This window comes from Pseudomonas sp. COW5, from assembly GCF_026240005.1.
Lineage (GTDB): Bacteria > Pseudomonadota > Gammaproteobacteria > Pseudomonadales > Pseudomonadaceae > Aquipseudomonas > Aquipseudomonas kribbensis.
Map to the genome: position 1 here is coordinate 519,045 of NZ_JAPHVP010000001.1, position 57,050 is coordinate 576,094.

Here is a 57,050-nt window from a genome sequence, read left to right on the forward strand (position 1 = left end):
CATGGCGTTTTTGCCAATTTCCAGACGGCCCGAAAAAGGTGCGCATCCGCCATTAAAGGAAGGGCCATAAAAAAGGCCGCCCGACGTAAATGCCGGGCGGCCCTGGGAAGCGCAGACTAGACGCTTCGACTTATATTACTTGGTCCATTCAGCCACGCGGTCCGGATGTTTGGCGACCCAGTCCTTGGCAGCGGCTTCAGGTTTGGCACCGTCCTGAATCGCCAGCATGACCTGACCGATTTCGTCTTTGGAGGCCCACTGGAAGTTCTTCAGGAACTTCGCCACTTCCGGCGCCTTGGCATCCAGCTCCTTGCTGCCGATGCTGTTCACGGTTTCAGCCGCGCCATACACGCCTTTCGGGTCATCGAGGAAGCGCAGCTTCCACTTGGCGAACATCCAGTGCGGCACCCAGCCGGTCACGGCGATGGATTCGTTCTTTTTCTCGGCGCGGGTCAGCTCGGCGATCATGCCGGCGCCGGAACTGGCCTTGAGGGTGTAACCGGTCAGGCCGTAATCCTTGATCGCCTGGTCGGTCTTGAGCATCACGCCTGAGCCGGCGTCGATGCCGACGATACGATTCTTGAAGCTGTCGTCGGTTTTCAGGTCTTCGATGGATTTGGCTTTGACGTACTCGGGCACGATCAGGCCGATTTTCGCGTCCTTGAAGTTCGGGCCGTAATCGACGACCAGATCCTTGTTCTTCGCCCAGTATTCGCCGTGGGTCACCGGCAGCCAGGCCGACAGCATGGCGTCGAGTTTGCCGGTGGCAACGCCCTGCCACATGATCCCGGTGGCGACGGCCTGGAGCTTCACGTCGTAGCCGAGTTTCTGTTTGATCACCTCGGCCGCCACGTGGGTGGTCGCGACGCTGTCGGACCAGCCGTCAACGTAACCGATGTTCAGGGTCTGTTTTTCAGCGCTGGCGAAAGTGGAGCTCATCGCAAGCACCAGTGCGGCACCTGCGCCTAAAAGTCGTCGCATCTTCATCGTTACTTCCCCGAAATGCTGCGCCCGACGGATGCCGGGCATCGTCAACGTATTGTTATGGTGCACAGCGCCCCCATCACGCCTGACCGCAAACTCGTTCGAACATCAGCGGAGTACTGATGGCTTTGATCATCAACCTGACGCACACAGCGACCTGCTCTGCCAGCGACCTCGAAGCAACGAGAAACGACATCAGAAAGCCATTAACTGCGTCTGAATATTTGACGCCAGACAATCCGCCCGAACTTTGCATGTCAAAAACATGCAGGCCACCAACCCCTCTATAAATGCAGGTAACATGCGTCGCTTTGCAGCCACTCGGCCTGACCATGTCCGCATCCTCCCGCTTCCCTTTTCTTCCTTATCTGTTCGCCTGCCTGCTCGGCCTGTTTGCGCTTTGCGGCTTCTGGTACGGCCTCGGCAAACCGGTGATTCTGCCGGACGTCGCCACCCCGACCCACAAGTTGCAATGCGCGTCCTATACGCCGTTCGACAAGGATCAGTCGCCGTTCGACATGCCGTTCAAACTGCGCCCGGAGCGCATGGACGCCGACCTCGCCCTGCTCGCCACCCGCTTCGAATGCATCCGCACCTATTCCATGACCGGCCTCGAAGCCCTGCCGGAACTGGCGCGCAAGCATGGTTTGAAGCTGATGATCGGCGCCTGGGTCAACAGCAACCCGGTGGACACCGAGAAAGAAGTCGATCTGCTGATCGCCTCGGCCAACGCCAACCCGGACGTGGTCAGTGCGGTGATCGTCGGCAACGAAGCCTTGCTGCGCAAAGAAGTCACCGGAGCGCAACTGGCGAAGCTGATCAACAAGGCCAAAAGTCATATCAAGCAACCGGTGACCTACGCCGATGTCTGGGAGTTCTGGCTCAAGCACCCGGAAGTCGCGCCGGCGGTGGACTTCCTGACCATTCATTTGCTGCCGTACTGGGAAGATGATCCTTCGAACATCGACGCCGCCCTGCAACACGTGGCCGATGTGCGCCAGGTGTTCGGCAACAAGTTCGCCCCCAAGGACGTGATGATCGGCGAAACCGGCTGGCCGAGCGAAGGCCGTCAGCGGGAGACCGCATTGCCGAGCCGGGTCAACGAAGCGAAGTTCATTCGCGGTTTTGTCACCCTGGCCGAACAGCAAGGCTGGCATTACAACCTGATCGAAGCCTTCGACCAGCCGTGGAAGCGCGGCAGCGAAGGCGCGGTCGGCGGTTACTGGGGGCTGTTCGATGCGGATCGCCAGGACAAAGGCGTGCTGGCCGGGCCGGTATCCAACGTCCCTGACTGGTCGCGCTGGCTGGCGCTCGGTGGTCTGATCTTTGTCGGCACTTTGATGCTTGGCGGCCGGGTTCGCACAACGCGTTCAGCGCTGGTGCTGCCATTGCTTGGCGCCCTCGCCGCCTGCTCGATCGGCGCCTGGGCCAACCTGGCATGGCTGACCACACGCTTCGCCAGCGAATGGGTGTGGGTCGGTCTGCTGACTGTGCTGAATCTGCTGGTGCTGACCCATGCCGCACTGACCTTGAGCGCCCGCAGCGGCTGGCGTGAGCGAGCCTTCGATGCGTTCGAACGACAAGCAGGCTGGCTGGTTGCGGCGGCCGGTTTTGCGGCAGCGATAATGGTGCTGGAGATGGTGTTCGATCCGCGCTATCGCAGCTTCGCGAGTGCGGCGTTCATTCTGCCGGCACTGGTTTACCTGTGCCGGCCGGTGCCGGTGGCCCGCCGGGAAATTGCCTTGCTGACCTTCATCATCGGTGCCTGCATTGCGCCGCAGCTGTTCCGCGAAGGCCTGCAGAATCAGCAGGCCTGGGGCTGGGCACTGGTCAGCGGATTGATGGTGGCCGCGTTATGGCGCTGCCTGCGGGTTCGCAACCGCTGATCTTCAGAGGCTGAACCGGCCTCTTCGCTGGCAAGCCAGCTCCCACAGTGACCGAGTCAAGCTCGGGTTTTGTGTGCGCCACGCACCACTGTGGGAGCGGGCTTGCCCGCGATGACTGACGGTCAGACGCTGCGAGATTCCCGCACCAGCCGCAACCCGGCAATCACCACCGCAAACACCGCCAGCGTGGTGTTGTACAACGCCAGCGCCGGAAACCCGAACACCAGCGCCAGCACCGCCAGCCACCACCCTGCCCGTCCCGGTACGACAAAACCGATCACGGCAGCCGCGACCGCCGCCCAGCCGAGCATCTGGAAATGAATCATCAGTCCCAGGTTCGAGCGCACCGAGCATTCCCAACGGCTCGCCTCGTCAACACAAATGCCCACCCATTGCGCGTCCTCCATGAAGCCATAACGCGCGCCATAACTGGCGGCCAGCCATAACGGCAACAGAACGAGCAGCAGAATCACGGGCAAGCGGCGGGACATGGAACACTCCAAACGATGAAATCGGCGGCCAGCTTAATCGCCTGCCAGCCGTGTGCAAGAACTAACAACTCTTAACTGGTCTTTCGATCCGCGCAAAGTGTATCGTCCGGCTACTATTACCCCGAATTCCGTCTGATTGGTGCCGATGCATGGCACTTTGGCGCTAACCCAGTGGTCATAGCCTGCGAACCTCATTCGGCACCTTCCTTTAAGGGATTCACTCATGCTCCGATCCTTGCGCTTCGCCGCCCTGTTTGGCGGCCTTATCCTGAGTGCGTCCGCGCTGGCGGTGGATATCGACGCCGCCAGTTATGGCTATCCGCTGACCAACCCGTTCGAAGCGACCATCGCCACCACGCCGCCGGACCTGCGTCCGGAGTTGCCGTCGGACGACGACATCAATCAGACCGACCGCAGCGTCACTCTGCGCCCGGAACGCGAGTTCATCCTGCCGGACAACTTCTGGGCAGTGAAAAAACTCACCTATCGCATCGCCACCCAGGACAAGGCAGCCCCGCTGATCTTCCTGATTGCCGGCACCGGCGCGCGGTATGACAGCAGCCTCAACGAATACCTGAAAAAGCTCTACTACAAGGCCGGCTACCACGTGGTGCAGCTGTCCTCCCCCACCAGTTTCGACTTCATGAGCGCCGCCTCGCGTTTCGCCACCCCCGGGGTGACCAAGGAAGACGCCGAAGACATGTACCGGGTGATGCAGGCCGTGCGTGCGCAAAACCCGAAAGTGCCGGTCACCGACTATTACCTCAGCGGTTACAGCCTCGGTGCGCTGGACGCAGCGTTCGTCGCCCACCTGGACGAAACCCGCCGCAGTTTCAACTTCAAGAAAGTGCTGCTGCTGAATCCGCCGGTCAACCTGTACACCTCGATCACCAACCTCGACAAGCTGGTGCAGACCGAGGTCAAGGGCATCAACAACAGCACCACGTTCTATGAACTGGTGCTGGCCAAGCTGACCCGCTACTTCCAGCAGAAAGGCTACATCGACCTCAACGACGCGCTGCTCTACGACTTCCAGCAGTCCAAGCAGCACCTGAGCAACGAGCAGATGGCGATGCTGATCGGCACCTCGTTCCGCTTCTCGGCGGCGGACATCGCCTTCACTTCGGACCTGATCAACCGTCGCGGCCTGATCACCCCGCCGAAATTCCCGATCACCGAAGGCACCAGCCTCACGCCGTTCCTCAAGCGTGCGCTGCAATGCGACTTCGACTGCTACCTGACCGAACAGGTGATCCCGATGTGGCGCGCCCGCACCGACGGCGGCAGCCTGCTGCAACTGATCGATCAGGTCAGCCTGTACGCCCTCAAGGATTACCTGCACGACAGCCCGAAAATCGCCGTGATGCACAACGCCGACGACGTGATCCTCGGCCCCGGCGACCTCGGTTTCCTGCGCAAGACCTTCGGCGATCGCCTGACGGTTTACCCACTGGGCGGCCATTGCGGCAACCTTAACTACCGCGTCAACAGCGACGCCATGCTGGAGTTCTTCCGTGGCTAAATATCTCCTGCTGTTTGCAGCGTTACTCTGTGCAGGCGTGGCCCAGGCCGACAACAGCAAAGCCAACGCACCGGTGGTGGTCGACAGTGACGGCTTCAAGGAGCCGCTGTCCAAACTCAAGTTCAACCCGGGTCTGGACCAGCGTGAGTTCGAGCGCTCGACGCTCAACGCACTGAACGTGTATGACCCACTGGAGTCGTGGAACCGCCGGGTCTACCACTTCAACTACCGCTTCGACCAATGGGTGTTCCTGCCGGTGGTCGATGGCTATCGCTACGTCACGCCCGGTTTCGTGCGCTCCGGTGTGAGCAACTTCTTCAACAACCTTGGCGACGTGCCGAACCTGGTCAACAGCCTGCTGCAGTTCAAGGGCAAGCGCTCGATGGAAACCACCGCGCGCCTGCTGCTCAACACCACTATCGGCATCGCCGGCCTGTGGGACCCGGCCACCGCCATGGGCCTGCCGCGCCAGAACGAAGACTTCGGCCAGACCCTGGGCTTCTACGGCGTACCGGGCGGTGCCTACTTCGTGCTGCCGATCCTCGGCCCGTCGAACATCCGCGACACCGCCGGCCTGGCCGTGGACTACACCGCCGAATCGGCGATCAACTACCTGAACGTGTCGAAAGTCAGCGAAAACCACCCGGAAATCTGGGCGCTGCGTGCGGTCGACAAGCGTTATCAGACCCGCTTCCGCTACGGCCAGATGAACTCGCCGTTCGAGTACGAGAAGGTGCGCTACGTGTACACCGAATCGCGCAAACTGCAGATCGCCGAGTAAAACCGGCAGCCGCAAAAAAGGCCATTCGATGCAAATCGAATGGCCTTTTTTATTTCACGGTGATCAATCCTTACAGATTGAACTTTCAAGCATGAACAACCTTTGGCTCCCTTGGGTCCGGGCCGTGACTGTTCTCCCCTTTAGTCCCACTTGCCGCCAACGTGATCAGAAGAATGAACGGCCCGACCAAAGGAACAGCCGCCCAGAATATATTGAGTCCGCTTTTATTCATGTCGTGATACCTGCGCCAAATCACTGCCAGACGAGGGCTCAAGGTCAACACGCCATAAATTGGCAGTGCCAGCAAATAATAAGGTTCTTTATTCAGTTCCGTAGCGTATCCAATCGCAAGAAATACCGCCTGCAAACAGGTTTCCATCAGAAAAAACATCCAAAACTCTTTTCTGCTGGCTCTCCCCTTGAACGTTGCGTACTTTCTCAACACCTGCAAATACCATTTCATTCCAGAATCCCTTCGCTACCGAAAAATCTGTTCCAACCGTTACTGGCGAAACAGCGGTGCGGAGTCTACGAATGTCCTCAAAACAACAATGTAGGAACAATCTGAAAGAAATGTGGGAGGCGCGAGTTTTTAGCCTTTCAGCGCTTTCCAGATCTTGCCGACGACCGACACAACCGCCAGCACCACCGCCCCCGCCACAACCCCTGCCACGCCATTGAGCAACACGGGTACTGCAAACCCTGCACTGCCCGCCGCTGCGGCAACGCTCTCGATCCAGTGATGCACCACCGGTACGCCGTGAGTCAGGATGCCGCCGCCGACCAGAAACATCGCCGCCGTGCCGATCACCGACAAGCCTTTCATCATGTAAGGCGCGGCACGCAGGATCGCGTTGCCGATGCGCTTCGCCGCAGCGCCGGGCTTCTGGGTCAGCCACAGACCGAGGTCATCGAGTTTGACGATACCGGCCACCAGGCCGTAGACGCCCACGGTCATGACGACCGCGATGCCCGACATCACGATCACTTGCTGGGTCAGCGACGCCTCGGCCACGGTGCCGAGGGTGATGGCGATGATTTCCGCCGAGAGGATGAAGTCGGTGCGGATCGCGCCTTTGATCTTGTCCTTCTCGTAGGCCACCAGATCGGTCGCCGGATCGGCCACCGCTTCGGTCAACTGCGTATGCCCGGCCTGATCTTCATCCTTGCCGTGCAGCAGCGGATGGGCGAGTTTCTCGAAACCCTCGAAGCACAGATAGGCGCCGCCGACCATCAGCAGCGGCGTCACCAGCCACGGCACGAACGCACTGATCGCCAGCGCCGACGGCACCAGGATCAGCTTGTTGACGAACGAGCCCTTGGCCACCGCCCACACCACGGGAATTTCCCGTTCGGCGCGTACGCCGGAGACTTGCTGGGCATTGAGCGCCAGGTCATCGCCGAGCACCCCGGCGGTCTTCTTGGCGGCCATTTTGCTCATCAATGCGACATCGTCCAGAACGGTGGCGATGTCGTCGATCAGCACCAGCAAACTGCTTCCTGCCATGGGTCAGGCTTCCCTGTGTAAAAAAGTGCGCGCAGCATACCGTGCGCCACTCAAGGGAGCGAGAGGCTACGGCACCTGCCAGCCACCGCCCAGGCTCTGGAACAGCGCGACACTGCCCTGACTGAGCAAACCCTGGGTATCACGCAAATTTTGCTCGGCCTGCAACAACACCAATTGCTGGGTCAGCACCGCTTGCTGGCTGACCGTCCCCGCCCGTTGCTGCGCCTGCTGACTGCCAAACAATTGCTGGTTGCGCTGGAACATCTGATCAAAGGCTTGCGCCTGAATATGCAGATGATTGATCGCCGACAGGTTGTCCTCGACGTTCTGCAACGCCCCAAGTACCGTGCCGCGATACGTGGCCACGTCCTGATCGTAAGTGGCCTCGGCTTGCTGCTTGGCCGCTTCGCGGGCACCGCCGTCGAAAATGGTTTCCGCCAGTGCCGGCCCGAGGGTCCAGATACGGTTGGGCACGGAGAACAGGCCGCCCAGCGCCGAACCCCGGAAGCCACCTTCGGCGGTCAGGCTCAGAGTCGGAAAGAATGCCGCTTCGGCCACGCCGATCCGCGCGTTGGCCGCTGCTGCCAGACGTTCTGCGGATACCACATCAGGTCGGCGCAGCAACAGATTCGAAGGCAACACCGGCGGCGGCATGGGAGTCGTGAAACGATAGTCAGCGGCCCTGGGCAGATCGAACTGCGCTGGCGCCAAACCCACCAGCACCGCCAGCGCATGCTCGGCCTGCTCCCGCGAACGCTGCGCGGTTTGCAACGCCGTGATCACCGTACTGAGCTGATCCTGCGCCACCAGCAGTTGATCGTTGGTCGCCGTGCCCTGAACGGCTTGCGCCTGAATCATCGTCAGCAGTTGCTGATTGACGGCTTGCTGTTGCTGCAACAGGTCGATGTCGATATCCAGTTGCCGCAGCCCCAGATAATTGGTCGCCACACTGGCGCCGATGGACAGCCGCACGCCGGCCAGCAGCGCGTCGGAGGATTGCAGCGAGGCCTGGCTCGACTCGATACCGCGCCGCACCTGCCCCCACAGATCCGGCTCCCAACTGGCCGTCAGGGTGGCGCTGACCGTTTGTTCGACGGTGCTGCCGCTGCTGCCGGTCAAACCGCTGGTGGTGCTGCCGCTGGCACCGCCGCCGACACCGCGAGCGCCGGACAAACCCACGCCCACGGTCGGCCACAACCCGGCGCGGCTCGACGCCACCTGTGCCTGCGCCAGCCGATACGCCGCCTCGGCGCCGATGATCGACTGGTTGGCCTTGGCCGAGCGCTCAATCAGATCGTTGAGTACCGGATCCTGATAGGCGCGCCACCATTGGCTGTCCAACGCGCCCTGCGGATTGGCCTGGGCGCGCTGCCACTGCGTGCCTTCCTTGAACGAAGTCGGCAGTTCAATCGCTGGCTTGTGGTAGTCCGGGCCGACCATGCAACCGCTCAACAACAGGCTCAGCACAAGGCTGGCGCCCACGGGGAACAGACGACGTTTCATTTATCGCTCCTTACGCTTCAGGCGCTGCGACGCCCGGTCCAGCCAAAGGTAGATCACCGGCGTGGTGTACAGCGTCAGCAACTGGCTGAACAGCAAGCCGCCAATGATCGAAATCCCCAACGGCCGGCGCAGCTCCGAGCCATAACCGCTGCCCAGCACCAGCGGCAGCGCGCCGAGAATCGCCGCCAGCGTGGTCATCATGATCGGCCGGAAGCGGATCAGGCAGGCGCGGCGGATCGCGTCCTTGGCGCTCAGGCCGAATTCGCGGCGCTCGGTGATGGCGAAGTCGATCATCATGATCGCGTTCTTCTTGACGATCCCGATCAGCAGAATCACCCCTACCAGCGCAATGATCGACAGTTCGGTGCCGGTCAGCAGCAAAGCGATCAGCGCACCGACACCGGCCGACGGCAACGTTGAAAGAATCGTCAGCGGGTGCACTAGGCTCTCGTAGAGCATGCCCAGCACCACGTACACCGACAGCAGCGCCGCGACGATCAGCAACGGCTCGCTGGCCACCGAAGACTGGAAAACCTGCGCCGTCCCCGCAAACTGGCCGACCACACTGGCGGGCATGCGCAATTGTTTGACGGCGTTGTCCACCAGCGCCGTTGCCTGGCCGATGGAGACGCCCGGCGCGAGGTTGAACGAAGCGGTCACCGCCGGAAAAGTGCCTTGATGACTGATCGAAATCGCCGTGCGCCCCACGGAGTAATCGGCCAGCGCCGACAGCGGCACTAGCGCTTGCGAGGCCGTGGCACTCAGGTTCGGCGCCGCCGCAGCGCCCTTGGTGGCGACCGCTGCGGTGCCCACCGGAACGTAAATGTTTTTCAGGGTTTCCGGGGACGCCCAGTACGCCGGCGCCACTTCCATCACTACGTGGTACTGGTTGGCGGAACGGTAGATGGTCGAGACCTGGCGCTGGCCGAAGGCATCGTAAAGCGTCTGGTCGATGGCCGACATGCTGACCCCGAGCCGGGCGGCGGCATCGCGATTGACCGTCACACTGGACATCAGACTGTTGTCCTGCTGATCGGTGTTCACATCGGTCAATTGCGGTAAGCCGTGCAGCACCGCGACGACTTTCGGCACCCATTCGTCGAGGGCGCTCTGGTCGTCGGCGGTCATCGTGTATTGGTACTGCGCCCCGCTCTGCCGTCCGCCGACCGTGATGTCCTGCGCCGACTGCAGATACAGGCGCGTGCCGGGCATGTCGCCGAGGGTGTGGCGAATCTGGCCGATGACCTGATCGGCGCCGTCCTTGCGATCCGCCAGCGGCTTGAGGGTGATGAACAGTTGCGCACTGTTGACCGCCCCGCCAATCCCGCCACCGCCGCCGACAAACCCGCCGACGGTCGCCACGTTCGGATTGCTCAAGACCTTTTTATTGATCTCGCTGAAGTTCGACTGGATCGCCCCGAAGGAAATGCTCTGCGCCGCGATGATGCTGCCGGACATGCGCCCGGTGTCTTCCTGCGGGAAAAAACCCTTGGGCACCAGCACATAGAGCACGCACGCCAGCACGATCACCAGCAGCGTCAGCGGGCCCATCAGGAACGAATGCTCGACGACCCAACCCAGCGTGCGGTCATAGAACCGGTGAAAGTACGAGTCAGGATGATCGTCACCCTTGCCGCTCTGCTGTTGAGTGCGCAGCAGTACGCTGGCGAGCATCGGCGTCACCGTCAGCGACACCAGCATCGAAATCACGATGGCCACCGACAGCGAAATCGAAAATTCGCGAAACAGCCGTCCGACCACTCCGCCCATCAGCAGCAACGGAATGAACACCGCCACCAGCGACACGCTGATGGTCATCACCGTGAAACCCACCTCCCGCGCCCCGGCCAGTGCCGCTTGCACGCGGCTCTCGCCTTTCTCCAGGTGCCGCATGATGTTCTCGACCACCACGATCGCGTCGTCCACCACAAACCCGGTGGAAATGGTCAGCGCCATCAGCGACAGGTTGTTGAGGCTGTAGCCGAGAAAATACATCGCCCCGAAAGTGCCGAGCAGCGACAGTGGCACGACGATGGCCGGGATCAGCGTGCTGCGCCAGTCGCGGAAGAAGCCGAAGGTCACCAGCGTCACCAGCGCGATCGAAATCAGCAGGGTCACTTCCACGTCGTGCAGCGAGGCGCGAATGGTGGTGGTGCGGTCCATCAGGATGTTGATCTTGATCGCCGAGGGGATCGAACTCTGCAGGAACGGCAGGTCGGCCTTCACCGCGTCCACCGTGTCGATGACGTTGGCCCCGGGCTGCTTGAACACCACCAGCAACACCGCCGGTTTGCCGTTGGACAGGCCGAAGTTGCGCAGGTCTTCGACATCCTCGGTGACGTCGCCCAGGTCCGAGATGCGCACCAGATCGCCGTTGCGTAGCTTGACCACCAGCGGCCCGTAATCGCTGCCCTGATAGAGCATGTCGTTGGCCTTCAGGCCATAGGACTGATCGCCGACCGACACCGTGCCTTTGGGCAGGTTGACGTTGGACGCCTGAATCACCTGCCGCACCTGTTCCAGGCTGACGCCGTAGCGATTGAGCCGATCCGGATTAAGCTCGATGCGCACCGCCGGCAGTGCCGCGCCGCCCACCGTGACATCGCCGACGCCCGTGGTCTGCAACAGCCGCTGCTCGAGCAGGGTCGAGGCCACGTCGTACATCTGGCCACGGGTCGCCGAATCGGAAGTCAGGCTGAGAATCAGGATCGGCGAATCGGCCGGGTTGACCTTGCGGTAGGTCGGGTTGCCGGACAGGTCGCTCGGCAGGCTGCTGCGCGCTGCGTTGATCGCTGCCTGCACGTCCCGCGCCGCGCCGTCGATGTCGCGATTGAGGTCGAACTGCAAAGTGATGCGGGTCGCCCCCAGCGAACTGGACGAGGTCATCTCAGTGACCCCGGCGATCTGCCCGAACTGGCGTTCCAAAGGTGTCGCCACCGATGACGCCACCGTGCTTGGGTCGGCACCGGGCAACGAGGCACGCACGCTGATGGTCGGGAAATCCACCTCCGGCAACGGCGCCACCGGCAGCAGGTTGAACGCCAGCACACCAAACAGCGCCAGCCCGACCGCCAGCAGCGTGGTGGCGATGGGGCGCTGAATGAACGGCGCGCTAAGGTTCATCGCGCAAAGCCTCGGCCGCCGCTGGACGGCGCCGGGTGAAGCGCTGCTCCAGGCCATGCATGGCGAGGAAAATCACCGGGGTCGAAAACAGCGTCAGCAACTGGCTGAGCAACAAGCCGCCGATGATCGCGATTCCCAGCGGATGGCGCAGCTCCGAGCCGATCCCGGTGCCCAGCGCCAGCGGCACCGCGCCGAACAGCGAGGCCATGCTGGTCATCAAAATCGGCCGGAATCGCAACTCGGCGGCCTGACGGATCGCGGCCACCGGATCGAGCCCGCCCTTGCGTTCCAGTTCCAGGGCAAAGTCGACCATCATGATGCCGTTCTTCATCACGATGCCGATCAGCAGCACAATGCCGATCAAACCGATGATGTCGAACTGCGTGCCGGTGATCAGCAATGCCAGCAACGCACCGAGCGCGGCGGACAACAGGGTCGAGAGAATCGTCACCGGGTGCACGAAGCTCTCGTAGAGAATCCCCAGCATCAGGTACACCACGATGATCGCCGCCAGCACCAGAAACACCTGATTGGACAACGACGCCTCGAACGTCGCCGCCGCCCCTTCCAGATTGGCCTGCACCGACAGCGGCAGGCCGGCCTGGGCCTCGATGTCCTTGAGCCGCGTCACCGCCGCGCCGAGGGTCTGGCCGGGGGCGAGGTTGAACGAGACATCGGCGTAGGGAAACTGTCCCAGACGATTGATGGTTACCGGCGCGCGAATCACCTGCATCGTCGCCATGCTCGACAGCGGCGCCACCCCGCCGCCGGGAATGTCGACGTAGAGCCCGGTCAACAGATCCGCCAGATTGTGCGGCGGATGGTCGGTGGCGATCACCACGTGATACTGGTTGAGCTGGGTGTAGATGGTCGACACCTGACGCTGGCCAAACGCGTCGTACAGCACGTCGTCGATGGCTTGCGGCGTGATGCCCAGACGCGATGCGGTGGCGCGGTCGAAGTTGAGCTGGATCTGATTGCCGAACTGCATCGCCTGGCTTTGCACGTCGGTGAACATCGGATCCTGCTTGATCGCCGCCAGCAGCTTGTTGGTCCAGGTTTCCAGTTCGCCCGGATCGGTGGCTTGCAGGCCCAGACGATAACTGGTGGTCGAGACCGTGGCGTCCAGCGTCAGGTCCTGAACGCTGTGCAGGTACAGGCGAATCCCGGCGTCGTCGGCATTGGCGTCGGAGAGCCGGCGAATCACCGCTGCGCTGCTGTCACGGTCGCCATGGGGTTTGAGGTTGATCAGCAGGTTGCCCTGATTGATCGTCGGGTTGGTCTGGTCGATGCCGACGAATGACGACAGGCTCGCCACCGCCGGGTCCTTGAGAATTCGCGCCGCCAGGCGCTGCTGCTCGCTCTGCATCTGCTGGAAGGAAATGCCCGGCGAGGCCTGGGAAATGCCCTGGATCAGCCCGGTGCCCTGCTCGGGAAAAAAACCCTTGGGCATGATCACGATGATCAACAGCGTCAGCAGCCCGGTGAGCACCACCGAGATCAGCGTCAGCCCGCGATGCAGCAGCACCCAGTCCAGGCCTTTGACGTAATAGCCGTTGACCCGGTCGAAGAAATCGACCCGGCGCTCCTCGTGTTTGTGCTTGAGCATCCGCGAACACATCATCGGCGTCAGGGTCAGGGTGATCAGCGCCGAGATGACGATGGTCACCGCCACGGTCATGGCGAATTCGCGAAACAGCCGGCCCACCACATCGCCCATGAACAGCAGCGGAATCATCACCGCGATCAGCGCCACCGACAGCGAAATGATGGTGAAGCCGATCTGCTCCGCGCCTTTGAGCGCAGCCTGCATCGGCGAGTCGCCGGCCTCGATGTAGCGGGTGATGTTTTCGATCATGACGATGGCGTCATCGACCACGAAACCGATGGCGATGGTCAGCGCCATCAGCGTCAGGTTGTTCAGCGAAAACCCCACCGCGTAGGCCACCGCCAGGGTGCCGACCAGCGTCAACGGCACGGTCACCGCCGGGATGATCGTCGCCGCCACATTGCGAAGGAACAGGAAGATCACGATCACCACCAACAACACCGCCACCGCCAGTTCGTATTGCACGTCGGTGACCGAGGCGCGGATGGTTTGCGTGCGGTCAGTGAGCACGTTGACCTTCAGCGTTGCGGGCAGACTGGCACGCAGCTTGGGCAGCAGTTGTTGCACGCGGTCGACCACATCGATGACGTTGGCGCCGGGCTGACGTTGAATGTTCAGAACAATCGACGGCGTGCTGTCGGTCCATGCCGCTTGCCGAGGATTTTCCGGGCCCTGGGTCGACGAAGCGATCTGCGACAGGCGAATCGGCGCGCCGTTTTTGTAGGCGATCACCAGATCGCGGTACTCCTCGGCCGACTGCAACTGGTCGTTGGTGCCGATGGAATACGCCTGATATTTGCCGTCGATATTGCCCTTGGCCTGATTGACGTTGGCCGTGCCCAGCGAAGTGCGCAGGTCATCGAGGGACAGCCCCAGACTGTTCAGCGCCGAGGTGTTGGCCTCGACCCGTACCGCCGGGCGCTGACCGCCACTGAGGGTGACCAGGCCGACGCCGGTGATCTGCGAAATCTTTTGCGCCAGCCGCGTGTCGGCCAGATCCTCGACCTTGGTCAGCGGCAGCACGTCGGAGGTCAGCGACAGCGTCAGCACCGGCGCATCGGCCGGGTTGACCTTGCTGTAGACCGGCGGGTACGGCAGGTTCGCCGGCAGGAAGGTGCCGGCGGCGTTGATCGCTGCCTGCACTTCCTGCTCGGCGACATCCAGCGACAGCGACAGATCGAATTGCAGGGTCACCACCGAAGCGCCGTCGGAGCTGGTGGAGTTCATCGACTTGAGCCCCGGCATCTCGCCGAGCTGGCGTTCCAGCGGCGCGGTGATCGACGAACTGATGACCTCGGGACTGGCGCCGGGGTATTGGGTGAACACCTGAATGGTCGGGTAATCCACCTCCGGCAACGCCGACACCGACAACAAGTGATAACCCAGCAGACCCAGCAACAGTACGGCGACCATCAACAGCGTGGTGGCCACCGGACGTTCGATGAAGGGGCGCGAGACGTTCATGGGCTACGCCTCCTACGGCGCGACGACTTTCACCGCAGAGCCATCGTCGAGTTTGTCGGCGCCCTCAGTGACGACCTGCTCGCCCTCCTTCACCCCGTTGTCGAGCACCGCCGAGACATCGCCCGTCGCCGGCCCGGTCTTGATGTTGCGCAGGCTGACCTTGTTGCCGGGGTCGACCACGACGAAAACGAAATCGCCCTTGCTGCCATGCTGGATCGCTCGGGTCGGCACCACGGGGTTCTGACTCAGGGTGTCGGCCTTGAGCCGGGCATTGACGAACTGATTGGGAAACAGCGCCTTGGCCGAATCATCGAACTGCGCCTTGACCTTGATCGTGCCGGTGCTGGTATCGACCTGGTTATCCAGCGCCAGCAGATTGCCGGTGGCCAGCAGGTTGTGTTTGTTGCGGTCGTAGGCCAGCACCGTGACTGCGCCTTTGGCCATGGCCTGATTGATCGCACCCAGATCATCCTCGGGCACGGCAAACACCACGGTGGCCGGGGTCATCTGAGTGATCACGGCAATCCCGGTGGTGCTGGTGGTGGTCACGTAGTTGCCGGGGTCGACCTGGCGCAAACCGACCACGCCATCCACCGGCGAAGTGATCGTGCAGTAGCTCAACTGGACTTCGAGGTTTTGCACGCTGCCCTGATCCGAAGCGACCGTGCCTTGCAGTTGCTGCACCAGCGAGGCCTGGGTATCGAGGGTTTGCTGAGTGGTGGAGCCGACCTTGATCAATTCGCGATAACGCGCCAGATCCCGCACGGCGTTGGCGAGCAGCGCCTGATCGTGCATCAGCGTGCCTTTGGCCACCGCCAGTTGCGCCTTCAGCGCGCGGTCGTCGATGCGGGCGATGACCTGGCCCTTGGCGACGTGCTGGCCTTCCTTGAATTCGACCGAGCTGAGAATGCCGTTGACCTGGGTCACCACGGTCACGCTGCGGGTCGGGGTCACCGTGCCCAAGGCGTCGATGTAGACCGGTACGTCCTGCAACCTGACCGGAACCGTCGCAACCGGCTCGGCGGCGGGCGGGGGTTTGACCCGCTTCTGACCGACGCTCAGGTAGAACCACAGGGCAAGCCCCAGCAACAGCACAATGCCAATGATCAACAGGACTTTGCCGCGCCTGCGTTTCGCCATGACCGCCCGCCTCTTGCCCCCGCGTCTGCCTTGACTCTAGCAGCGTCCCGACAGCCATCGCGGGGCATGGCGAACTTGTTCAGGCTGGCGACAGACTGACGCGACGAGCGCCACCGACGGGCATTGTTGAGCGGCGCGCGAGGCCGGTGCTACCATGCGCAACCGCCAGAACAGGCAAGGAACCACCGGGTTTATGAGCACAATCCGCGAGCGCAACAAAGAACTGATCCTGCGTGCCGCCAGTGAAGAGTTTGCCGACAAGGGCTTCGCTGCGACCAAAACCAGCGACATCGCCGCCAAGGCGGGATTGCCCAAGCCCAACGTCTACTACTACTTCAAGTCCAAGGAAAACCTTTACCGCGAGGTTCTGGAAAGCATCATCGTGCCGATCCTGCAGGCCTCGACCCCGTTCAACCCGGACGGCGTGCCGAGCGAAGTGCTGAGCGGCTACATCCGCTCGAAGATCCGCATCTCCCGCGACCTGCCGTTTGCCTCCAAGGTGTTCGCCAGCGAAATCATGCACGGCGCCCCGCACCTGAGCGCCGACCTGGTCGAGCAACTGAACAGCCAGGCCAAGCACAACATCGACTGCATCCAGAGCTGGATCGACCGCGGCCAGATCGCCCCGATCGACCCCAACCACCTGATGTTCAGCATCTGGGCCGCGACCCAGACCTACGCCGACTTCGACTGGCAGATCTCCGCCGTGACCGGCAAGGAAAAGCTCGACGAAGCCGACTATGAAGCCGCGGCGCAGACGATTATCCGGCTGGTGCTCAAAGGGTGTGAGCCGGACTGATAGACCGCGTTGACTGCATCGCGAGCAAGCCCGCTCCCACATTTGATCCATGAGCACCACAAATCAAATGTGGGAGCGGGCTTGCTCGCGAATGCAGCAACTCGGTCTCACGGTCAGACCCAGATCGCATCCCACAGCGGATAGTCACCAAGCTTTTCTACCAATCCAGCCCGCAACGGGTTGGCCACAACATACCGCGCCACTCTAACCAGACTTTCCTCCTGCCGAAGCGAATGATCATGGAAGCTTGGCTGCCACAGACTACCCGTCCTGCCAGTCGCTGAATTGACTGATCTGGCACTCAAGGATTTGACCTGGCACATCAACTGCCCCAGTGATCCTTTCTGCAGTTGCACCAGCCAGTGAAAGTGATCTGGCATGACGACCCAGGCCAATGAGTCGGCAAACCCCGTATCTTGAGCATGCCTGAACTGATGAACAACTAGTCTTCCCAGGGCGTAATCCTTGAAGACAGGTTCGCCTTTATGAGTATTGGCTGTCAGAAGATAGATGCGATTTTGTTCGGCAAAACGTCCGACTCTCAGTCGGTGTGATGCAGATAGTTTTGGCATTCCTTTGCCTTTTCTCATGATTGATTTCATGAAAAGGCTAGCCCGGAACATCGAATATTGAGGGCAGGATTTTTAGCTGGATGTGTCTGGAAAATCGCCTTCGCGAGCAAGCCCGCTCCCACATTCGACCGAGTTCCTTCAGTACAAATGAGGTCAACCGTGGGCCTGCTCGCGATGACGTCAGTTCAAACGCCGAATATCAGGCCGCCACCCCCGCATCCGCCCGCAGATCCAAAGCCTCCACAGCCTTGATCGCCACCTGCTCATCGACATCCGACAGATCGCCGCTGATGCCGATCGCTCCCAGCACGTTGCCCGCCTGATCACGGATCAACACGCCGCCCGGTGCCGGGACGACGCTGCCCTGCCCCATGCTGTTGAGCGCGGCGATGAACGCCGGGCGTTGTTGTGCGTCCAGCGCCAGCAGGCGTGAGCCCTTGCCCAGGGCGATGGCGCCCCAGGCTTTGCCGATGGCGATATTCGGGCGCAGCAGGCTGGCGCCGTCTTCGCGTTGCAAGGTGACCAGATGGCCGCCGGTATCCAGTACTGCAATGGTCAGCGGCGCAGCGGAGATCGCCCGCCCTGCGCTGATGGCTTCGTTGACCAGGTTGACTGCGACTTTCAAGGTTAAAGCGCTCATGGTGCCGTCCTCATTTTGTTATTGGGAAAGCCGTTGGGCTGCGTTTTTTTGCTGCGCGCTTGCGTCGCAGCCCGATGCAACAAATAGAACACAATGAATTATTTTTTTGTATACAATAATTCTCGAAAAGCGCCCCATGCGACGAAAAGCCACAGTAGATACGGCTTCCGACGAATGAAACAGGCGCTTGAGAAAATGGATTGACCTGCGCCGTCCGCCGTGAATACACTCTGCGCAAAGCCACTTGTATACAATTACAAAACGTAAAGAGGCACAAAACCATGAGCAAAATGAGAGCAATCGAAGCCGCCGTTCTGGTGATGCGCCGTGAAGGGGTTGATACCGCTTTTGGCATTCCGGGTGCTGCGATCAACCCGCTGTATTCCGCCCTGAAGAAAGTCGGTGGCATCGATCACGTCCTCGCTCGCCACGTTGAAGGCGCCTCGCACATGGCCGAGGGCTACACCCGCACCAAGGCCGGCAACATCGGCGTGTGCATCGGTACTTCCGGCCCTGCCGGTACCGACATGGTCACCGGTCTGTACAGCGCCTCCGCAGACTCCATCCCGATCCTCTGCATCACCGGCCAGGCGCCACGTGCCCGTATGCACAAGGAAGACTTCCAGGCCGTCGACATCACCAGCATCGTCAAGCCAGTGACCAAGTGGGCAACCACCGTTCTGGAGCCGGGCCAGGTGCCTTACGCGTTCCAGAAAGCCTTCTATGAAATGCGCTCCGGCCGTCCGGGCCCGGTGCTGATCGACCTGCCGTTCGACGTGCAGATGGCTGAAATCGAATTCGACATCGACGCCTACCAGCCACTGCCGCTGGCCAAGCCGAGCGCAACCCGCGTGCAGGTTGAAAAGGCTCTGGCATTGCTCGATCAGGCTGAACGTCCATTGCTGGTCGCCGGTGGTGGCATCATCAACGCCGACGCCAGCGATCTGCTGGTGGAATTCGCCGAGCTGACCGGCATCCCGGTGATCCCGACCCTGATGGGCTGGGGCACCATTCCGGACGATCACCCGCTGATGGTCGGCATGGTCGGTCTGCAGACTTCGCACCGTTACGGCAACGCCACGATGCTGAAATCCGACGTGGTGCTGGGCATCGGTAACCGCTGGGCCAACCGTCACACCGGTTCGGTCGACGTGTACACCGAAGGTCGCAAGTTCATTCACGTCGACATCGAAGGCACCCAGATCGGCCGCGTGTTCACCCCGGACCTGGGCATCGTTTCCGACGCTGCCGCCGCGCTGACCGTGTTCATCGAAGTCGCCCGTGAATGGCAAGCCGCCGGCAAACTGAAAAACCGCAGCGCATGGCTGCAGGACTGCCAGCAGCGCAAGTCCAGCCTGCAACGCAAGACCCACTTCGACAACGTGCCGGTCAAGCCGCAGCGCGTGTATGAAGAAATGAACCAGGTGTTCGGCAAGGACACCTGCTACGTCAGCACCATCGGTCTGTCGCAGATTGCCGGCGCGCAGTTCCTGCACGTCTACAAGCCGCGTCACTGGATCAACTGCGGCCAGGCAGGCCCGTTGGGCTGGACCATTCCGGCAGCGCTGGGCGTGGTGAAGGCCGATCCGAACCGTAAAGTCGTGGCCCTGTCGGGGGACTATGACTTCCAGTTCATGATCGAAGAACTGGCGGTCGGCGCCCAGTTCAATCTGCCGTACATCCACGTCGTGGTGAACAACTCGTACCTGGGTCTGATCCGTCAGGCACAGCGCGGGTTCGAAATGGACTACTGCGTGCAGCTGTCCTTCGATAACCTGAACGCGCCGGAACTCAACGGTTACGGTGTCGACCACGTCGCAGTCGCCGAAGGCCTGGGCTGCAAGGCGCTGCGTGTGTTCGAACCGGCTGACATCGCCCCTGCCCTGCGCAAGGCCGAGGAGCTGATCGAAGAGTTCAAGGTGCCGGTGATCGTCGAGATCATTCTGGAGCGTGTGACCAACATCTCCATGGGGACCGAGATCAACGCCGTCAACGAATTCGAAGACCTGGCGCTGGTCGGCAACGATGCGCCAACGGCGATTTCGCTGCTCGACTGAACGTAACCTGCTCCCTCTCCCTTTGGGAGAGGGTGGCTACATGTCACTCTCCCCCAGGAGAGGGGACTGATTGCGTTGTGTCAGACATTTTGTTTTAGGAGACCACCATGCCGCGTTTCGCAGCCAACCTGTCCATGCTGTTCACCGAACAGGATTTCCTTGCCCGTTTCGACGCCGCCGCCAAGGCTGGCTTCAGCGGTGTCGAGTACCTGTTCCCGTACGATTTCAGCTCTGCCGAAATCAAGGCAAAACTCGACGCCAACGGTCTGACCCAAGTGCTGTTCAACCTGCCGGCCGGTGACTGGGCCAAGGGCGAGCGCGGGATCGCGTGCCTGCCGGACCGGGTCGAAGAGTTCCGCGCCGGTGTCGATCTGGCCATCGCTTACGCACAGGTGCTGGGCAACACTCAGGTCAACTGCCTGGCCGGTATCCGTCCGCAGGGCGTGGACGATGCCACCGTTGAAAAGACCTTCGTCGCCAACCTCAAGTACGCTGCCGACAAGCTGCAAGCCGTCGGCATCAAACTGGTGATGGAAGCGATCAACACCCGCGACATCCCGGGTTTCTACCTGAACAACACGGCGCAGGCCCTGTCGATTCGCGAGCAGGTCGGCAGCGCCAATCTGTTCCTGCAATACGACATCTATCACATGCAAATCATGGAAGGCGATCTGGCCCGCACCCTGCAATCGCACCTGGGCGAGATCAACCATGTGCAGCTGGCCGACAACCCGGGCCGCAACGAGCCGGGCACTGGCGAGATCAACTACCGCTTCCTGTTCGAACACCTCGATCGCATCGGTTATCAGGGCTGGGTCGGCTGCGAGTACAAGCCGCTGACCACCACTGAAGCGGGCCTCGGCTGGCTGAAGACCCACAACGCGATCTGACCCCCTATTTGCTTGAGCAAGACAAAAACAAGAGGAATTTCTCATGGCTAAAATCGGATTTATCGGCACCGGCATCATGGGCCACCCAATGGCTTCGAACCTGCAGAAAGCCGGTCACAGCCTGTTCCTGTCGGCGCACCACGACGCTGCTCCTGCCGACCTGGTCGCCGCTGGCGCCGTCGCTTTGGCCAACCCACGCGAAGTGGCGCAGGAAGCTGAATTCATCATCGTCATGGTGCCGGATACCCCGCAGGTCGATGACGTGCTGTTCCGCGCCGACGGCGTTGCGGCCGGCATCGGCAAAGGCAAAGTCGTGATCGACATGAGCTCGATCTCGCCGACCGCCACCAAGGCTTTCGCCGCGAAGATCAACGAAAAAGGCGCGCAATACCTCGACGCTCCGGTGTCCGGTGGTGAAGTCGGTGCCAAGGCTGCGACCCTGAGCATCATGGTCGGTGGCGACGCCGATGCCTTCGAACGCGCACTGCCGCTGTTCCAGGCCATGGGCAAGAACATCACTCTGGTCGGCGGCAATGGCGACGGTCAGACCGCCAAGGTCGCGAACCAGATCATCGTTGCCCTGAACATTCAGGCCGTCGCCGAAGCCCTGCTGTTCGCTTCGAAAAACGGTGCCGATCCGGCCAAGGTGCGTGAAGCGCTGATGGGTGGTTTCGCCTCCTCGAAGATCCTCGAAGTGCACGGCGAGCGCATGATCAAAGGCACCTTCGATCCGGGCTTCCGCATCAGCCTGCACCAGAAGGACCTGAACCTGGCCCTGCAAGGCGCCAAGGAGCTGAGCATCAACCTGCCGAACACCGCCAACGCCCAGCAAGTGTTCAGCACCTGCGCGGCCATCGGTGGCAGCAACTGGGACCACTCGGCGCTGATCAAGGGCCTGGAACACATGGCCAACTTCTCGATTCGCGACAAGAAGTAAGCCCTGCCCCAACCTGCATCAAACCTGTGGGAGCCAGCCTGCTGGCGATGGAATCGACGCTGAGTGTCTGCCAGACCTCAGCGCCTGAATCGCTAGCAGGCTAGCTCCCACAGGGTTCCGAGTTGCCCTTTCGAATAACAAGAATTCCGGGAGCCCGCCATGTCGGTCGATCCGCAACAACTGCTGCGCGAGCTGTTTGCCACAGCCATCGACGCGGCCCATCCGAACCAGGTCCTCGAAGCCCATTTGCCTGCCGATCGCACAGGTCGCGTGATCGTCATCGGTGCCGGCAAGGCTGCCGCTGCCATGGCGCAAGTGGTCGAGCGCTGCTGGGAAGGTGAAGTCTCGGGCCTTGTGGTGACCCGCTACGGTCACGGCGCCCCGTGCGAAAAAATCGAAGTGGTCGAAGCCGCGCACCCGGTGCCGGACGCCGCTGGTCTGGCCGTGGCCAAACGCGTGCTGGAACTGGTCAGCAACCTGAGCGAAGACGACCGCGTGATCTTCCTGCTGTCCGGCGGCGGTTCTGCCCTGCTGGCGCTGCCGGCCGAAGGCATCACCCTGGCCGACAAACAGTCGATCAACAAAGCCCTGCTCAAATCCGGCGCGACCATCGGCGAGATGAACTGCGTGCGCAAGCACCTCTCGGCGATCAAGGGCGGACGCCTGGGCAAGGCCTGCTGGCCGGCGACTGTTTATACCTACGCGATTTCCGATGTACCGGGCGACCTCGCCACGGTCATCGCCTCCGGCCCGACCGTGGCCGACCCGAGCACAAGCGCCGAAGCACTGGCGATCATCAAGCGCTACGGCATCGAGATCCCGGCTTCCGTGCGCACCTGGCTGCAAAGCCCGGAATCGGAAACCGTCAAACCCGGCGATCCGAGCCTGGCCCGCAGTCATTTCCAGCTGATCGCCCGTCCTCAGCAATCGCTGGATGCGGCGGCGGTGAAATGCCGTCAGGCCGGTTTCAGCACGCTGATCCTCGGCGACCTGGAAGGCGAATCCCGCGAAGTGGCGAAAGTCCACGCCGGCATTGCGCGCCAGATCATCCATCACGGCCAGCCGCTGGCAGCACCGTGCGTGATTCTCTCCGGCGGCGAAACCACGGTGACCGTGCGCGGCAATGGCCGTGGCGGACGCAACGCCGAATTTCTCCTCAGCCTCACCGACAGCCTCAAGGGCCAGCCCGGCGTCTATGCGCTGGCCGGTGACACCGACGGCATCGACGGCTCGGAAGACAACGCCGGCGCGATCATGACCCCGGACAGCTACGCCCGCGCCGCCGCCCTGGGCCTGAGCGCCAGCGACGAGCTGGATAACAACAACGGCTACGGCTACTTCGCGGCGCTCGATGCGCTGATCGTCACCGAGCCGACCCGCACCAACGTCAACGACTTCCGCGCCATCCTGATCCTCGAGAGCTCTAAATCATGACGCCTGACAAAAAGGTCAAAATCCTCGCCACCCTCGGGCCTGCCGTCGACGGCATCGAAGACATCCGCGAGCTGGTCGAGGCCGGGGTCAATATCTTCCGCCTCAACTTCAGCCACGGCGATCACGCCGACCACGCCAAGCGCTATCAGTGGATCCGCGAAGTCGAGCGCCAGCTCAACTATCCGCTCGGCATCCTGATGGACCTGCAGGGGCCGAAACTGCGGGTCGGCAAGTTCGCTGACGGCAAGGTTCAACTGCATCGCGGCCAGGCCTTCCGCCTCGATCTGGACGCAACCCCGGGCGACGAACGCCGGGTGAACCTGCCGCATCCGGAGATCATCGCCGCGCTGGAAGCCGGAATGGACCTGCTGCTCGACGACGGCAAACTGCGTCTGCGAGTCGTCACCAAATACAGTGATGCGATCGACACCACCGTGCTCAACGGTGGCGAGCTGTCGGATCGCAAAGGCGTGAACGTGCCGCAAGCAGTGCTCGATCTGAGCCCGCTGACCACCAAGGATCGCCGCGACTTGAGCTTCGGTCTTGAGCTGGGTGTGGACTGGGTCGCGCTGTCGTTCGTGCAGCGTCCACAAGACATCATCGAGGCCCGCGAATTGATCGGCGACAAGGCGTTCCTGATGGCGAAAATCGAGAAGCCGTCGGCTGTCGAACAACTGCGCGAAATCGCCGAGCTGAGCGACGCGATCATGGTTGCCCGCGGTGACCTGGGCGTGGAAGTGCCGGCCGAAAGCGTGCCGCAGATCCAGAAAAACATCATCACTACTTGCCGTCAGCTCGGTAAGCCGGTGGTGGTGGCAACGCAGATGCTCGAGTCGATGCGCTTCTCGCCGGCGCCGACCCGCGCCGAAGTCACCGACGTGGCCAACGCCGTGGCCGAAGGCGCCGATGCGGTGATGCTGTCGGCGGAAACCGCGTCCGGCGAATACCCGCTGGAAGCCGTGCAGATGATGAGCAAGATCATCCGCCAGGTGGAGAACGGTCCGGATTACCAGACCCAGCTCGACGTCAGCCGGCCGAAGGCCGAAGCGACCGTGTCCGATGCCATCAGCTGTGCTATTCGCCGGATCAGCAACGTGCTGCCGGTGGCGGTGCTGGTCAACTACAGCGAGTCCGGTGCATCGAGTCTGCGTGCCGCGCGGGAGCGGCCGAAAGCGCCGATCCTCAACCTCACCCCGAACCTGCAGACCGCCCGCCGCTTGAGCGTGGCGTGGGGCATTCATTCGGTGGTCAATGATCGCCTGCGTCAGGTGGATGAAGTGTGCTCGACCGCGCTGGAAATCGCTCAGGCTCAAGGAATGGCCGAGCGTGGCGATACGTTGCTGATCACTGCGGGTGTGCCGTTTGGCCAGCCGGGATCGACTAATTCGCTGCGGATCGAAACATTGATTTAACGCCTCACCGGCCTCTTCGCGAGCAGGCTCGCTCCCACAGTTGATTTGTGTGCACCACAAACTCAATGACTGAACAAAGATTCAATGTGGGAGCCAGCCTGCTGGCGAAGCAGGCGACTCGGTTTCACTGACTTCAGAACTGCCATGCCTGCCAACCATTTCAACACCCACTGCCCCGACTGGGCCGAAGCCTTGCTAAATGGCTTCAGTCAGATCTTCCTCCAGCGCCACCCGTTGTGTGGCCTGCTGTGCCTTTTGGCAATCCTGTTCACCGCCCCCGTGCTGTTCGCCGGCGCGCTGCTCGGCGCGGTCGCCGGGTTGCTCACCGCGCAGCGGCGCAACTACGCCAAGGCAGATCGCCAGGCCGGACTGTTCAGCTACAACGGCGTGCTGGTCGGCCTGTTGCTGAGCCTGTATTTCCCCTGGTCGCCGATGTTGCCGCCGCTGATTCTGGCGGCCGGTGGACTCAGCGCGATGATCACGCAGCAGTGGCTCAAACGCGCACGCCTCACCGAATACCTGCCGGCATACACCGCGCCGTTCGTGTTGCTGAGCTGGGTGTTCCTGTGTTTCGCCGAGCCTGCGACGCCAGCTCCAGCGCTTGAACTGAACACGCTGAACCTGCTCGGTGCCGCCCTGAAGGGGCTGGGCCAGGTGATGTTCCTCGACCATCCGCTGGCCGGTGCATTGATCGCTGCCGGTCTGCTGATCGCCGATCGCCGGGCATTTGCCTGGGCGCTGCTGGCTTCGGTCATCGGTTTGGGCTCCAGCCTGTTGCACCACGACAGTCAGGTCGCGCTGCTCGGTCTGGGTGGCTACAACGCGGTGCTTGCCGCCCTCGCCTTCAGCACCCAACGCCAGCAACCGTGGCTGCCGCTGTTCGGCATCGGCCTGGCGCTGCTGGTGACGCCGCTGTTCGGTGCCCTGGGCCTTGCGACGCTCACCGCACCGTTCATTCTCGCCTGCTGGCTGCTGCGCACCGGCATCCGCCTGATGCGCCAACCCGAGTTGAACGCGGCGCCTTGCGCTGACGGGGAGAATCAACCTAGGCTGCGCTGATTTATGGCCAGGGCGATTCGCATGAACGGCAACAACACGTGGCGTGATCGCCTGTACGTGATCATTTTCCAAACCGATACGGTGGCCGGCCGCCGTTTCGACAAGACCCTGCTGCTGATCATCCTCGCCAGTCTGGTGACGGTGATCCTCGACAGCATCGATGACGTCCACCAGAACTATGCCGATGTGCTGGCGTACATCGAGTGGGGCTTCACGGTCATCTTTCTCGGCGAGTACCTGCTGCGCCTGTATTGCTCGCCCAAGCCGCTGCGCTACGCCTTCAGTTTCTACGGGCTGGTGGATTTGCTGGCGATCGTGCCCGGCATCCTCGCGCTGTATTACAGCGATGCCCAATATCTGCTGATCATCCGGGTGATCCGGATGCTGCGGATCTTCCGTGTGCTCAAGCTCGGCCCCTACCTGAAACAGGCGCATTACCTGCTCGACGCCCTGCGCGGCAGCAAGCAGAAGATCCTCGTGTTCCTGCTCAGCGTCTGCACCCTGGTCACGGTGTTCGGCACCCTGATGTACGTGGTCGAAGGCCCGGAACATGGCTTCACCAGCATTCCAAAAGGCATCTATTGGGCTATCGTGACCCTGACCACCGTGGGTTACGGCGACATCGTGCCGAGGACCATTCTGGGCCAGGTGATTTCATCGCTGGTGATGATTACCGGTTATTCGATCATCGCCGTACCCACGGGGATTTTCACCGCCGAACTGGCCACCGCCATGCGTGGTGGTCAGTTGCAGCACGACTGCCCGGTGTGCAAGAAAAACAGCCATGAACACGAAGCCTCGTTCTGCTCCCGTTGCGGCAATGCGCTGTTCAAGAAAATGGAATAAGCAAAGTTCTTTTTAATCTTTAAACGACTATGCGCGCCCCGCTATAGTCGCTGGCAAATGGCCTCACCTTTGTAAAAACACCCCCACAGAACAAGGAATGCGCAGTGAAAAAACTCTTTGGCGCCTCACTTCTCGCCGCTGGTCTTGCCTTCGGCAGCGTGGCTCAGGCCGCACCGACCCTGCTTAACGTTTCCTACGACGTGATGCGCGATTTCTACAAGGACTACAACACTGCGTTCCAGAAACACTGGCAGGCCGAACACAACGAAAACATCACGGTGCAGATGTCTTTCGGCGGTTCGAGCAAGCAAGCCCGCTCGGTGATCGACGGCCTGCCGGCTGACGTGATCACCATGAACATGGCGACCGACATCAATGCCCTGGCCGACAACGGTCAACTGGTTCCAAAGGACTGGGTCACCCGTCTGCCGAACAACAGCGCGCCATTCACCTCCGCCACCGTGTTCATCGTGCGCAAGGGCAACCCGAAGGCCCTGAAAGACTGGCCGGATCTGCTCAAGGACGGCGTGCAGGTGATCGTGCCGAACCCGAAAACCTCGGGTAACGGCCGCTACACCTACCTGTCGGCCTGGGGCTATGTGCTGAAAAACGGCGGTGACGAGAACAAGGCGAAAGACTTCGTCGGCAAACTGTTCAAGCAAGCGCCAGTGCTGGACACCGGTGGCCGTGCCGCCACCACCACGTTCATGACCAACCAGATCGGCGACGTGCTGGTGACCTTCGAGAACGAAGCCGAAATGATCGCCCGCGAATTCGGCCGCGACCAGTTCGAAGTCATCTACCCAAGCGTCTCCGCCGAAGCCGAGCCACCGGTGTCGGTGGTCGATAAAGTCGTCGAGAAGAAAGGCTCCCGCGCCGCCGCCGAGGAATACCTGAAGTACCTGTGGTCGCCGGAAGGTCAGGAAATCGCTGCCGCCAACTACCTGCGTCCGCGTGACCCGGCGGTACTGGCCAAGTACACCGACCGTTTCCCGAAAGTCGACTTCCTGTCAGTCGAGAAAACCTTCGGTGACTGGCGCACCGTGCAGAAGACTCACTTCAACGACGGCGGGATCTTCGACCAGATCTACAACGGCCAGTAAGGTTTAGGCTGGCGTGAAAAAGGCGACCCTCAGTGGTCGCCTTTTTTTGTGGCCGCTTTACCCTCACCCCAGCCCTCTCCCGGAGGGAGAGGGGGCCTACCGAGGTGTCTGGCGAGTTACATCGACCTGAAAGACCTTATCGATTATGGATTCACCACAGCACGTTCAGGTCGGCGTACCTCTCATGCATCCCCCAATCAGTCCCCTCTCCCTCTGGGAGAGGGCTAGGGTGAGGGGCTTTTACATCGGTGGTTTCACGCCATCCTTGCCGGCCGAGATCGATTGCGCGGTCAACGTGCCGTCCGCGCTCTGGGTCACGAAGGTGACGATCTTCACACCAACCTTGAGCAAACTGCGATCCCCCGGCGTCAGGTTGACGATCGGCACGTCCTCCGGCACCAGGATCTTCTGCTGGCCGCCCTTGTAGTTGACGGTCAGCACCCGGCCGTTGCTCACCACCAGATCGCCAACGCTGCCATTGGTCATGCTGCTGCCCTTGGCGAGGTCGAACGGCCGGTGACCATCGCCGCTGCCGGCCAGCTCCGGCGGGAACACGTGAACCTCCAGCGCCTTGAGCGTGCCATCCTCCTGGGGAATGGCCGCCGAGCCGATGTAGCTGCCGGGCTTGATGTCTTCGATGTTGGCCAGGGTGACGGCGCGGACCTTGGTGTCCGGGGTCAACTGGACCACTACGTTTTCGCCCGTGTTGACGTGCACCTTGAGGGAGTCGGAGCCGACTCCGGTGATTTCGCCGCGTATGCCCATGCGCATGCCCGGGGCCTCGCCGGCGTAGACGCTGCCGGCACTGAGTACACCGATCATCAAAAGAGTCGTGGTGTGGCGAAGCAGCTGACGAAACATCGCATTCCTCCCGTTGAGTGCACATGGAAATCCACGCGCAACATAAGCACGCTATCGAACAAGATGTAAGTGAATGTATCATCGTCCCTCTTCGGTCGGACGCAAGGTTCGCCGATGGACGACGGATTGTTCGACGCGATCTATTCCGCAACGGAATAACTGATATCGATCCAGGGCTTCTACCGCCCGCCCATTTCGTCCCTTAGCCTCACCGCATTCCTTTTCGCTGGATCGAGAAACCCTATGACCGCCACAACTCACGCAATGACCCGAGGCATGGTGCTGCTGTTCGCTTTCTGCTGCGGCGCCATCGTTGCCAACATCTACTACGCCCAGCCGATCATCGGCCTGATCGCGCCGGACATCGGCCTGACCGACACCATGGCCAGTTTCATCGTGTCGCTGACCCAGATCGGTTATGCGCTGGGGCTGTTCTTTCTGGTGCCGCTGGCGGATCTGCTGGAAAACCGCCGCTTGATGATCATCACCACCGTCGTGGCGATTGCGAGCCTGCTGGGGGCGGCGTTTACCGATCAGCCCAATGTGTTCCTGTTGATTTCGCTGCTGGTGGGCTTCAGCTCGGTGTCGGTGCAGATCCTGATTCCGCTGGCGGCGCATCTGGCGCCCGAGGAATCCCGTGGCCGGGTGGTCGGCGGGATCATGGGCGGCTTGTTGTTGGGCATTCTGCTGGCGCGTCCGGTGTCGAGTGTGGTCGCTGACCATCTCGGCTGGCGGGCCATGTTCATGATCGCCGCGGCGTTGATGGCGGCGATCAGCATCGTGCTGGCCCTGACCGTGCCCAAGCGCCAGCCGGATCACAGCGCCTCCTACGGCCAGTTGATCGGCTCGCTATGGACGCTGCTGCGCCAGCAACCGGTGCTGCGCCAGCGGGCGTTCTACCAGGCCTGCATGTTCGCCACCTTCAGCCTGTTCTGGACCGCCGTGCCGCTGGAACTGGCGCGTAACCATGGCCTGTCCCAGAGTGAAATCGCGATCTTCGCCCTGGTCGGCGCCATCGGTGCCATCGCCGCGCCGATCAGCGGACGCCTGGCGGATGCCGGCCACACCCGCGTCGCCTCGCTGCTGGCCATGCTGTTCGCCAGCCTGAGCTTCCTGCCGGCCTTCATCCACCCGGCCTACAGCGTGATCGGCCTGGCGGTGACCGGCGTGGTGCTCGACTTCTGCGTGCAGATGAACATGGTGCTCGGCCAGCGCGCGGTCTACTCCCTCGATGCCAAAAGCCGCGGCCGCCTCAACGCGCTGTACATGACCAGCATCTTCATCGGCGGCGCCTTCGGCTCGTCGGTGGCCAGTGCGGTGTACGAGCATGGCGGGTGGCTGTGGATCGTGATTGTCGGCAGTGCGTTTCCGCTGCTGGCGCTGGTGCGGTTTTTGAGTGTGTCCCAGAAAGCAGTGATGGCGACTGCTTGAAATGTGCGAGGCGCTGCCAACCGGCAGCGCCCGACGCTCAATGCCGGACCAGTTTTTCCATGGCAGCATCCGCCAGAAAGGATGAACGGCTTTTGACGTTGTGCTCCCGCACATAGCGGTCGATCCGCTGGATGACATAGCCGGGCAAGGTCACGTTGACCTTTTCGGTCTTGCCCATGTACGGCGAAATATCCAGCTCCAGCATTCCCCAGCCCATCTCGGCAAATTCCGGATTGTTGCGGTGGGTGGCCGCCGAGGTCGGCATCGGAATCGGATCACCATCCGCCGCAATCTCCTGCAGCATGATGTGGGCAATCTCGACGGCTGCGTTGTAGGCATCCTCAAACGTATCACCGGCCGTTACCGCGCCGGGAATATCGGGGATCTGAATACCGATGGCGGTGTTCTCGTCGCCCCACTCGATGCAGATTGGGTATTGCATTACGAATCTCCTGTGTCACTGGCTGGCGGGTTGTATAACCCGGCGCGCCTCCTGATGCTCTTGACCGTCCCGACCGGCAAATCCTTCTTCGGGTGAGGAACGGGAATCGTGTAAGGGTTGTAACGGTGCGTGAAGATGTGATGACTGCCGGTAATCCGATCCAGCGTCCAGCCTGCTTCCTCCAGCTCCTTGATCAATAACCTGCTCTGCACCAACCGCCTCCTTGCTTCGGCTCAACAAAAGTAACTCTAGAGTTATTTTTACTCAAGCACAGAAATCCGCAGGACGACGTTCGGTTGTTTTGCAGCATGTGATTGATGCACTGTCCTCGGACCCGATTAAACTCGGCTGCCATGCTTGCTCCTCTCTATTCTCAAGGACCGCCGATGGACCGCCTCGCCGCCATGGAAACTTTCGTTTACGTCGTGGAAACCGGCTCGTTTTCCGCCGCCGCCCGGCGACTGGATATCGGCCAGCCCGCCGTGTCGAAAACCATCGCCCAACTCGAAACCCGCCTCGGCGTGCGCCTGCTGTTGCGTTCGACCCGAGGCCTGACGCCGACCGAGGCCGGTCTGGCATTTTTCGAACGGGCCAGGCGTGCGCTCGAAGAAGCCGACGAGGCTGACAACGCTGCCCGTGGCGTGGCCGGCGGCCTGAGCGGCAATCTGCGGGTCAGCACTGCCGTGACCTTCGGCCGGATGCATGTGGTGCCTCATCTCGGGCCGTTCCTTGATCAGCACCCGCAACTCAATGTCGATCTGTTGCTCGACGACCAGAACATCAACCTCGTGGAAGAAGGCATCGACGTCGCCCTGCGCCTTGGACCGCTCAGCGACTCAGGCCTGACCGTGCGCAAGATCGCCGAATGCCGGCGCGTCATCGTTGGCACTCCGATCTACTTCGCCAGTCACGGTGAACCCGCCTGCCCTGCCGATCTGAGCCGACACCGCGCCGTCATCTACCACCGTGGCGGCGGCGCGACCTGGCACTTCAACAGGGATGGCGAAGAGCAGTCCGTGACCGTCAACGGCCGCCTGCGTGTCAGCGCGGCCGAAGGTTTGCGTGAGGCCGTCCGCACCCATCAAGGCCTGGGGCTGGGCTCGGAGTGGATGTTTGCACCGGAACTGGCCAGTGGCGCAGTGAAGGCTGTCATGAGCGATTGGGTTTTGCCGAAGCAGGAGCTGTGGGCGGTGTTTCCGACGGGCAGGATGGCCAGCGCCAAGGCGCGGGTGTTTGTTGAATATGTGCAGGGGTTGTTGGCGCGAGCGTTGTAAAACCCCACACAGCAAAACGGCGATCCAAAGATCGCCGTTTTTCATTATTCCCCGAACTGCTTGCCCAACCCCGCCGGCACACCGTGGATATTGGTGTCCTCCCACGGTCCGTTCGGGCTGATCGAGCGGCTCCAGCCGTTGTTCCAGCGGTAGTAGGTGCGCTGGCGGTAGAAGGTGTTGGGCTGGTCATCCAGCACGTACACGCCCAGCTTCTGGTCCCAGTGGCTGTTGCCGCCCGGTGGCGGGGCGAAGCTTGCCGAGGTGCGCGGGGCGGGTTTCGAGGGTTTGGCCGGAATGCCCGGTTTGCCCGGCGTCGGACTGGTCGACGGGGTCGGGCTCGGCTGTGACGGCGGGATCGGCGGTAGCCGTGTCGTCGGCTCAGGCCGTTGCACCGCACATGCGCTCAAGCCCAGGGCCAGTGTGAGGACTGTGATTCGGGCGATGGCGTTCATGGCGGTGCGTTCCTGATGGTTCCGGCTATTTGTCCGGGCTGTCGATGGTCAGTTTTTGTGGCGCGGTGGTGCTGCTGGCCAGAGGCCCGCTGCGGCCTACCCACTCACCGGCGGTCGGCTGACCGGCACGGGAGACGCGCGCAACCAGTTGGACTTCAGGAAAGTTCGACAGTTTCAACTGCGGCATCATTGCATCGGCATCGCCCAGCTCGACGGTTACCGGCAGGTCGGCGACGGTCAGACGCTTGGCTGCAAGCGGCGCTGGAGGACCGGAAACGGCGCGGGCAAAGACGAACACGCTGTCACCCGGTTGCACCTTGCCCTTGAGTTCGCTGGCCAGATCGACGCTGACCTTCAGCAATGCAGTTTTCGCCACTGGCGCCTGAGCCACCTTGCCGCCGCTGGCTTCAAGTTTTTCAGTTGCGCGGGCGATACCGCCCTGCAAGGCTTCGCGGGATTTGTCATTCGCTGGCAGTTGCTCAAGCAGGCGGTTCCAGTAGTCGATGGCTTGCTGATAGCGCTCACCTTCGAACGCGGCGATACCGAGCAGGCCGAGGCTGGTGACTTCTTTCGGATCAGCCTTCAGTGCTTCGTCGGTCAGGGCCTGGATCTTGTCCGACCACTTCTTGCCATCGGCGAAGTACTGCGCCTGCGCCCACTGGCCGAGCAGCTCCGGCTGACGACCGGCCAGGTTGGCGGCGCGCTCGAACATCTTCGCCGCGTCCGCCGGACGATCCTGAGCCATGTAGGTGCGACCGAGGAAATACAGGCCTTCGGCGGAATCCGGTTGCGCGGCCACGGCGCGCTCCAGGCGCCGGGTCATCTCTTCCATCGACTGCGGCGCCTGGGCGAATTCCCGGGTCAGTTCGACTTTGTCAGCGGCACCGAAATGCAGGTACAGACCGAGACCCAGCACCGGCACCAGCACGGCCGCCAGCAACGGCAACGGCTTGCCCAGTCTAGAAACCCGGGTCGGCGCCACACCTTCGGTGTCGGCCAGCAGCTCACGGGCCGCTTCGGCGCGGCCGCTGTCCATTTGCGCAGCATCGAGAACACCTTCAGCCTGCTGCGCTTGCAGCTCGGCGACGCGCTCCTGATACAACGCGACGTTCAGGGCAGTCCGATCCTCTTCACGCTGGGCGCGACGCTCGCGCAAAACAGGAATCAGCAGAAAACTCAGGGCGACCAGAAGCAACAGCCCTGCGGCAAGCCAGAAATCAATCATTCTTGGTTTTTATCCAACAGTTGGTCGAGGCGCTGACGCTCTTCGGGGGACAGCGATTGCGGAGTCTCGGCGCGTTGCCCGCGACGGCGGCGGACGATCACGGCGATGACGACAAAACCGCCCAGCAACAATCCCGCCGGGCCAAACCATAGCAGCGCGGTCTTGGCATTCAGCGCCGGTTTGTAGCGGACGAAATCACCGTAGCGGTCGACCATGAAGTCGATGATCTGCTGATTGTCCTTGCCCTCGCCGAGCATGCGGAAAATCTCTTTGCGCAAGTCGGCGGCAATCGGCGCGTTGGAGTCGGCGATGTCCTGGTTCTGGCATTTGGGGCAGCGCAGTTCCTTGGTCAACTCGCGGAAACGCTCGCGATCGCCCTCTTTGGCGAACTCATAGGTGTCGATGGCGGCGTGGGCCACACCGGCCAGACTCAAGCCCAACACCATGGCGGCTAAAAAGCGCTTCATGGCTTGGCCTCGTCGACCAGCGCCTGATACTTGGCCGCCAGTTTTTCGCGCCAGACCTGCTCGTCGATCACGCCGACGTACTTGTCGCGGATGATGCCCTTGGCGTCGATGAAGAAGGTTTCCGGCGCGCCGTAGACACCCAGATTCAGGCCCAGGGAGCCTTCGTCGTCGCGGATATCCAGTTGATACGGGTTGTGGAATTCGGCCAGCCACTTCAACGCATCGGCGTTGGTGTCCTTGTAGTTGATGCCGTAGATCACCACGCCGCGCTCGGCGAGTTTGTTCAGCACCGGATGCTCGACCCGGCAGGAAATGCACCAGGTGCCCCAGACATTGACCAGCGCCGGTTTGCCGAGGATGTCGGCCTTGGTCAGGGTCTTGTCGCCCTGCACCGCCGGCAGGGAAAACTCCGGGAACGGTTTGCCGATCATCGCCGACGGCAGTTCCGCCGGATCCAGGTACAGACCGCGATAAAGAAATACCGCCACCAGCAGGAAAATCGCCAGTGGAACCAGCATCAACCAACGTCTCATGCAGCGGCTCCTTCCATGCCCAGCGCTTCACGCACCCTGGCTTTGACCTTGACCCGGTAACGCCGGTCCAGCGCTGCCAGCATCCCGCCCAGACCGGTCAGCAGACCGCCAAACCAGATCCAGCGTACGAACGGTTTCACATGCACCCGCACCGCCCAGGCGCCGTCGCCCAGTGGTTCACCCAGAGCAACGTAGAGGTCGCGGGTGAAACCGGCGTCGATGCCAGCTTCGGTCATCATCGAACTCTGCACGGTGTACAGGCGTTTTTCCGGGTGCAGCACGCTGACTTCGCGGCCATCGCGGATCACCCGGATGGTGCCTTTGTCGGAAGTGAAATTCGGGCCTTCGAAGTGTTTGGCACCTTCGAACACGAACTGATAACCGGCCAGTTCCATCGACTCGCCCGGCGCCAGGCGCAGGTCGCGCTCGGCACTGTTCTGGCTCGACAACACCACGCCCAGCGCACACACGGCGATACCGATGTGGGCCAGTTGCATGCCCCAGTAGCTGCGGGTCAGGGTCGGCAGGCCTTTGATCAGGCCTTTGTGGCGCGTCTTGTCGAAGATGTCGCGCACACCGGCCAGCAACACCCAGGCCGCGAGCAGGAAGGTTGCGATCACCGCCCAGTTGAAATCGCCGTAAGCGACACCGGCAACGACCGCCAGGGCGACGCTGCCCAGCAGCACCGGCGTCAACATGTTGGCCAGCCATTTCACCGGCGTGTCTTTCCAGCGCACGATCACGCCGACCGCCATCACTACCATCAGCAGCGCCATCAACGGAATGAACAGCGCGTTGAAGTACGGCGGGCCGACCGACAGCTTGGCGCCGCTGATCGCATCGAGAATCAGCGGATACAGGGTGCCGAGCAGGATCATCGACGCGGCCACCACCAGCACCAGGTTGTTGCCCAGCAGCAGGGTTTCCCGCGACCACAGGTTGAAGCCGACCTGGCTCTTGACCACCGGGGCGCGCAAGGCAAACAGCGTCAGCGAACCACCGACCACGAACAGCAGGAAGATCAGGATGAACACACCGCGCTCAGGATCCGAGGCGAACGCATGCACCGAGGTCAGCACGCCGGAACGCACGAGGAACGTCCCGAGCAGGCTCAGGGAGAATGCGGCAATCGCCAGCAACACCGTCCAGCTCTTGAACACGCCACGCTTCTCGGTGACCGCCAGCGAGTGAATCAGCGCCGTGCCCACCAGCCATGGCATGAACGAGGCGTTTTCCACCGGGTCCCAGAACCACCAGCCGCCCCAGCCGAGTTCGTAGTAAGCCCACCACGAACCGAGGGTGATGCCGATACCGAGGAAGGCCCAGGCGACGATGGTCCATGGACGCGACCAGCGTGCCCACGCGGCATCGAGACGACCACCGAGCAGTGCAGCGATGGCGAATGCGAAGGCCACGGAGAAACCGACGTAGCCCATGTACAGCATCGGCGGATGCACGATCAGGCCGATATCCTGCAGCAATGGATTGAGGTCACGACCGTCCGCCGGGATCTGCGGCAGGATCCGCGAAAACGGGTTCGAGGTGAGGATCAGGAACAACAGGAAACCGGTGCTGATCATGCCCATCACCGCCAGTACGCGGGCGAGCATGACTTGCGGCAGTTGCCGGGAGAACACCGACACCGCGAAAGTCCAGCCACCGAGGATCAACGCCCACAGCAGCAGCGAACCTTCGTGAGCGCCCCACACCGCGCTGAATTTGTAGTACCACGGCAGTGCGCTGTTGGAGTTCATCGCGACGTAAGCTACGGAGAAATCGTCGGTCATGAACGCGTAGGTCAGGACGCCAAAGGCGAACAGCAGGAACGCGAACTGCCCCCAAGCGGCTGGCTGGGCGAGCCCCATCCACAGACGGTCACCGCGCCAGGCACCGAGCAACGGCACCACGGCCTGCACCAGCGCGAAACACAGCGCCAGGATCATCGCCAGATGGCCAAGCTCGGGAATGAAAATGGTGGACGTCATCGATCAACCCTCCTTCGCTTGGGTCGGCGCGGATTGACCGCTGTCCTTCAGGGCCTTGGTCACTTCCGGCGGCATGTATTTCTCGTCGTGCTTGGCCAGCACTTCATCGGCGACCACGACGCCGTCGGCGTTTAGCTTGCCCAGTGCGACGATGCCCTGCCCTTCGCGGAACAGGTCCGGCAGGATGCCGCGGTAGGTGATGGTCACGGACTTGTTGAAGTCAGTGACCACGAATTTCACGTCCAGGGAGTCCGGGGAGCGTTGCAGCGAACCTTTCTCGACCATGCCGCCGGCGCGGATGCGGGTGTCCTGCGGCGCTTCGCCGTTGGCGATCTGGGTCGGGGTGTAAAACAGATTAATGTTCTGCTGCAGGGCGCTCAGGGCCAGGCCGACGGCAGCGCCGACCCCGACCAGAATCGCCAGAATGATGATCAAGCGTTTTTTGCGCAGCGGATTCACTTGCCGTTCTCCCGGCGCAGACGACGCGCCTCTTGTTGCAGATAACGCTTGCGGGCCGCAATCGGCGCCGCCACGTTGAGGATCAGTACCGCCAGACAGATGCCGTAGGCCGACCAGACGTACAGGCCGTGATGGCCCATGGCGAGGAAGTCGCCGAATGACGCGAAACTCATCGAGCGGCCTCCAGGCTGTTCTGCACTTCTTCTTTCACCCAACTGGCGCGGGCTTCGCGCTTGAGCACTTCAAGGCGCATGCGCAGCAACAGCACGGCGCCGAAGAAACAGTAGAAACCCAGCACCGTCAGCAGCAGCGGCAGCCACATCTCGGCGGGCATCGCCGGTTTTTCGGTCAGGGTGAAGGTCGCGCCCTGGTGCAGGGTGTTCCACCACTCCACCGAGTATTTGATGATCGGAATGTTGATCACCCCGACGATGGCGAGCACCGCGCAGGCCTTGGCGGCGCTGTCGCGGTTGCTGATGGCGTTGCCCAGGGCGATCACGCCGAAGTACAGGAACAGCAGAATCAGCATCGAGGTCAGTCGCGCGTCCCAGACCCACCACGAACCCCAGGTCGGCTTGCCCCAGATCGCCCCGGTGACCAGCGCCACGGCGGTCATCCAGGCCCCGATCGGTGCGGCACATTGCAGGGCGACGTCGGCCAGTTTCATCTTCCACACCAGCCCGACCACACCGCACACCGCCAGCATCACGTAGATCGACTGGGCGAGCATCGCGGCGGGAACGTGGATGTAGATGATGCGAAAGCTGTTGCCTTGCTGATAGTCCGGCGGCGCGAAGGCCAGGCCCCAGACGACGCCGACAGCGATCAGCAGCAACGCTGCAATGCTCAGCCACGGCAGGAACTTGCTGCTGATGCCGTAGAACCACTTGGGCGAGCCGAGCTTGTGAAACCAGGTCCAGTTCATACTGTTTCCATCACGGGTGCCGCTCATCGGTGTGAGCAGTCTCAGGGTCTTTGCTGGTTAAATTTTAACCAGACCTCATTATTCGCCGACGCTGATCTTCAGGCCAGCAGCTATTGCAAAAGGTGTCAGGGTTATCGCCAGGGCGGTCAGGCTGCCAAGCCACAACAGATAACCCGTCGCCGGCATGCCCTGCAGCGCCGCCTGCAAGGCGCCACTGCCGAGGATCAACACCGGGATGTACAACGGCAGAATCAGCAGCGCCAGCAACAGGCCACCGCGTTTCAGACCGACCGTCAGCGCCGCGCCCACCGCGCCGAGCAAGCTCAGCACCGGGGTACCCAGCAACAACGAAAGCAGCAATACCGGCAGACACGCAGCCGGCAACCCGAGCATCAACGCCAGTAACGGCGAGAGCAAAACCAGTGCCAGACCGGAAAAAAGCCAGTGTGCCAGCACCTTGGCCAACACCAGAAGTGGCAGGGGGTGCGGCGAAAGGACCCACTGTTCAAGGGATCCGTCTTCGAAATCACTGCGGAAAAGCCCGTCCAGCGAGAGCAGGACCGACAAAAGCGCCGCCACCCAGACTAACCCCGGGGACAAGTTTTGCAATACTTGAGTTTCCGGTCCGACGGCCAGCGGGAACAATGCGATGACGATGGCAAAGAAAATCAGCGGATTGGCTAGCTCCGCCGGGCGGCGGAACAGCAGTCGGGATTCACGGGCAACCAGCAGGCCGAACACACTCATACTGCCCAGTTCCCCAGATCGATGTCGCGATAACCGGCCGGCATCCGGCTCAGCGTGTGGTGCGTCGTCAGCACCACCAGGCCACCCTGCTCGCAGTGATTGGCCAGGTGTTCTTCGAGTTGCGCCACGCCTTGTTTGTCGAGGGCGGTGAACGGCTCATCGAGGATCCACAGCGGCGGGCTGTCCAGATACAAGCGTGCCAGCGCCACGCGGCGTTGCTGACCCGCGGACAGACTATGACAGGGAACATCCTCGAAACCGCGCAATCCAACCGCCGCCAGTGCCTGCCAGATCGCGTCGCGTCCCGCAGGTCGATGCAGGGCGCAGAGCCAGGCGAGGTTTTCTTCCGGGGTCAGCAGGTCCTTGATTCCGGCGGCATGGCCGATCCACAGCAGGTTGCGCGCCAGTTCGCTGCGTTGCTCGGCCAGGGGTTGGCCGTTGAGCAGCACCTGACCGTTGGTCGGCTGCATCAGGCCGGCCAGCAGGCGCAAGAGACTGGTCTTGCCGCTGCCGTTGGGACCGCTGATCTGCACCATATCGCCACTGGCCAGTCTCAATTCGAGATTCTCGAAGAGCAGTCTGAGATCACGCTCACAGGCGAGGCCGACGGTTTGCAGGACAGGGCTGGTCAAGGGTTCACGGGCCTTATACGGTTCAAGTCGGCTCTGGGGCGGCCGTTAAAGAGTTGCAGCATAAATGCAATGACGGCTCAATCCAGAGAGCTGGGTCAAACAATTGCTATGTTTTTTTGAACGAACGGAAGGACGGGCGGCATTATACATGGCGTCCCCTGCTCTCCCGAGTGCATTTTCCTCAGGTTGTGTCCGCGTATGACAGGCGAAATGAACATCCTCCCGCTCCCGCCCACCACCCCGGCGACCGCTCGCCCGCAGGTCGGTGAGCTGCTCAAGCTGCTGACGCCGATGGACGGGCTGATTGCCGCCGGTCAGAGCGCCAAGGCCGAGGTGTTGTCGTTGAAACCGGCGGACCAGGCCTTTCAGGTGCTGCTCAAGGTCACCCTCGACGGCGGCCGCCAGACCACCGTGCAGGCGACCAGTCCCCTGCCGCTGCCGCAAGGCACCAATCTGGCGGTCACCCAGCCGTCGGCGGGCAATCTGGCGGTTACCGTGCAACAGGCCATCGCCACGGCTGTCGCCACCCTCACCCGCATCGATACCGCGCAATTGCCGGTCGGGACGCTCCTGCAAGGCAAGGTGCTGACCAATCAGGCCTTGCCGCAGGTGCCGGGGCAGCCGACGGTGTTCCGCTCGACGGTCAGCCTGCTCAACACGGTGTTAAGCGGCAGCACCCTGAGCCTCGACAGCCCGCAGCCGTTGCGCATCGGCACCCTGCTGTCGGCGCTGGTGCAGGACTCCCAGACCCTGAAATTCCTGCCACTGAGCAATCGCCAGGAACAACTGGCGGTCAGTCAGCAACTGGTCAGCCAGCAAAGCCGCCAGGGTTCGCTGGATGGCTTGCTGAAAATGCTCCAGAGCCTGCCGCCCGCCGACGATCAGACTTCCAGTGATCTGCGCGCGGCCGTGGACCGGCTGCTGGCCAACCTGCCGGACGTCGGCCAATTGACCACACCCAAAGGCCTGGCCCAGGCGCTGCTCAACAGCGGCGCCTTTCTCGAAGCCAAATTGCTGGCCGGGCAAAACCCGACGCTGACCCCGGACATGAAAAGCGATCTGCTCAAGCTGATCGCGCAACTCACCCCCGGCCTGCCCGGCAATACCAATCTGAACGCGATCATCGCCGCCAACACCCTGGCCCAGGCGATGCCGAGCTTCGTGCGCAATGCCCTCGGCATGCTCGGCCAGGTCAGCGCCAAACCGGTGCCGGGCAGTTTCCCGTTGCCGGATCGGCTGCTGCAAAGCCTGGAAGGCGAAGGCGATCTGGAGCATTTGCTGCGCCTGGCCGCCGCCGCTGTCTCGCGCCTGCAAAGCCATCAACTGTCGAGCCTGGAACAGACCGGCGTGACCGACGACGGGCGCCTGCTCAGCACCTGGCAGCTGGAAATCCCGATGCGCAATATGCAGGACATCGTGCCGTTGCAGGTCAAGCTCCAGCGCGAAGAAGCGCCACAAGAAGAAAAACAGAACGAACGTCGTGACAGCGAACGCGAAACCAAACAACAGTTGTGGCGCGTCGATCTGGCGTTCGACATGGAACCGCTGGGGCCGATGCAGGTTCAGGCGCAACTGATCAACGGCAGCCTGTCGAGCCAGCTATGGGCCGAACGGCCGTACACTGCCGACCTGATCGAAACCAATCTGGCCGCACTGCGTCAGCGCTTGCTGGATCGCGGGCTCAACGTCGGCGATCTCGACTGCCACCTCGGCACCCCGCCGCAAGGCATCCAAACCCGTCTCGAACACCGCTGGGTCGACGAAACCGCATGAACGATTCCACTGCTCCACGCCAGGCCATCGCCCTCAAGTACGACGGCAGCCACGCCCCGACCCTCACCGCCAAGGGCGATGACGAACTGGCCGAGGAAATCCTGCGCATCGCCCGCGACTGTGAAGTGCCGATCTACGAGAACGCCGAGCTAGTGAAGTTGCTGGCGCGCATGGAACTGGGCGACAGCATCCCGCAGGAGCTGTACCTGACGATTGCCGAGATCATCGCGTTTGCCTGGAACCTCAAGGGCAAGTTCCCGCAAGGACATGACCCGGATGCACCGATGGTCGAGAAAGACGTCACCGAACGCGGCGACGATTACTGAGGTTTCGAAGACGCCATCGCGGGCAAGCCCGCTCCCACAGGGACAGGTGGTGGACACAAAATCTGTGAACGCCGCTAATCCTGTGGGAGCGGGCTTGCCCGCGATAGCGATCTGAACCAGATCGCAAAAATCAGCTTCTGTGCAGCTTGCGCATCAACTCCGCCTCAGCCTGGGTCAACCCGCAGGACTGAGTCAGCTCATCGACACTCGCACCCATTCCCACCAGTTTCGCCGCCTGGGCGAATGACAGGCTGGACGGGTCGCGCTGTTCGAGCTGGGTGATCTTGTCCGGGATCGGACTGACGACCGCCCGCAGCTCGTGCAGGGCTTCGCCCATGCGCACGTTGCCGTTCTGGTAATCGTCGACACGCTTGGCCAGGTCCTTGATGCGCTGATCACGCAGCGCATCGCCCTGGGCCTGTTGCGCAGCGATCACGCGCTGCGCCTTGATGTACGCCAGAAACATCGCCAGCGTGCCTGCCCAGAACAGGAACAGGACAATGACCGCTACCTCGAGAATCAATCAGATATTCTCCAGTTCCGACCATTCTTCTTCGCTCATCATCTTGTCCAGCTCGACCAGGATGAGCAACTCGTTGTTCTTGTTGCACACGCCCTGGATGAACTTGGCCGACTCTTCGTTACCGACGTTCGGTGCGGTCTCGATTTCCGACTGACGCAGGTAAACCACTTCAGCCACGCTGTCGACCATGATGCCGACCACTTGCTTGTCGGCTTCGATGATGACGATACGGGTGTTGTCGCTGATCTCGCCGCTCATCAGGCCGAAGCGCTGACGGGTGTCGATCACGGTCACCACGTTGCCGCGCAGGTTGATGATGCCCAGCACGTAGCTTGGAGCACCCGGAACCGGAGCGATCTCGGTGTAGCGCAGGACTTCCTGAACGCGCATCACGTTGATGCCGTAGGTTTCGTTGTCCAGCTTGAAGGTCACCCATTGCAGGATCGGATCTTCGGAACCCTTTGCCGCAGTAGCCTTGTCGTTCATACCCTAGCCCCTCGAAAAACCGCGCCTGGCGGTGTGTGTTCTGTGCGCCGCCATGCGTATGCCGGTGCTGTCTGTTATGTAAGTGTTATGTCGGTTTGTGGTTCGGCTTACTGCCGGACATGTGCTTTGCCCCACCGCTGGCGATCAGCTCGGCCAGTGCGGAAACATCGAGCAAGGCGCACATGTGTTCAATCACCGTGCCCGCGAGCCATGGCCGCTGACCCCGGTGACTTCTCCATTTGATTTCATTCGGGTCCAGGCGCAACGAGCGGCTGACCTGATGCACCGCCAGCCCCCACTCGTAACCTTGTACCGAAATCACGTATTGCAGGCCCTGACGGAAGTCATCGCGATAGCGATCCGGCATGACCCAGCGTGCGGTGTCCAGCACCTTCAGGTTGCCGGCCTGGCTTGGCAGGATGCCGAGGAACCACTCCGGCTGACCGAACAGCGGCGTCAGCTCATGGCCGGCCAGCGAATAGATCGAGCCGAGGCACACCAGCGGCACAGCCAGGGTCAGCCCGGCCACGTCGAACAGCAGGCATTCAAAGGCTTCCGACGCCCAGGCCGGGCGACCGTCGGTTTCCACCGGTGGCGGTGTATTGCTCGGTGGCAGATGCACTTCCACCAGTGGCGCAACCAGAGTCGGCTCGACCGGGGCTGGAGCAGGCGTTTCAGGTTCGGGCGCTGGCGCCGCCGGAACCGGAGGCGTTTGCAGAAGTTGGGTTTGCAGCAGCGGTGCCAGCGTCGAGACCACGCGCACCGGCTCAGGCTCTTTGATCAAAGTCGCAGGTGCCTTCGCTACCACAGCCGCAGGCGCTGCAACCGGGGCGACCGGCCGAGCGGCTTGCTGCGCATCCCGGGCCTGCTCTTCAAGCACGGCGGCCTGGAATTCATCGAGTACGGCGGTGTTCTCGACCACCTCGACCGGCGCTGCGACTTCCTGCTCGACCTCGTCCGTCACTTCCTGCAGCAAGCCGTCCAGATAGGACTGCAGCGCCAGTTGCGGCTTCGATGTCAGCTTGATCGGCCGATTCATGCTCAGGCCACCTGCGGAACGAGTTGTTGCGCCAGCAGATGCTTGAGCAGCGCGCGGTAAGCCAGCACGCCACGGCTCTTGCCGTCGAACTGCGAAGGCGTGACACCGGCACGGCTGGCGTCGCGCAGACGGGTATCGACGGGGATGTAACCCTGCCAGATCTCCTCGGGGAATTTGTCACGCAGCACGCGCAAAGTGCCCATCGACGCCTGGGTGCGGCGGTCGAACAGGGTCGGCACGATGCTGAACGGCAGCGCCTGTTTGCGCGAACGGTTGATCATTGCAAGGGTGTTGACCATGCGCTCCAGGCCTTTGACGGCCAGGTGTTCGGTCTGCACCGGGATCACCAGTTGCTGGCTCGCGGCCAGGGCGTTGACCATCAGCACGCCGAGCAACGGCGGGCTGTCGATGATCGCGTAATCGAAGTCCTGCCACAGCTGCGCCAGACTCTTGGCGATCACCAGGCCCAGGCCACTCTGCCCCGGCGACTGACGCTCGAGGGTGGCCAGCGCGGTGCTGGACGGCAACAGGGAAATGCGTTCATCGCTGGTGGACAGCAGCAACTGGCCCGGCAGGCCCTGCGGCACACTGCCCTTGTGCAGAAACAGGTCGTAGTTGCTGTGTTCCAGGCTGTCGGGGTCGTAACCGAAATAGCTGGTCATCGAGCCGTGCGGGTCGAGATCGACCACGACCACGCGTTTGCCCGCCTCGGCCAGCAAACCGGCTAAAGCGATGGAAGAAGTGGTTTTACCAACACCACCCTTTTGATTGGCGACTGCCCAGACTCTCATTCGGATTGTTCCTCCCGGCCGAGATGCTCGGCCGAGACATGGCTCAGCGTATTAATGCGGGCGACGGAGAATTGACGGCACTCTCGCGTCCCGGCGTCTTGACCGGGGTCGGTGCAGTTTGTGTGCCAGCACGCTTCAACGCGGCGTCCGGTGTTGCATTGGCGGTCCCGGTACCGGTCAGGCTGCGACGCACATCGAGATTGCGCGACACCACCAGCACCACGCGACGGTTCTTCGCCCGGCCTTCGGCGGTGGCGTTGTTGGCCACCGGCTGGAATTCGCCATAACCCACAGAGGCCATGCGGCCAGGGTTGACGCCCTGCATCGCCAGCATGCGCACGATGCTCGCCGAACGCGCCGAGGACAGTTCCCAGTTGGTCGGGTACTGCGCGGTGCGGATCGGCTGATCGTCGGTGAAGCCTTCGACGTGGATCGGGTTGTCGAACGGTTTGAGGATCGCCGCAACCTTGTCGATGATATTGAACGCGATGTCGCTCGGCATCGCATCACCGCTGCCGAACAACAGGCTGGAGTTGAGTTCGATCTCGACCCACAGCTCGTTGCCGCGCACGGTCATCTGGTTGCTCGCGATCAGGTCGCCGAACGCGGCACTGATATCGTCGGCGATGCTTTTCAGCGGATCGCTGGCTCCGGCAATGCCGGCATCGACCTGTTCGGAGTCCTTGACCAGCGGCTTGGCCGGGGTCACGGTTTTCGGGCGTTCTTCACCGATCGGGATCGGCTTGAGCGAGCGGTCGGAGTCGGTGAAGACCCCGATCAGCGCTTCGGAGATGACCTTGTACTTGCCTTCGTTGATCGACGAGATGGAGTACATCACCACGAAAAAGGCAAAGAGCAAGGTGATGAAGTCGGCGTAGGAAACCAGCCAACGTTCATGGTTTACGTGCTCTTCATGCTGGCGACGACGTGCCATGAGGTTAGTCCCTTAATCCATGAAGCCCTGAAGCTTCAACTCGATGGAGCGTGGGTTTTCACCTTCAGCGATCGACAAAATACCTTCCAACAACATTTCGCGATAACGCGACTGCCGCAACGCAATTGACTTGAGCTTGGCAGCGACCGGCAACAGCACCAGGTTGGCACTGGCCACACCGTAGATGGTGGCGACGAATGCCACGGCGATGCCGTTGCCCAGCTGCGACGGATCGGCCAGGTTGCCCATCACATGGATCAGGCCCATCACCGCACCGATGATACCGATGGTCGGCGCGTAGCCGCCCATGCTTTCGAAGACCTTGGCGGCTTCGATGTCGCGGGCTTCCTGGGTGTAGAAATCCACTTCGAGAATGCTGCGGATCGCTTCCGGCTCGGCGCCGTCGACCAGCAGTTGCAGGCCTTTGCGCGAGTAGGCATCAGGCTCCGCATCCGCCACGCCTTCCAGGCCCAGCAGGCCTTCCTTGCGCGCGGTGAGGCTCCAGTTGACGACACGGTCGATGCCGCCAGCCAGATCCACACGGGGCGGGAAAAAGATCCAGGCGAGGATTTGCATGGCACGCTTGAACGCGCTCATCGGCGATTGCAGCAAGGCGGCACCGATGGTCCCGCCGAGCACGATCAGCGCCGCCGGGCCGTTGGCCAGTGCGCCGAGGTGACCACCTTCAAGGAAGTTGCCGCCGATGATGGCGACAAACGCCATGATGATCCCGATAAGGCTTAGAACATCCATCAGATACACGCCTCGACGATGTGCTTGCCGATATCGTCCAGACCGTACACCGCATCGGCGAGGTCAGCTTTGACGATCGCCATCGGCATGCCGTAGATCACGCAACTGGCTTCGTCCTGGGCCCAGACGGTGCTGCCGCCCTGTTTGAGCAGACGCGCGCCTTCGCGACCGTCGGCGCCCATGCCGGTCAGCACGACCGCCAGAACTTTGTCGCTGTAGGATTTCGCTGCGGAACCAAAAGTGATGTCCACGCAAGGCTTGTAGTTCAGACGCTCGTCGCCCGGCAGGATTTTCACCGCGCCACGGCCATCGATCATCATCTGCTTGCCACCCGGTGCCAGCAGCGCCAGGCCCGGACGCAGGATGTCGCCATCCTCGGCTTCCTTGACGCTGATGCGGCACAGCTTGTCCAGACGCTCGGCGAACGCCTTGGTGAAGGCGGCCGGCATGTGCTGGATCAGCACGATCGGCGCCGGGAAGTTGGCCGGCAACTGGGTCAGAACCCGTTGCAGCGCAACCGGGCCACCGGTCGAGGTGCCGATCGCCACCAGCTTGTAGGCCTTGCGTTTCGGCGCCGGCGACGAAGCGCTGGCTGCCGGAGCGCGAGCCGGTGCAGGCGCGGGTGCCGGACGAGCCGGTGCACTGTGGCTGCCAAAGCTCGATGTCGGCGCCGGAGCCGGAGCAGGCGCAGGCGCAGGTGCAGCGGCTGGCGCCGGGGCACTGTAGGCACTGAAACGACGGTTGCTGCGCGAGATGCTGTGCACCTTCTCGCACAGCAGTTGCTTGACCTTCTCCGGATTGCGCGAGATGTCTTCGAAATTCTTCGGCAGGAAATCCACCGCGCCGGCATCCAGCGCATCCAGGGTCACCCGGGCGCCTTCATGGGTCAGCGAGGAGAACATCAACACCGGGGTCGGGCAGCGCTGCATGATGTGCCGCACCGCCGTGATGCCATCCATCATCGGCATCTCGTAGTCCATGGTGATCACGTCCGGCTTGAGGGCCAGGGCCTGATCGATCGCCTCTTTACCGTTGGTTGCCGTACCGACAACCTGGATGCTCGGATCCGCTGAAAGAATTTCCGAGACGCGGCGGCGGAAAAAACCCGAATCGTCCACCACCAGGACTTTGACTGCCATAAACACTCCATTAGGTGCAGCGGGACGTTGTCGCCCCGCCGCCCCGGATTCAAATACGCCGTGCGGCGTAACGCTTGAGCATGCTTGGAACATCGAGAATCAGCGCAATGCGGCCGTCACCGGTAATGGTGGCGCCGGACATGCCCGGGGTTCCCTGCAGCATTTTGCCCAATGGCTTGATGACCACTTCTTCCTGGCCGACCAGTTGATCGACGACGAAGCCGATCCGCTGGGTGCCCACCGAAAGGATCACCACATGGCCTTCGCGCTGCTCTTCGTGAGCGGCGGAGCTGACCAGCCAGCGCTTGAGGTAGAACAATGGCAGCGCCTTGTCCCGCACGATCACCACTTCCTGGCCGTCCACCACGTTGGTGGTCGACAGGTCGAGGTGGAAGATTTCGTTGACGTTCACCAGCGGGAACGCGAACGCCTGGTTGCCGAGCATCACCATCAGGGTCGGCATGATCGCCAGCGTCAGCGGCACCTTGATGACAATTTTCGAGCCGGCACCCTTGGTCGAGTAGATGTTGATCGACCCGTTGAGCTGGGAAATCTTGGTCTTCACCACGTCCATGCCGACACCACGGCCGGACACGTCGGAGATCTCGGTCTTGGTCGAGAAGCCCGGGGCGAAGATCAGGTTGTAGCACTCGGTGTCGCTCAGACGATCCGCCGCATCCTTGTCCATCACGCCGCGTTTCACGGCGATGGCGCGCAGGACGTTCGGGTCCATGCCTTTGCCGTCGTCGGAGATCGACAGCAGGATGTGGTCGCCTTCCTGCTCGGCGGCCAGGATCACCTTGCCGCCACGGGCCTTGCCCGAGGCTTCGCGTTCTTCCGGCGACTCGATGCCGTGGTCGACCGCGTTGCGCACCAAGTGGACCAGCGGGTCGGCCAATGCCTCGACGAGGTTCTTGTCGAGGTCGGTTTCTTCGCCCACCAGTTCCAGGTTGATTTCTTTCTTGAGCTGACGCGCGAGGTCGCGAACCAGTCGCGGGAAGCGGCCGAAGACTTTCTTGATCGGCTGCATCCGGGTCTTCATGACAGCGGTCTGCAGGTCGGCGGTGACCACGTCGAGGTTCGACACGGCCTTCTGCATCGACTCGTCGCCGCTGTTCAGGCCCAGGCGCACCAGACGGTTACGCACCAGTACCAGCTCGCCGACCATGTTCATGATTTCGTCGAGACGCGCGGTGTCCACACGCACGGTAGTCTCGGCTTCGCTCGCCGGTTTTTCCGGTGGCGGAGTCGCCGGAGCACGGGCCGGAGCCGGTGCAGCAGCGGCAGCCGGTTTCGCCGGTTCGGCTTTTGGCTCAGGCGCTTTTGCAGCAGGTTTCGCCGCAGCGGCCGGGGCCTTGGCGGCAGGCGCTGCAACAGCAGAAGCATTGCCGGCGGTCACGACGGCACCGGTGGCGACGTCAGTGAACTTGCCTTTGCCATGCAGATCGTCGAGCAGAGATTCGAACTCGTGATCGGTGATCAGATCGCTACCGGCCGCAGCGGCTGCCGGGGCAGCATTTGCATTCGCAGGGACGGACGCAATCGCCGACTCCAGCGCATCGACAGCAAAGTTGCCCTTGCCGTGCAACTGATCGAGCAAGGCTTCGAATTCGTCGTCGGTGATGTCCGAGCTGTCGCCCGCCGCCGGAGCCGCAGGCGCCGCGGCAGCCGGTGCCACGGCGTCGGCCGCGAACTGGCCCTTGCCGTGCAACTGATCGAGCAGCGACTCGAACTCGGCGTCGGTGATTTCATCGCTGGCTGCTTCATCGGAAGCAGGCGCAGCGGCAGCCGCCGGGGCTTCGGCTTCGGCCTTGACGGCGTTCAGCGAGTCCAGCAACTGTTCAAATTCGTTATCGGTGATGTCGCCGGAGTCGCCGGTTTCGTTTTCAACGACCAGCTCTTCGATCATCTCGGCCACGGGCGAAGCCGGGGCTTCATCCGCCGATTGCGGTTCGGCCAGACGCGCCAGGGCGGCCAGCAGTTCCGGGGTTGCAGCGGTGATCGGGCTGCGATCGCGGACTTCGCTGAACATGCTGTTCACCGCGTCCAGCGCTTCGAGCACCACGTCCATCAGTTCTGCATCTACGCGACGCTCACCCTTGCGCAGGATGTCGAACACGTTTTCGGCGATGTGACAGCACTCCACCAGCTCGTTGAGCTGAAGGAAGCCGGCGCCCCCTTTTACAGTGTGGAAACCGCGAAAAATTGCGTTGAGCAGATCTGCGTCATCCGGGCGGCTTTCCAGCTCGACCAGTTGTTCGGACAGTTGCTCAAGAATCTCGCCGGCCTCAACCAGGAAATCCTGAAGGATCTCTTCATCGGCGCCGAAGCTCATTAATGGGGTGCTCCTACAGGTCTAAAAACCCAAAAAAACTCAAAATCCAAGGCTGGATAGCAAATCGTCCACATCGTCCTGACCGGACACAACGTCTTCTCGTTTATCGGCATGAATCTGCGGACCTTCACCCTGCGAGAGATGTTTTTGTGGATCTTTTTCAGCGAGCATCGCCGCACGGTCATGTTCGATGCCCGCAAAGCGGTCAACCTGACTGGCCATAAGGACGAGTTTGAGCAAATTGCTTTCGACTTCGGTGACCAGTTGGGTCACGCGCTTGATCACCTGACCGGTGAGGTCCTGGTAATCCTGGGCCAGCAGGATGTCGTTGAGGTTGCTCGACACCGCGCGGTTGTCCGCGCTGCTGCGTGACAGAAAACCGTCGACCCGACGCGCCAGTTCGCGGAACTCTTCAGCCCCGACTTCGCGGCGCATGAAACGTCCCCAGTCGGCACTCAACGCCTGGGCTTCGTCAGCCAGACCATTGACCACCGGCGTGGCGCTTTCCACCAGATCCATGGTGCGGTTGGCCGCCGCTTCGGTCAGCTTGACCACATAGCCCAGGCGCTCGGTCGCATCAGTGATCTGCGACACTTCCTCGGCCTGCGGCATGTGCGGGTCGATCTGGAAGTTGACGATCGCACTGTGCAGTTCGCGCGTGAGCTTGCCGACTTCCTGGTACAGGCCACGGTCACGGGTCTGATTGAGCTCATGGATCAGTTGCACAGCGTCGCCGAACCTGCCTTTTTCAAGGCTTTCGACCAGTTCGACCGCGTGTTTTTTCAGCGTCGACTCGAAGTCGCCCTGTGAAGATTCTTTATGCTCCATAGCTCCCCCGCGCGTCATCAGCCGATGCGTTCGAAAATCTTCTCGATTTTTTCTTTCAGCGCCTGAGCCGTGAAAGGTTTGACCACGTAGCCGTTAACGCCGGCCTGGGCCGCTTCGATGATCTGCTCGCGCTTGGCTTCAGCGGTCACCATCAGCACCGGCAGGTGCTTGAGTTTTTCATCGGCGCGCACGTGACGCAGCAGGTCGATACCGGTCATGCCGGGCATGTTCCAGTCGGTCACCAGAAAGTCGATGCTGCCGCTGTTGAGCACCGGAATGGCGGTGGTGCCATCGTCGGCTTCAACGGTGTTGGTGAACCCGAGGTCACGCAACAGGTTCTTGATGATCCGCCGCATCGTTGAGAAGTCATCAACGATGAGGATTTTCATGTCTTTGTTCAATTCGACCTCCAAGCAGTCTTAAACGCGTCCAGCACCTGGACGCGCCATTTCAATCAATCCGGCAAAGCACTCGATGACTGTCTGGAGCACAACAGAGCAAGACCGGTGCCGTTCACCACCGCACCAGCCTCGTTCGCAGTGTCCCCACACTGCCTTCAGCGCGCTCGCCACTCCCCCAAACGCCCCCGCAAGCGGGCCGCGCACTGGCTGTGTAACTGGCTGACCCGCGATTCACTGACGCCAAGGACTTCACCGATTTCCTTGAGGTTCAGTTCTTCGTCGTAGTACAGCGCCAACACCAGTCGCTCACGCTCCGGCAAATTGGCAATCGCGTCCGCCAGCGCCGCCTGGAAGCGTTCATCTTCCAGATCGCGTGACGGCTCAAGATGAGCACTGGCGCCATCCTCGTGCAGCCCTTCGTGTTCGCCGTCCTGCAACAGGTCGTCGAAACTGAACAGTCGGCTGCCCAGGGTGTCGTTCAAAATCCCGTAGTAATCGTCGAGACTCAACTGGAGTTCGGCCGCAACCTCGTGATCTTTAGCGTCACGACCGGTTTTAGCTTCAATCGAGCGAATCGCGTCGCTGACCATACGGGTATTGCGGTGAACCGAGCGCGGTGCCCAGTCCCCCTTGCGTACTTCATCGAGCATTGCGCCGCGGATCCGGATGCCCGCGTACGTTTCGAAACTGGCGCCTTTGCTGGCGTCGTATTTGGTCGAGACTTCGAGCAGGCCGATCATCCCGGCCTGGATCAGGTCTTCGACCTGCACACTGGCCGGCAACCGCGCCAGCAAGTGGTAGGCGATGCGTTTGACCAGTGGCGCGTAACGCTCGATCAGCTCGTACTGCGCGTCACGCGCCGACTTTTTGTAAAGGTTCATACCGCTGGCGGTCATAGCACAGGTCCTGCCGTTTGCTGCACGAGGCGCTCGACGAAAAATTCGAGATGGCCGCGCGGGTTGGCGGGCAGCGGCCAAGTGTCGACCTTTTGCGCGATCGCCTTGAATGCCAGTGCGCACTTGGAACGCGGGAAGGCTTCATAGACCGCACGCTGCTTCTGCACCGCCTTGCGCACGCTTTCGTCGTAAGGCACCGCACCGACGTATTGTAAGGCGACGTCGAGGAAGCGATCCGTGACCTTGGTCAACTTCGCGAACAGGTTGCGACCTTCCTGCGGGCTCTGGGCCATGTTGGCCAGGACGCGGAAGCGGTTCATGCCGTAATCGCGGTTGAGCAGCTTGATCAGCGCGTAGGCGTCGGTGATCGAGGTCGGCTCGTCACAGACCACCAGCAACACTTCTTGCGCCGCGCGAACGAAACTGACTACCGAGTCACCAATACCCGCAGCGGTGTCGATCACCAGCACGTCGAGATTGTCGCCGATGTCGCTGAATGCCTGAATCAGACCGGCATGCTGGGCCGGGCTCAGGTGAACCATGCTTTGCGTGCCGGAAGCGGCCGGCACGATGCGGATCCCGCCGGGACCTTGCAACAGCACGTCGCGCAGCTCGCAGCGGCCCTCGATCACATCGGCCAAAGTACGTTTGGGCGTCAGGCCCAGCAGAACGTCGACGTTCGCCAGACCCAGGTCGGCATCCAGCAGCATGACCCGACGGCCAAGCTCTGCCAGCGCCAGGGACAAGTTCACTGACACGTTAGTCTTGCCGACGCCACCTTTGCCGCCGGTCACCGCGATCACCTGTACGGGATGCATGCTGCCCATGTTATTTCTTTACCTTGTCTTGCATAGACGGAGGCCACATTACTGGCTGCGCGTTCACAACCGGAACAATGCGTGGCAGACCATCGATGTAGGTACAAAAACTGTTCATTACCTCAGCCAACCTGCTTGGTCGGGCTGTGGTAGATATCAGCGAACATGTCAGCCATGGCTTCTTCGCTGGGTTCTTCCTGCATTTGCACGCTGACGGCGCGGCTGACCAATTGATGACGGCGCGGCAGATGCAGATCATCCGGAATCCGTGGGCCGTCGGTCAGGTAGGCGACCGGCAGTTCATGACTGATCGCCAGGCTCAGCACTTCGCCAAGGCTGGCCGTCTCATCCAGTTTAGTCAGGATGCACCCGGCGAGCCCGCAACGCTTGTAACTGTGATAAGCGGCGGTTAGAACCTGTTTCTGGCTGGTGGTTGCCAGCACCAGATAATTTTTCGACCGAATGCCACGACCGGCCAGGCTTTCCAGCTGCATGCGCAGTGCCGGATCGCTGGCCTGGAGGCCGGCGGTATCGATCAGCACCACGCGTTTGCGCAGCAGCGGATCCAGCGCCTGCACCAGGGACTGGCCCGGGTCGACGTGGGTCACCGATACATTGAGGATACGGCCCAGGGTTTTCAACTGTTCCTGAGCGCCGATGCGGAAGCTGTCCATGCTCACCAGCGCAATGTTCTGCGCGCCGTACTTGAGCACGTAACGGGCAGCCAGTTTCGCGAGGGTGGTGGTCTTGCCCATGCCGGCCGGGCCGACCATGGCAATCACACCGCCCTCTTCCAGCGGCTCGACTTCCGGTGTGGCGATCATCCGCGCCAGGTGCGCGAGCAGCATGCGCCAGGCCTGACGAGGCTCTTCGATATCGCTGGTCAGCGCCAGCAGGTCGCGGGACAACGGACCGGACAGGCCGATGCGCTGCAGACGACGATACAGATTCGCCTGAGCCGGACGGCTGCCTTGCAGCTGATTCCAGGCCAGGGTGCCGAGCTGCACTTCCATCAGCTCGCGCAGGCTGTTGAGTTCGAAACGCATCGAATCCAGCGCACGCGGATCGACGCCAGCGGCAGCCGGCGCAGGTGCCGGGGCTGGACGGGCCGGTGCGGCGTACGTCGGTTCTGTCAGAGGCTCGGCTGCCGTCAGCGGCAGGCCGGCGGTCAATGGCAGACCGGAGAACAACTGGCGATTGGTGTTGCCGTCGGCCTCACCACGCATGCTCAGCTCGGCCTGGGCAGTGACGATGCGCGACTGAGTCTTGCGCAGCTCGTCTTCGAGTTCCATGTTCGGAACCCGTGGCGCCAGCGCCGACAGTTTGTAATCCAGCGCCGCCGTCAGCTCGACACCGCCGGCAATGCGGCGGTTGCCAATGATGGCGGCATCAGCGCCCAGCTCATCACGAACCAGCTTCATGGCCTGACGCATATCGGCGGCGAAAAAACGCTTAACTTGCATAAACCACTACCTCAGCCGTTGGGCCCTACTGTCGCAACGATGGTCACTTGCTTGTTGTCCGGAATTTCCTGGTAGGCCAGCACATGCAGTCCGGGAACTGCCAGGCGACCAAAGCGCGAGAGCATCGCGCGAACCGGGCCTGCTACCAACAGGATCACCGGCTGACCTTGCATTTCCTGACGCTGCGCCGCTTCGATGAGCGAACGTTGCAGCTTCTCGGCCATGCTTGGCTCCAGCAGAACGCCCTCTTCCGAGCCTTGTCCTGCCTTCTGCAGACTATTGAGCAATATTTGTTCCAACCTTGGCTCCAGCGTGATGACTGGCAGCTCGGACTCAGTCCCTACAATGCTTTGGACGATTGCACGGGATACGCCAACCCGCACAGCGGCCACCAAAGCGGCGGTATCTTGACTCTTGGCGGCATTGTTGGCGATGGCTTCGGCAATGCTGCGGATGTCGCGCACCGGCACGTGTTCGGCCAACAGCGCCTGCAACACTTTCAGCAGCTGCGACAACGTGACCACACCCGGCACCAGCTCTTCCGCCAGTTTCGGCGAGCTCTTGGCCAGCAATTGCATGAGTTGCTGCACTTCTTCGTGGCCGATCAGCTCGCTGGAGTGCTTGTACAGAATCTGGTTCAAGTGGGTGGCGACCACGGTGCTGGCGTCCACCACGGTGTAACCGAGCGATTGCGCCTGGGCGCGCTGGCTGACTTCGATCCACACCGCCTCCAGACCGAAAGCCGGATCTTTGGCGGTAATACCGTTGAGCGTGCCGTAGACCTGCCCCGGGTTGATCGCCAGTTCGCGATCCGGGTAGATCTCGGCTTCGGCCAGGATCACGCCCATAAGGGTCAGGCGGTAGGCGCTCGGTGCCAGGTCGAGGTTGTCGCGGATGTGCACGGTCGGCATCAGGAAGCCCAGATCCTGCGAGAGCTTCTTGCGCACGCCCTTGATCCGCGCCAGCAGTTGCCCGCCCTGGTTGCGGTCCACCAGCGGGATCAGGCGATAGCCGACTTCCAGGCCGATCATGTCGATTGGCGTCACGTCGTCCCAGCCCAGCTCCTTGGTTTCCATGGCGCGGGCCGGCGACGGCAGCAGTTCCTGCTGACGCTTGACCTCTTCCAGCGCCTGCACCTTGGCCACGTTCTGCTTCTTCCAGAACAGGTAAGCACCACCGGCGGCCAGTGCGGCCATGGTCAGGAACGAGAAGTGCGGCATGCCCGGCACCAGCCCCATGACCGCCATCAGACCGGCCGCCACCGCCAGCGCTTTCGGCGAGGCGAACATCTGGCGATTGATCTGCTTGCCCATGTCTTCCGAGCCGGAAGCACGGGTCACCATGATCGCCGCAGCTGTAGATAACAACAGTGATGGCAATTGCGCCACTAAACCGTCACCAATGGTCAGCAAGGCGTACACCTTGCCGGCGTCGGCGAAAGTCATGTTGTGCTGGAAGATACCGACGGCCATGCCGCCAATCAGGTTGATGAACAGAATCAGCAGGCCGGCGATGGCGTCACCGCGGACGAACTTGCTGGCACCGTCCATCGAACCGTAGAACTCTGCTTCCTGGGCCACTTCCTGACGGCGGGCCTTGGCCTGGGTCTGGTCGATCAGGCCGGCGTTGAGGTCGGCGTCGATCGCCATTTGTTTGCCGGGCATCGCGTCGAGGGTGAAGCGCGCGCTCACCTCGGAAATCCGCCCGGCACCCTTGGTCACTACGACGAAGTTGATGATCATCAAGATCGCGAAGACCACGATACCGACCACGTAGTTACCGCCGATCACCACCTCACCGAAGGCCTGGATCACCTTACCGGCAGCGGCGTGGCCGTCCTGACCGTGGAGCATCACCACCCGCGTCGACGCCACGTTCAGCGCCAGTCGCAACAGCGTCGCCACCAGCAGGATCGTCGGGAACACCGCGAAATCCAGCGGCCGCAAGGCGTACACGCAGACCAGCAGCACGACGATGGACAGGGCAATGTTGAAGGTGAAGAACACGTCGAGCAGGAACGGCGGCACCGGCAACATCATCATCGCCAGCATGACCAGCAGCAACAGCGGCACACCCAGATTGCCCCGACTGAGGTCGGCAATGTTCGAGCGAGCACTGTTGATTAACTGAGAGCGATCCACCGGTTTTCCCCGTTCCTTTAAAGCAAACTTTTGACGCCCGGAGCGGGCGCACGGCGGCTACTGCAAGAAGCCTTCCAACTTTTGCCGATGATTGAAACAGAGGGGTTTGAGTGTGGTTTTTTCTGCTGGGCGGGATGTCGCCTTCGCGAGCAGGTCGAATCGTCGCACCGTCGCTCCCACAGGGAAATGCCATTCCAAATGTGGGAGCGAGCCTGCTCGCGAAGAGGCCCGAGAAGCCAGCACAAAATGCCTTTTAAACTCGGGCGTTTAAAAGACACCTTCAGACACGCCTTGGAGGCTACGAATCCTTGCGCCGTTGCCTACAGCTACGCCAGAATCCGCCGGCTTGTGCGCCTTGGGGTCGGGTTCTATTGTGGATCGGTCGCTGACGAATCAGCGATCGGGTTTAGCGACTCGAATCATAAATAGGTGCACCAGCGCTCCATGCCTTGTGGCAGATTCAATGTCTGCAACTCCGCTATGGTGGCTGTATGCGGGAGATCTTCGGGTCTGCCGGGTGCCTATAACCGGTTCGCTAACCTGCGTACAGCCGCCACCTTACTGTTTAGCGACAGTTCCGGGCGGCTCCACTTTATAGGAGCTTCACCATGATCAAACCAACACCCAATCCGCCCGAAACCGACCCCGCCTCGCCCTACGAATCCCTCGATTCCAGAAAGCTTCACGAAGCCGCCGACCGCGCCCTCGATCACTATCTCTGCCCGCCCGGCGCCACGCCACCGCCGCGCAGAACCCGCCGAATGTTTGCCGTCACCGCGGACTTCAAAAACGAAGAGCTGCTGGTCGAACTCTGCGAAACCCTCGCTTCCGCCAGAACCATCGCCAATGACTTCGCCCACCTCATGCCCGCCGCGCAGCGCAGGACGCTGATGGGCATCGGGCAACTGATCATGCTCGGGGAGCTGGCAGCGAATCGGGTGCTGAATAATCTGGAACTACCACAGTCGCAGACCTCTGTGTAAAGGCTTGAGAAAGGCGTCGTGGCGGCCTCAAAGCCAACACATGTCATCAGGCATAAAAAAACCGCCACCGGATTCAACCGGAAGGCGGTTTTTTTTCATCACCACAAAGTCAGGAATCACGCCGCAGATCCGGCGGAATCGGCAGGTCATCCTTGAGCGGTTCCGGGAACTTGCCCTTGCCCGCGCGGTGCTGGCGGATCTGGTAGACGTAAGCCAGTACCTGAGCGAC

55 protein-coding genes (1 of these 55 only partly in view) are annotated in these 57,050 nt (G+C 61.8%); 17 read left to right on the plus strand and 38 right to left on the minus strand.

Annotated elements, in window-relative coordinates; translation table 11 throughout:
- Positions 1-135 precede the first annotated feature (135 nt).
- Positions 136-987 carry a glycine betaine ABC transporter substrate-binding protein gene (locus tag OQ248_RS02260; protein ID WP_085710539.1) on the minus strand — a complete coding sequence of 284 codons (852 nt, stop codon included), beginning with the start codon at positions 985-987 and terminating at the stop codon, positions 136-138.
- Between the two features lie 287 nt (positions 988-1,274).
- Here OQ248_RS02260 and OQ248_RS02265 point away from each other — a divergent pair, with 287 nt between their 5' ends.
- On the plus strand, positions 1,275-2,870 hold the full coding sequence (locus tag OQ248_RS02265) for a beta (1-6) glucans synthase (RefSeq protein WP_265811920.1): 1,596 nt from the start codon (positions 1,275-1,277) through the stop codon (positions 2,868-2,870).
- Positions 2,871-2,992: 122 nt separating this feature from the next.
- Here the strand turns inward: OQ248_RS02265 and OQ248_RS02270 are convergent, their stop codons facing one another.
- Entirely contained in the window at positions 2,993-3,361 is a 369-nt protein-coding gene (locus OQ248_RS02270) for a hypothetical protein (RefSeq protein WP_134825917.1), read from the minus strand.
- A gap of 223 nt (positions 3,362-3,584) precedes the next feature.
- On the opposite strand from OQ248_RS02270, the gene OQ248_RS02275 reads away from it, so the two are divergent.
- Complete coding sequence (locus OQ248_RS02275; protein WP_085710535.1) at positions 3,585-4,883, plus strand: serine/threonine protein kinase; 1,299 nt, start codon at positions 3,585-3,587, stop codon at positions 4,881-4,883.
- Positions 4,876-5,664, plus strand: coding sequence for a VacJ family lipoprotein (locus OQ248_RS02280; RefSeq protein ID WP_085710534.1), 789 nt, complete (start codon positions 4,876-4,878; stop codon positions 5,662-5,664). Before OQ248_RS02275 ends, OQ248_RS02280 begins: the two co-directional genes overlap by 8 nt.
- Positions 5,665-5,749: 85 nt before the next feature.
- Here the strand turns inward: OQ248_RS02280 and OQ248_RS02285 are convergent, their stop codons facing one another.
- From OQ248_RS02285 to OQ248_RS02310, 6 genes are all read right to left on the minus strand, one after another.
- Positions 5,750-6,127: a DUF805 domain-containing protein gene (locus OQ248_RS02285; protein ID WP_134825916.1), complete on the minus strand. Its 378-nt coding sequence runs from the start codon at positions 6,125-6,127 to the stop codon at positions 5,750-5,752.
- A gap of 129 nt (positions 6,128-6,256) precedes the next feature.
- Positions 6,257-7,171, minus strand: a complete 915-nt coding sequence (locus tag OQ248_RS02290; protein WP_265811921.1) for a DUF808 domain-containing protein — start codon at positions 7,169-7,171, stop codon at positions 6,257-6,259.
- Positions 7,172-7,237: 66 nt separating this feature from the next.
- Entirely contained in the window at positions 7,238-8,674 is a 1,437-nt protein-coding gene (locus OQ248_RS02295; RefSeq protein ID WP_265811922.1) for an efflux transporter outer membrane subunit, read from the minus strand.
- The gene (locus OQ248_RS02300) at positions 8,675-11,797 is read right to left on the minus strand and encodes an efflux RND transporter permease subunit (protein WP_265811923.1); all 3,123 of its coding nucleotides are present in this window, start codon (positions 11,795-11,797) and stop codon (positions 8,675-8,677) included.
- Positions 11,787-14,870 (minus strand): efflux RND transporter permease subunit, encoded by a 3,084-nt coding sequence (locus OQ248_RS02305; protein ID WP_265811924.1) that lies wholly within the window; start codon positions 14,868-14,870, stop codon positions 11,787-11,789. Before OQ248_RS02305 ends, OQ248_RS02300 begins: the two co-directional genes overlap by 11 nt.
- Positions 14,871-14,882: 12 nt before the next feature.
- The gene (locus OQ248_RS02310) at positions 14,883-16,010 is read right to left on the minus strand and encodes an efflux RND transporter periplasmic adaptor subunit (protein WP_265811925.1); all 1,128 of its coding nucleotides are present in this window, start codon (positions 16,008-16,010) and stop codon (positions 14,883-14,885) included.
- Positions 16,011-16,203: 193 nt separating this feature from the next.
- On the opposite strand from OQ248_RS02310, the gene OQ248_RS02315 reads away from it, so the two are divergent.
- Positions 16,204-16,809 (plus strand): TetR/AcrR family transcriptional regulator, encoded by a 606-nt coding sequence (locus OQ248_RS02315; RefSeq protein ID WP_096822132.1) that lies wholly within the window; start codon positions 16,204-16,206, stop codon positions 16,807-16,809.
- 113 nt (positions 16,810-16,922) lie between these two features.
- Here OQ248_RS02315 and OQ248_RS02320 read toward each other — a convergent pair whose 3' ends face one another.
- Together OQ248_RS02320 and OQ248_RS02325 are read right to left on the minus strand one after the other, a co-directional pair.
- Positions 16,923-17,381, minus strand: a complete 459-nt coding sequence (locus tag OQ248_RS02320; RefSeq protein ID WP_265815053.1) for a transposase — start codon at positions 17,379-17,381, stop codon at positions 16,923-16,925.
- A 199-nt stretch (positions 17,382-17,580) separates the two neighbouring features.
- Complete coding sequence (locus OQ248_RS02325; RefSeq protein WP_085710524.1) at positions 17,581-18,021, minus strand: heme-binding protein; 441 nt, start codon at positions 18,019-18,021, stop codon at positions 17,581-17,583.
- 281 nt (positions 18,022-18,302) lie between these two features.
- Between OQ248_RS02325 and gcl the strand changes: the two genes are divergently transcribed.
- From gcl to OQ248_RS02365, 8 genes are all read left to right on the plus strand, one after another.
- Positions 18,303-20,078: a glyoxylate carboligase gene (gcl, locus tag OQ248_RS02330; protein WP_134825910.1), complete on the plus strand. Its 1,776-nt coding sequence runs from the start codon at positions 18,303-18,305 to the stop codon at positions 20,076-20,078.
- Positions 20,079-20,185: 107 nt separating this feature from the next.
- Positions 20,186-20,968 (plus strand): hydroxypyruvate isomerase, encoded by a 783-nt coding sequence (gene hyi, locus OQ248_RS02335; protein WP_085733713.1) that lies wholly within the window; start codon positions 20,186-20,188, stop codon positions 20,966-20,968.
- Positions 20,969-21,011: 43 nt separating this feature from the next.
- A complete protein-coding gene (locus tag OQ248_RS02340) occupies positions 21,012-21,905 on the plus strand; it encodes a 2-hydroxy-3-oxopropionate reductase (protein ID WP_265811926.1) in 894 nt (297 codons plus the stop codon).
- 159 nt (positions 21,906-22,064) lie between these two features.
- On the plus strand, positions 22,065-23,339 hold the full coding sequence (locus OQ248_RS02345; RefSeq protein WP_134825909.1) for a glycerate kinase: 1,275 nt from the start codon (positions 22,065-22,067) through the stop codon (positions 23,337-23,339).
- Entirely contained in the window at positions 23,336-24,751 is a 1,416-nt protein-coding gene (gene pyk / locus OQ248_RS02350) for a pyruvate kinase (RefSeq protein WP_085710519.1), read from the plus strand. The genes OQ248_RS02345 and pyk overlap by 4 nt, the downstream gene beginning before the upstream one ends.
- A gap of 144 nt (positions 24,752-24,895) precedes the next feature.
- Positions 24,896-25,810 (plus strand): urea transporter, encoded by a 915-nt coding sequence (locus tag OQ248_RS02355; protein ID WP_265811927.1) that lies wholly within the window; start codon positions 24,896-24,898, stop codon positions 25,808-25,810.
- A 21-nt stretch (positions 25,811-25,831) separates the two neighbouring features.
- Positions 25,832-26,656 (plus strand): ion transporter, encoded by an 825-nt coding sequence (locus tag OQ248_RS02360; RefSeq protein ID WP_134825907.1) that lies wholly within the window; start codon positions 25,832-25,834, stop codon positions 26,654-26,656.
- 104 nt (positions 26,657-26,760) lie between these two features.
- On the plus strand, positions 26,761-27,759 hold the full coding sequence (locus tag OQ248_RS02365; RefSeq protein WP_248742937.1) for a sulfate ABC transporter substrate-binding protein: 999 nt from the start codon (positions 26,761-26,763) through the stop codon (positions 27,757-27,759).
- 240 nt (positions 27,760-27,999) lie between these two features.
- On the opposite strand, the gene OQ248_RS02370 is transcribed toward OQ248_RS02365, so the two are convergent.
- On the minus strand, positions 28,000-28,620 hold the full coding sequence (locus OQ248_RS02370; protein ID WP_265811928.1) for a DUF5666 domain-containing protein: 621 nt from the start codon (positions 28,618-28,620) through the stop codon (positions 28,000-28,002).
- A 243-nt stretch (positions 28,621-28,863) separates the two neighbouring features.
- Between OQ248_RS02370 and OQ248_RS02375 the strand changes: the two genes are divergently transcribed.
- A complete protein-coding gene (locus OQ248_RS02375; protein ID WP_085710513.1) occupies positions 28,864-30,051 on the plus strand; it encodes an MFS transporter in 1,188 nt (395 codons plus the stop codon).
- Between the two features lie 37 nt (positions 30,052-30,088).
- Here the strand turns inward: OQ248_RS02375 and OQ248_RS02380 are convergent, their stop codons facing one another.
- Positions 30,089-30,493, minus strand: a complete 405-nt coding sequence (locus OQ248_RS02380) for a type II toxin-antitoxin system HicB family antitoxin (protein ID WP_265811929.1) — start codon at positions 30,491-30,493, stop codon at positions 30,089-30,091.
- Positions 30,493-30,705 carry a type II toxin-antitoxin system HicA family toxin gene (locus tag OQ248_RS02385; RefSeq protein WP_065261097.1) on the minus strand — a complete coding sequence of 71 codons (213 nt, stop codon included), beginning with the start codon at positions 30,703-30,705 and terminating at the stop codon, positions 30,493-30,495. Before OQ248_RS02385 ends, OQ248_RS02380 begins: the two co-directional genes overlap by 1 nt.
- 174 nt (positions 30,706-30,879) lie before the next feature.
- Here OQ248_RS02385 and OQ248_RS02390 point away from each other — a divergent pair, with 174 nt between their 5' ends.
- On the plus strand, positions 30,880-31,767 hold the full coding sequence (locus OQ248_RS02390; RefSeq protein ID WP_265811930.1) for a LysR family transcriptional regulator: 888 nt from the start codon (positions 30,880-30,882) through the stop codon (positions 31,765-31,767).
- A 44-nt stretch (positions 31,768-31,811) separates the two neighbouring features.
- Here OQ248_RS02390 and OQ248_RS02395 read toward each other — a convergent pair whose 3' ends face one another.
- The 10 genes from OQ248_RS02395 to ccmA all read right to left on the minus strand — a co-directional run bounded on the left by OQ248_RS02395 (position 31,812) and on the right by ccmA (position 39,192).
- Positions 31,812-32,219 carry a hypothetical protein gene (locus tag OQ248_RS02395; RefSeq protein WP_085710507.1) on the minus strand — a complete coding sequence of 136 codons (408 nt, stop codon included), beginning with the start codon at positions 32,217-32,219 and terminating at the stop codon, positions 31,812-31,814.
- A 25-nt stretch (positions 32,220-32,244) separates the two neighbouring features.
- Positions 32,245-33,444 (minus strand): c-type cytochrome biogenesis protein CcmI, encoded by a 1,200-nt coding sequence (gene ccmI / locus OQ248_RS02400; protein ID WP_265811931.1) that lies wholly within the window; start codon positions 33,442-33,444, stop codon positions 32,245-32,247.
- Positions 33,441-33,911 carry a cytochrome c-type biogenesis protein gene (locus OQ248_RS02405; RefSeq protein WP_011333089.1) on the minus strand — a complete coding sequence of 157 codons (471 nt, stop codon included), beginning with the start codon at positions 33,909-33,911 and terminating at the stop codon, positions 33,441-33,443. The genes ccmI and OQ248_RS02405 overlap by 4 nt, the downstream gene beginning before the upstream one ends.
- Positions 33,908-34,444 carry a DsbE family thiol:disulfide interchange protein gene (locus tag OQ248_RS02410; RefSeq protein ID WP_011333088.1) on the minus strand — a complete coding sequence of 179 codons (537 nt, stop codon included), beginning with the start codon at positions 34,442-34,444 and terminating at the stop codon, positions 33,908-33,910. The genes OQ248_RS02405 and OQ248_RS02410 overlap by 4 nt, the downstream gene beginning before the upstream one ends.
- On the minus strand, positions 34,441-36,429 hold the full coding sequence (locus OQ248_RS02415; RefSeq protein ID WP_119428804.1) for a heme lyase CcmF/NrfE family subunit: 1,989 nt from the start codon (positions 36,427-36,429) through the stop codon (positions 34,441-34,443). The genes OQ248_RS02410 and OQ248_RS02415 overlap by 4 nt, the downstream gene beginning before the upstream one ends.
- 3 nt (positions 36,430-36,432) lie before the next feature.
- The gene (ccmE, locus tag OQ248_RS02420) at positions 36,433-36,888 is read right to left on the minus strand and encodes a cytochrome c maturation protein CcmE (protein ID WP_065261104.1); all 456 of its coding nucleotides are present in this window, start codon (positions 36,886-36,888) and stop codon (positions 36,433-36,435) included.
- Entirely contained in the window at positions 36,885-37,061 is a 177-nt protein-coding gene (gene ccmD, locus OQ248_RS02425; protein WP_011333085.1) for a heme exporter protein CcmD, read from the minus strand. Before ccmD ends, ccmE begins: the two co-directional genes overlap by 4 nt.
- On the minus strand, positions 37,058-37,813 hold the full coding sequence (locus tag OQ248_RS02430) for a heme ABC transporter permease (RefSeq protein ID WP_085733725.1): 756 nt from the start codon (positions 37,811-37,813) through the stop codon (positions 37,058-37,060). Before OQ248_RS02430 ends, ccmD begins: the two co-directional genes overlap by 4 nt.
- A gap of 78 nt (positions 37,814-37,891) precedes the next feature.
- On the minus strand, positions 37,892-38,560 hold the full coding sequence (gene ccmB, locus OQ248_RS02435) for a heme exporter protein CcmB (RefSeq protein WP_085710502.1): 669 nt from the start codon (positions 38,558-38,560) through the stop codon (positions 37,892-37,894).
- Entirely contained in the window at positions 38,557-39,192 is a 636-nt protein-coding gene (gene ccmA, locus OQ248_RS02440; protein WP_265811932.1) for a cytochrome c biogenesis heme-transporting ATPase CcmA, read from the minus strand. Before ccmA ends, ccmB begins: the two co-directional genes overlap by 4 nt.
- Positions 39,193-39,390: 198 nt before the next feature.
- Here ccmA and OQ248_RS02445 point away from each other — a divergent pair, with 198 nt between their 5' ends.
- Entirely contained in the window at positions 39,391-40,965 is a 1,575-nt protein-coding gene (locus OQ248_RS02445; RefSeq protein ID WP_265811933.1) for a flagellar hook-length control protein FliK, read from the plus strand.
- Positions 40,962-41,291: an EscU/YscU/HrcU family type III secretion system export apparatus switch protein gene (locus OQ248_RS02450; RefSeq protein WP_248742929.1), complete on the plus strand. Its 330-nt coding sequence runs from the start codon at positions 40,962-40,964 to the stop codon at positions 41,289-41,291. The genes OQ248_RS02445 and OQ248_RS02450 overlap by 4 nt, the downstream gene beginning before the upstream one ends.
- A gap of 130 nt (positions 41,292-41,421) precedes the next feature.
- Here OQ248_RS02450 and OQ248_RS02455 read toward each other — a convergent pair whose 3' ends face one another.
- The 14 genes from OQ248_RS02455 to flhA form a co-directional block, all read right to left on the minus strand.
- Positions 41,422-41,814: a DUF2802 domain-containing protein gene (locus tag OQ248_RS02455; RefSeq protein WP_265811934.1), complete on the minus strand. Its 393-nt coding sequence runs from the start codon at positions 41,812-41,814 to the stop codon at positions 41,422-41,424.
- Positions 41,815-42,300, minus strand: a complete 486-nt coding sequence (locus OQ248_RS02460) for a chemotaxis protein CheW (RefSeq protein WP_007959223.1) — start codon at positions 42,298-42,300, stop codon at positions 41,815-41,817. It abuts the gene before it with no gap.
- A gap of 85 nt (positions 42,301-42,385) precedes the next feature.
- A complete protein-coding gene (locus OQ248_RS02465) occupies positions 42,386-43,339 on the minus strand; it encodes a CheW domain-containing protein (RefSeq protein ID WP_265811935.1) in 954 nt (317 codons plus the stop codon).
- 2 nt (positions 43,340-43,341) lie between these two features.
- Positions 43,342-44,130: a ParA family protein gene (locus tag OQ248_RS02470; protein WP_085710493.1), complete on the minus strand. Its 789-nt coding sequence runs from the start codon at positions 44,128-44,130 to the stop codon at positions 43,342-43,344.
- A gap of 43 nt (positions 44,131-44,173) precedes the next feature.
- The gene (motD, locus tag OQ248_RS02475; RefSeq protein ID WP_085710492.1) at positions 44,174-45,064 is read right to left on the minus strand and encodes a flagellar motor protein MotD; all 891 of its coding nucleotides are present in this window, start codon (positions 45,062-45,064) and stop codon (positions 44,174-44,176) included.
- Between the two features lie 12 nt (positions 45,065-45,076).
- Complete coding sequence (locus OQ248_RS02480; RefSeq protein ID WP_085710490.1) at positions 45,077-45,817, minus strand: flagellar motor protein; 741 nt, start codon at positions 45,815-45,817, stop codon at positions 45,077-45,079.
- Positions 45,817-46,956: a chemotaxis response regulator protein-glutamate methylesterase gene (locus tag OQ248_RS02485; RefSeq protein WP_265811936.1), complete on the minus strand. Its 1,140-nt coding sequence runs from the start codon at positions 46,954-46,956 to the stop codon at positions 45,817-45,819. Before OQ248_RS02485 ends, OQ248_RS02480 begins: the two co-directional genes overlap by 1 nt.
- Positions 46,957-47,005: 49 nt before the next feature.
- A complete protein-coding gene (locus OQ248_RS02490; protein WP_248737945.1) occupies positions 47,006-49,291 on the minus strand; it encodes a chemotaxis protein CheA in 2,286 nt (761 codons plus the stop codon).
- Between the two features lie 39 nt (positions 49,292-49,330).
- Positions 49,331-50,119 (minus strand): protein phosphatase CheZ, encoded by a 789-nt coding sequence (locus OQ248_RS02495; RefSeq protein WP_085710486.1) that lies wholly within the window; start codon positions 50,117-50,119, stop codon positions 49,331-49,333.
- A gap of 17 nt (positions 50,120-50,136) precedes the next feature.
- Positions 50,137-50,508 (minus strand): chemotaxis response regulator CheY, encoded by a 372-nt coding sequence (locus OQ248_RS02500; RefSeq protein ID WP_003183998.1) that lies wholly within the window; start codon positions 50,506-50,508, stop codon positions 50,137-50,139.
- A 167-nt stretch (positions 50,509-50,675) separates the two neighbouring features.
- Complete coding sequence (gene fliA / locus OQ248_RS02505) at positions 50,676-51,416, minus strand: RNA polymerase sigma factor FliA (RefSeq protein WP_007951959.1); 741 nt, start codon at positions 51,414-51,416, stop codon at positions 50,676-50,678.
- Positions 51,413-52,243 carry a flagellar synthesis regulator FleN gene (gene fleN, locus OQ248_RS02510; protein ID WP_003222917.1) on the minus strand — a complete coding sequence of 277 codons (831 nt, stop codon included), beginning with the start codon at positions 52,241-52,243 and terminating at the stop codon, positions 51,413-51,415. Before fleN ends, fliA begins: the two co-directional genes overlap by 4 nt.
- A 113-nt stretch (positions 52,244-52,356) precedes the next feature.
- On the minus strand, positions 52,357-53,697 hold the full coding sequence (flhF, locus tag OQ248_RS02515; protein WP_085710485.1) for a flagellar biosynthesis protein FlhF: 1,341 nt from the start codon (positions 53,695-53,697) through the stop codon (positions 52,357-52,359).
- 11 nt (positions 53,698-53,708) lie between these two features.
- Entirely contained in the window at positions 53,709-55,838 is a 2,130-nt protein-coding gene (flhA, locus tag OQ248_RS02520; RefSeq protein ID WP_265811937.1) for a flagellar biosynthesis protein FlhA, read from the minus strand.
- A 608-nt stretch (positions 55,839-56,446) separates the two neighbouring features.
- Between flhA and OQ248_RS02525 the strand changes: the two genes are divergently transcribed.
- Positions 56,447-56,821, plus strand: coding sequence for a hypothetical protein (locus OQ248_RS02525; RefSeq protein ID WP_265811938.1), 375 nt, complete (start codon positions 56,447-56,449; stop codon positions 56,819-56,821).
- Between the two features lie 109 nt (positions 56,822-56,930).
- Here the strand turns inward: OQ248_RS02525 and flhB are convergent, their stop codons facing one another.
- On the minus strand, positions 56,931-57,050 hold the 3' end of the coding sequence (flhB, locus tag OQ248_RS02530) for a flagellar biosynthesis protein FlhB (protein WP_265811939.1). Its footprint extends 1,020 nt past the window's final position; 120 of the gene's 1,140 nt are visible here — the last part of the coding sequence; its start codon lies beyond the right edge, outside the window; the stop codon is at positions 56,931-56,933.

Bases quoted from the DNA above. Each gene is read 5' to 3' on its own strand.
- OQ248_RS02260 (WP_085710539.1), bottom strand. From the start codon at position 987: ATGAAGATGCGACGACTTTTAGGCGCAGGTGCCGCACTGGTGCTTGCG.
- OQ248_RS02265 (WP_265811920.1), top strand. From the start codon at position 1,275: ATGCAGGTAACATGCGTCGCTTTGCAGCCACTCGGCCTGACCATGTCC.
- OQ248_RS02270 (WP_134825917.1), bottom strand. From the start codon at position 3,361: ATGTCCCGCCGCTTGCCCGTGATTCTGCTGCTCGTTCTGTTGCCGTTA.
- OQ248_RS02275 (WP_085710535.1), top strand. From the start codon at position 3,585: ATGCTCCGATCCTTGCGCTTCGCCGCCCTGTTTGGCGGCCTTATCCTG.
- OQ248_RS02285 (WP_134825916.1), bottom strand. From the start codon at position 6,127: ATGAAATGGTATTTGCAGGTGTTGAGAAAGTACGCAACGTTCAAGGGG.
- OQ248_RS02290 (WP_265811921.1), bottom strand. From the start codon at position 7,171: ATGGCAGGAAGCAGTTTGCTGGTGCTGATCGACGACATCGCCACCGTT.
- OQ248_RS02295 (WP_265811922.1), bottom strand. From the start codon at position 8,674: ATGAAACGTCGTCTGTTCCCCGTGGGCGCCAGCCTTGTGCTGAGCCTG.
- OQ248_RS02300 (WP_265811923.1), bottom strand. From the start codon at position 11,797: ATGAACCTTAGCGCGCCGTTCATTCAGCGCCCCATCGCCACCACGCTG.
- OQ248_RS02305 (WP_265811924.1), bottom strand. From the start codon at position 14,870: ATGAACGTCTCGCGCCCCTTCATCGAACGTCCGGTGGCCACCACGCTG.
- OQ248_RS02310 (WP_265811925.1), bottom strand. From the start codon at position 16,010: ATGGCGAAACGCAGGCGCGGCAAAGTCCTGTTGATCATTGGCATTGTG.
- OQ248_RS02315 (WP_096822132.1), top strand. From the start codon at position 16,204: ATGAGCACAATCCGCGAGCGCAACAAAGAACTGATCCTGCGTGCCGCC.
- OQ248_RS02320 (WP_265815053.1), bottom strand. From the start codon at position 17,381: ATGCCAAAACTATCTGCATCACACCGACTGAGAGTCGGACGTTTTGCC.
- OQ248_RS02325 (WP_085710524.1), bottom strand. From the start codon at position 18,021: ATGAGCGCTTTAACCTTGAAAGTCGCAGTCAACCTGGTCAACGAAGCC.
- gcl (WP_134825910.1), top strand. From the start codon at position 18,303: ATGAGCAAAATGAGAGCAATCGAAGCCGCCGTTCTGGTGATGCGCCGT.
- hyi (WP_085733713.1), top strand. From the start codon at position 20,186: ATGCCGCGTTTCGCAGCCAACCTGTCCATGCTGTTCACCGAACAGGAT.
- OQ248_RS02340 (WP_265811926.1), top strand. From the start codon at position 21,012: ATGGCTAAAATCGGATTTATCGGCACCGGCATCATGGGCCACCCAATG.
- OQ248_RS02345 (WP_134825909.1), top strand. From the start codon at position 22,065: ATGTCGGTCGATCCGCAACAACTGCTGCGCGAGCTGTTTGCCACAGCC.
- pyk (WP_085710519.1), top strand. From the start codon at position 23,336: ATGACGCCTGACAAAAAGGTCAAAATCCTCGCCACCCTCGGGCCTGCC.
- OQ248_RS02355 (WP_265811927.1), top strand. From the start codon at position 24,896: ATGCCTGCCAACCATTTCAACACCCACTGCCCCGACTGGGCCGAAGCC.
- OQ248_RS02360 (WP_134825907.1), top strand. From the start codon at position 25,832: ATGAACGGCAACAACACGTGGCGTGATCGCCTGTACGTGATCATTTTC.
- OQ248_RS02370 (WP_265811928.1), bottom strand. From the start codon at position 28,620: ATGTTTCGTCAGCTGCTTCGCCACACCACGACTCTTTTGATGATCGGT.
- OQ248_RS02375 (WP_085710513.1), top strand. From the start codon at position 28,864: ATGACCGCCACAACTCACGCAATGACCCGAGGCATGGTGCTGCTGTTC.
- OQ248_RS02380 (WP_265811929.1), bottom strand. From the start codon at position 30,493: ATGCAATACCCAATCTGCATCGAGTGGGGCGACGAGAACACCGCCATC.
- OQ248_RS02390 (WP_265811930.1), top strand. From the start codon at position 30,880: ATGGACCGCCTCGCCGCCATGGAAACTTTCGTTTACGTCGTGGAAACC.
- OQ248_RS02395 (WP_085710507.1), bottom strand. From the start codon at position 32,219: ATGAACGCCATCGCCCGAATCACAGTCCTCACACTGGCCCTGGGCTTG.
- ccmI (WP_265811931.1), bottom strand. From the start codon at position 33,444: ATGATTGATTTCTGGCTTGCCGCAGGGCTGTTGCTTCTGGTCGCCCTG.
- OQ248_RS02405 (WP_011333089.1), bottom strand. From the start codon at position 33,911: ATGAAGCGCTTTTTAGCCGCCATGGTGTTGGGCTTGAGTCTGGCCGGT.
- OQ248_RS02410 (WP_011333088.1), bottom strand. From the start codon at position 34,444: ATGAGACGTTGGTTGATGCTGGTTCCACTGGCGATTTTCCTGCTGGTG.
- OQ248_RS02415 (WP_119428804.1), bottom strand. From the start codon at position 36,429: ATGACGTCCACCATTTTCATTCCCGAGCTTGGCCATCTGGCGATGATC.
- ccmD (WP_011333085.1), bottom strand. From the start codon at position 37,061: ATGAGTTTCGCGTCATTCGGCGACTTCCTCGCCATGGGCCATCACGGC.
- OQ248_RS02430 (WP_085733725.1), bottom strand. From the start codon at position 37,813: ATGAACTGGACCTGGTTTCACAAGCTCGGCTCGCCCAAGTGGTTCTAC.
- ccmB (WP_085710502.1), bottom strand. From the start codon at position 38,560: ATGAGTGTGTTCGGCCTGCTGGTTGCCCGTGAATCCCGACTGCTGTTC.
- OQ248_RS02445 (WP_265811933.1), top strand. From the start codon at position 39,391: ATGACAGGCGAAATGAACATCCTCCCGCTCCCGCCCACCACCCCGGCG.
- OQ248_RS02450 (WP_248742929.1), top strand. From the start codon at position 40,962: ATGAACGATTCCACTGCTCCACGCCAGGCCATCGCCCTCAAGTACGAC.
- OQ248_RS02460 (WP_007959223.1), bottom strand. From the start codon at position 42,300: ATGAACGACAAGGCTACTGCGGCAAAGGGTTCCGAAGATCCGATCCTG.
- OQ248_RS02465 (WP_265811935.1), bottom strand. From the start codon at position 43,339: ATGAATCGGCCGATCAAGCTGACATCGAAGCCGCAACTGGCGCTGCAG.
- OQ248_RS02470 (WP_085710493.1), bottom strand. From the start codon at position 44,130: ATGAGAGTCTGGGCAGTCGCCAATCAAAAGGGTGGTGTTGGTAAAACC.
- motD (WP_085710492.1), bottom strand. From the start codon at position 45,064: ATGGCACGTCGTCGCCAGCATGAAGAGCACGTAAACCATGAACGTTGG.
- OQ248_RS02480 (WP_085710490.1), bottom strand. From the start codon at position 45,817: ATGGATGTTCTAAGCCTTATCGGGATCATCATGGCGTTTGTCGCCATC.
- OQ248_RS02485 (WP_265811936.1), bottom strand. From the start codon at position 46,956: ATGGCAGTCAAAGTCCTGGTGGTGGACGATTCGGGTTTTTTCCGCCGC.
- OQ248_RS02490 (WP_248737945.1), bottom strand. From the start codon at position 49,291: ATGAGCTTCGGCGCCGATGAAGAGATCCTTCAGGATTTCCTGGTTGAG.
- OQ248_RS02495 (WP_085710486.1), bottom strand. From the start codon at position 50,119: ATGGAGCATAAAGAATCTTCACAGGGCGACTTCGAGTCGACGCTGAAA.
- OQ248_RS02500 (WP_003183998.1), bottom strand. From the start codon at position 50,508: ATGAAAATCCTCATCGTTGATGACTTCTCAACGATGCGGCGGATCATC.
- fliA (WP_007951959.1), bottom strand. From the start codon at position 51,416: ATGACCGCCAGCGGTATGAACCTTTACAAAAAGTCGGCGCGTGACGCG.
- fleN (WP_003222917.1), bottom strand. From the start codon at position 52,243: ATGGGCAGCATGCATCCCGTACAGGTGATCGCGGTGACCGGCGGCAAA.
- flhF (WP_085710485.1), bottom strand. From the start codon at position 53,697: ATGCAAGTTAAGCGTTTTTTCGCCGCCGATATGCGTCAGGCCATGAAG.
- OQ248_RS02525 (WP_265811938.1), top strand. From the start codon at position 56,447: ATGATCAAACCAACACCCAATCCGCCCGAAACCGACCCCGCCTCGCCC.